Source organism: Vibrio sp. 1402, from assembly GCF_033340275.1.
In genome coordinates this window covers 1-57671 of sequence record NZ_JAWOWE010000004.1, presented here as the reverse complement: position 1 = coordinate 57671, position 57671 = coordinate 1, and the positions used below count along the sequence as shown (strand labels likewise).

The following is a 57671-nucleotide window of genomic DNA, read 5'->3' as shown; positions in this document are numbered from 1 at the left end:
TTCGTCGGTGTTATACATTTTAGTAAATGCGGCATTCCATTCATCTAGCTTTTCTTGGCTTGTGCCTGGTGCTGCAAAGAATCCACGCCAGTTAGCAAAGACAGTTTCATTACCATATTCGGTGAGAGTTGGAATGTTAGGCGCAGCTTCTAAACGTTTTGGTGCTGTAATCGCTAACACTTTCACTTGCCCAGACTTAGACATTTCGAGTACTTCACCTAGCCCTGTAGAGAGCAGTTGTGTTTCGCCTGAAAGTAGGGCTGCCATGGCTTTTCCACCTGCATCATAGGCAATGTAACGAACTTTACGCGCATCAAAACCTTCACCTTTGAAAGCTGCTGCTATAACCAAATGATCCATAGAACCACGAGCAGAGCCACCAGCAACCTTCACCTTACGTGGGTTTTCTTTAAAAGCTTTAACGACATCTTCCCAAGAGCTGTAAGGAGAATCGGCTGATGTAACAATGGCGCCATAATCGGCAACCGTTGCGGCAACAGGAGTCAAGTCGCGGAAAGATTGTGGGAAGATCCCACTGAGCGAGCGAACGACGATCGGTGTTGAGTTCACCATGAGTGTATCTTCTTGACGATCAGCCGTTTCAATCAAATGTGCGATTGCTTTGCCACCGCCACCACCAGATAGGTTTTGAAATGATACGGTTTCGACGATGTCTGATTTTATTAATACATCACCAGTACCTCGGGCGGTCATGTCCCAACCGCCACCGGCACCTCCAGGGATAAGAAAGTGCATTTTTTCAATATCTGCAGCAAGAGCGTTGAATGAAAATGAAGCTGCGATGATTGAAGCGGCGAGCGTTGGTTTGAGTACCTTTAACATGTTCACGTTCCTTATGTTAGCGACTCTATTTAGTTGAGCCTTATTGTTTTTGCTCAGTTGTCATGCCTTGTAAGCGTTAAAGCTGAACTTGGTGTAAAGGTTAATTAAGTGTTAAATATCTGTCTGTAAAAGAGATATAAAGAGAATATTGAGCATTTCGGTTATTTTGTTCATAAAGTTCACGGCGAGAAGTTGGTGTTAGGTCACGCGGCTTTACGCTTTGGTAGGCCATAATAAAATGACGGAAATGAACGAGGAAAAGAGAATGAAAGGGACGTGTTTGTGCGGCGCAATTGAAGTCATCGCTGAGGTTAAAAATGAGGTTAGCCTGTGCCATTGCTCTATGTGTCGAAAATGGTCGAGTGGCGCACTTCATGCGGTGCATTGTGGGCCTAACGTGACGTTTAAAGGTGGCGAACCTAAACGTTATCAGTCGTCAGACTGGGGAGTGAGGGGGTTTTGCGGTGAGTGTGGTACAAACCTTTTCTACCATTTGTTGCCGACAGGTGAGTACATTCTTTCCGCTGGTTTGTTCGATAACCCAGATTTCAAACTCACTTTAGAGATTTTTACCGATGAAAAGCCAGCTTATTATGACCTCAATTCCGCTTCACAAAAGATGACTTCGCAACAAGTCTTTGATCAATTTGTACCTAAAGAATAGTTTTTATCCGATTATTGTTCGACAGCTGAGCTTTTAGTCTTTAGATCATAAGCTTAAAGGTTTATAAGTTGTCGACAATATGAACTCACTATTCTTTATTTCTGCTAAAAATGGCACTTAATGGGCATTTTAGGCCCATTTAAATTACGACCTTAGTCTAAATTGTCGACAATTTACTTGATTGTCGACACTTTGATCGACTACTTTATATTCAGGTTAAGAAATTGTAGACATTTCGATGTCGGTAACAAGAGTATCTGAATATGAACTCTGAGTTGAAAGCTCGTTATAAAGTGCTGGGTTCTGAGAAAGAACACACCAAATCCGAAACGCTGACCGAAACACTGATTGAAGTCATTGTTAATGGCGATGTGAAGCCTGGCCATAAGATATCAGAGCCTGAGCTAGCAAAGAAATATCAAGTCAGTCGTGGGCCTTTGCGTGAAGCATTGATGCGCTTAGAGGGGCTAGGGCTCATCGAGCGAATTCCTCATGTTGGGGCCAGAGTGACCACTTTTTCTCCGGAAAAGCTGATAGAACTTTATGCCGTTCGAGAAGCATTGGAAGGCATGGCAGCAAGGTTAGCTGCGCGACATATTACGCAAGAAGAGCTCTTAAGCTTGGAAATGCTATTGTCGACACATTCCAAGCATATAGACCAAATGGAAGGCGCGTCTTACTTCCATCAACATGGTGACTTTGATTTTCACTATCGCATCATCCAAGCGAGCAGAAACAGTAAGTTAATATCTCTGCTGTGTGATGAACTCTATCACTTATTACGGATGTATCGTTACCAGTCGCCACGTGCGCAATCTCGCCCGAATGAGGCGCTCACCGAACACAAATTCATTTTGGAAGCCATTCGCAATCGCGATGAAGAGCTTGCAGAAATGTTGATGAGAAGACACATATCAGGAAGTCGAAAGCTCATCCAATCTCAAATTATACATACAGAAAGTTTAGACAAAGACTAGAAGGAATTCGTCATGAGCTTAACACCGGGAGCGAAATTCAGACTCGCCATTGAACAAAATAATCCACTACAAATTGTCGGCACTATAAACCCGTATTGCGCCATGATGGCAAAAAACTTGGGTCACCAAGCGATCTACTTGTCTGGTGGCGGTATCGCAAATGCGTCATACGGATTGCCGGATCTCGGTATCACAACATTAAACGACGTTTTGGTTGATGTTGACCGTATTACTAACGCATGTGATTTGCCTCTTTTGGTTGATATCGACACGGGCTTTGGCGGTGCATTTAACATTGCTCGCACGATCAAAGCGATGGAAAAAGCGGGCGCGGCAGCGGTGCACATGGAAGACCAAGTCGCACAGAAACGTTGTGGTCATCGTCCGAACAAAGCAATAGTCAGCCAGCAAGAGATGGTTGATCGTGTAAAAGCCGCGGTTGATGCACGCAATGATGAAAGTTTCGTGATTATGGCTCGTACTGACGCGTTAGCTGTTGAAGGCATGGACAGCGCAATCGAGCGCGCGATTGCGTGTGTGGAAGCTGGCGCAGACATGATCTTCCCAGAAGCGATGAACAAGCTGGACCAGTACCTTCAGTTTTCAAATGCGCTTGAGCAAGCGACCGGAAAGCACGTTCCTATTCTGGCGAATATTACAGAATTTGGCGCGACACCGCTGTATGGCTGCGATGAGCTAGCGAAAGCAAAAGTGGACATGGTGCTTTATCCATTAAGTGCGTTCCGTGCCATGAACAAAGCTGCTGAAACGGTCTACAAACATTTGCTAGAAGTGGGTAATCAGGAAGCACTGGTTGATTCGATGCAAACACGTAAAGAGTTGTATCAGCACCTGAATTACCACGACTATGAAGACAAACTTGACCAGTTATTCTCTGAAGGGAAATAGCGGGGGAAAAGCAAAAATAAACGGAAGCCCAAGAAAAAGATAATCGGAATTTATCTCATCTAATAACGTGAAATTCGTTTGGCTAAAAACACCCCAGAGAGGGAAAAGTCAGACAGAAAAGGAGTTCAAACAATGTCTCAAACTGCAGAAAAGAAAGCAGAATTAGGTGGCGCAGGCCTTCGTGGTCAAAGCGCAGGAAGCACAGCTTTATGTACTGTCGGAAAAACGGGAACTGGTTTAACTTATCGTGGATACGATATTACTGATCTTGCGAACAACGCACAGTTTGAAGAAGTGGCTCACCTTCTGTTACGCGGTCACTTGCCGAATCAACAAGAACTTGATGCGTACAAGACACACCTACTCAGCCTTAGAGGTTTGCCAGCCGAGCTAAAACAAGCTTTAGAGTTGATTCCTGCAAGCGCACACCCAATGGACGTGATGCGCACGGGTTGTTCTGTATTGGGTAACCTAGAGCAGGAAATGAGCTTCGAGGAGCAACTGAAAGCAACCGAACGTATGCTAGCCTTGTTCCCTGCCATCATCTGTTACTGGTACCGCTTTAGTCATGATGGCGTGCGTATCAACACCGAGGATCAGACTGAAGATTGCATCGGTGGTTACTTTTTGCGATTACTTACGGACAAAGCGCCATCTGCGCTGCACAAACAAGTGATGCATTGCTCGCTCATTCTTTATGCTGAACATGAGTTTAATGCTTCTACATTCGCAGCACGCGTTTGTGCATCAACGTTGTCAGACATCCATTCTTGTATCACGGCAGCAATCGGTACGCTTCGTGGACCACTTCACGGCGGTGCGAACGAAGCGGCGATGGAAATGATTGAAGATTGGCAAACGCCCGACGAGGCGGAAGCGAACATCATGAAAATGCTAGCCAATAAAGACAAGATCATGGGCTTCGGTCATGCGATTTATCGTGAAAGTGACCCTCGCAACGCCTTAATAAAACGCTGGTCCAAAGAGCTATCGAAACAAGTTGGTGATACACATCTATATGCGGTTTCTGAGCGTGTTGAATCAGTGATGAAGCGAGAGAAAGGTCTGTTCTGTAATGCGGACTTCTTCCATGCATCGGCTTACCACTTCATGGACATTCCAACCAAACTATTCACCCCAATCTTTGTGATGAGTCGTTTAACGGGCTGGGCTGCACACGTTTATGAACAGCGTGCCAATAACCGTATTATTCGCCCAAGTGCCGATTATACGGGCCCAGATCATCAAGAATGGGTGCCTATCGAGAATCGCTAGCGCGAAGGTCAACGAGGGCATTATATGCTTTGGTTGACCACCTCCTTCCTTTGTCATTCTCTCTAACAGAGGAAGGAAAACCTCTCATCACTGTGTTTCTGGAGCAATGGAAAACCTTGATGAAGGCAAGATGTAAAGACTGAATGGAAGCAAACCATGAACACAAATATTAATACCCAATATCGTAAGCCGCTTCCGGGAACTCAACTGGATTATTTTGATGCACGCGAAGCCGTCAATGCCATTTCTCCTGGAGCCTATGAAACACTCCCTTATACCTCTCGCGTGCTAGCTGAGCAACTGGTCCGCCGCTGTGACCCGAACACATTGACAGATAGCCTGAAACAGTTAATTGAACGCAAACGCGATCTTGATTTTCCTTGGTATCCAGCACGCGTTGTTTGTCATGACATTCTTGGTCAGACCGCTCTAGTCGATTTAGCGGGTCTGCGCGATGCCATTTCAGATCAGGGCGGTGATCCTGCAAAAGTGAACCCAGTGGTTGAGACACAATTGATCGTTGACCACTCTTTAGCGGTTGAACATGCGGGCTTTGACCCTGATGCCTTCGACAAAAACCGCGCGATTGAAGAGCGCCGTAATGAAGACCGATTCCACTTTATTGAGTGGTGTAAAACAGCGTTTGAAAACGTCAGCGTGATTCCAGCTGGGAATGGCATCATGCACCAAATCAACTTGGAAAAAATGTCTCCTGTGGTACAAGCAAAGCAGGGCATTGCCTACCCAGACACCTGTGTGGGTACGGACAGTCACACGCCTCACGTAGACGCTCTTGGTGTTATTGCGATAGGTGTCGGTGGTCTGGAAGCAGAAACCGTCATGCTTGGCCGACCATCAATGATGCGTCTACCAGATATTGTCGGTGTCAAACTGACGGGTAAACGTCAACCGGGCATTACCGCAACGGATATTGTCCTCGCGATTACTGAGTTTCTGCGTAATGAGCGTGTGGTATCTTCATATCTTGAATTCTTCGGAGAAGGCGCACGTGATCTAACGATCGGAGACCGCGCAACGATTTCAAACATGACACCAGAATACGGCGCAACAGCTGGCATGTTTTATATTGATGAGCAGACCATCAATTACTTGAAACTAACTGGTCGAGATGAAGAACAAGTTGCTCTAGTAGAAAATTACGCAAAACAAACCGGTCTTTGGGCAGACGATCTTGATAGCGCCGTTTACGAGCGCGTACTTGAGTTCGATTTATCATCAGTTAGCCGTAACTTGGCTGGTCCGTCAAACCCTCATCGTCGTTTACCAACTTCTGAGTTGGCACAGCGCGGCATTTCTGGAGCGTGGGAAGAGAAAGAAGGCGAGTTGCCAGATGGTGCAGTGATCATCGCTGCTATTACCTCATGTACGAATACTAGTAACCCAAGAAACGTGGTTGCTGCTGGCCTTGTGGCGAAGAAAGCCAACGAACTTGGTCTTGTACGTAAACCTTGGGTGAAATCGTCTTTTGCTCCGGGTTCTAAAGTTGCACGCTTGTATCTGGAAGAAGCGGGCTTATTACCAGAGCTAGAGAAGCTTGGCTTTGGCATTGTTGGTTACGCATGTACAACTTGTAACGGTATGAGTGGTGCGCTGGATCCAAAAATCCAACAAGAGATCATCGACCGTGATTTATATGCGACAGCGGTGCTTTCTGGTAACCGTAACTTTGATGGTCGAATCCATCCGTACGCCAAACAAGCTTTTTTGGCTTCACCACCATTGGTTGTCGCTTATGCGCTAGCGGGTACGATTCGTTTTGATATCGAGCGCGATGCATTGGGCACGGACCAAAACGGCAAACCAATTTATCTCAATGATTTGTGGCCAAGCGATGAAGAGATCGATGCAGTTGTCGGTACTCATGTTAAACCTGAGCAGTTTAAGCAAGTTTACATTCAGATGTTTAAGCTGAATGATCAAGAGCAAAATCCCAACCCGCTGTACGACTGGCGTCCGATGAGTACCTATATCCGCCGACCACCGTACTGGGAAGGTGCGCTAGCGGGAGAAAGAACATTGTCTGGCATGCGTCCATTGGCGATTCTGGGCGACAACATCACCACTGATCACTTATCACCATCCAACGCGATTCTCGCAAGCAGCGCAGCAGGTGAATACTTAGCGAAAATGGGTGTGCCAGAAGAAGATTTCAACTCTTACGCGACTCACCGTGGTGACCACCTAACGGCGCAACGCGCGACCTTCGCTAACCCAAAGTTGTTCAATGAAATGGTGAAGGAAAACGGCGAAGTCGTGCAGGGATCTCTGGCGCGTGTAGAGCCAGAAGTGCAGGTGGTTCGTATGTGGGAAGCGATTGAAACCTACATGAATCGTAAACAACCATTGATCGTGGTGGCTGGCGCGGATTACGGTCAGGGGTCATCCCGTGACTGGGCAGCAAAAGGCGTTCGACTGGCAGGCGTAGAAGCCATTGTTGCTGAAGGCTTTGAGCGTATTCACCGTACTAACTTGGTTGGCATGGGCGTACTACCACTGCAATTTAAGCCAGGCGTTAACCGCAATACGCTAGAGCTGGATGGTACGGAACTTTACGACGTGGTTGGAGAAATCAAGCCGGGCGCTGATTTAGCGCTGGTTATCACACGCAGCAACGGCGATAAAGTCGATGTTCCGGTTACTTGTCGCTTAGATACCGCTGACGAAGTTCACGTTTACAACGCAGGCGGTGTTCTGCAGCGTTTCGCGCAAGATTTCTTGGCACAATAAGGAGTGCGTATGTCAAATAATACTCCGAATCAAACAAGCCAAATAAAAGTGCCCGCGACGTACATGCGTGGCGGCACGAGTAAAGGTGTCTTTTTCAACCTAGAGGATTTGCCTCAAGAAGCGCAAGTGGCTGGAGCCGCACGTGACAAACTGTTGCTACGCGTTATTGGCAGCCCTGACCCGTACGCGAAGCAAATTGATGGTATGGGGGGCGCGACGTCAAGCACCAGTAAAACAGTGATTGTTTCGCGCAGCAGCAGAGCCGATCACGATGTTGACTACTTATTTGGTCAAGTGTCGATCGACAAACCATTCGTCGATTGGAGCGGTAACTGCGGCAACTTGTCTGCCGCTGTCGGTCCTTTCGCCATTCATGCTGGTCTGATCCCACAAGACCGTATTCCAGAAAATGGCATTGTGACGGTGCGTGTTTGGCAGGTGAACATCAGCAAAACCATCTTGATTCACGTTCCAATTGTTAATGGTTTCGTCCAAGAAACCGGCGAGTTTGAGCTCGATGGCGTGACGTTTCCAGCCGCTGAGATTCAAGTCGATTTCGTTGACCCTTCTGATGGCGAAGGAAGTATGTTCCCAACGGGCAACTTAGTTGATGATTTAGTGGTGCCGGATGTGGGTACGTTCAACGCGACCTTTATTAACGCGGGCATACCAACCATTTTTATTGATGCTGAATCGATAGGATATCAGGGCACCGAGCTGCAAGACGATATCAACAACGATGACACAGCATTAGCAATGTTCGAATCCATCCGTGCATATGGCGCGTTAAAAATGGGCCTGATTTCTGATTTAGAAGAAGCTCAAACACGCCAACATACGCCGAAAATAGCGTTTGTTTCTAAACCGAAAAGTTACCTGTCTTCAAGTGGTAAAGCCGTTAATGAGTCGGATATTGATGTGCTCGTTCGCGCGCTGTCGATGGGCAAACTTCACCATGCAATGATGGGAACAGCAGCCGTTGCTATCGCTTCTGCTGCGTGTGTGCCCGGAACGTTAGTGAATTTAGCCGCTGGTGGCGGTGAAAAAGAGTCCGTGACTTTTGGTCACCCGTCAGGAACGTTAAAAGTTGGGGCACAAGCGAAGCAAACTGAGCAGGGCTGGGTGGTGCAAAAAGCCATTATGAGCCGAAGTGCGAGAATACTGATGGAGGGATTTGTGCGTGTACCCTTCTATGTCTTCGATTAAAAGAGACGATCTTTGGATTAAAAGAGCGATCTTTGAGTAGAACGAGAGCAATGTCAGGACATACTGGAGGAAGCAATATGTCTTCATACGAAAAAGAATACTTATGGGCGAAGAATGAACCGGAGAGTTTTTGGCGCGCTCAAGCGGAGAATATCGATTGGTTCGAATCTCCTAAAACTATCTTGAAATCTGATGAAAACGGCATAGAACGTTGGTTTCCAGATGGTGTAATGAATACGTGCTGGTTAGCATTAGATTACCATTGCGAGCAAGGACGCGGTGATAATACTGCACTCATTTATGACTCGCCAGTGACAGGTCGTAAAGCCACGTACACCTATAGCGACCTACGTGACCAAGTAGCAAAAATTGCTGGCATGCTGTCTGCTCAAGGTGTTGAAAAAGGAGACCGAGTCGTTATTTACATGCCGATGATCCCAGAAGCCGCAATGGCGATGCTTGCCTGCGCGCGTTTGGGGGCGATTCATTCCGTAGTATTCGGCGGTTTTGCTCCTAATGAGCTTGCTGTACGAATTGAAGATGCAGAGCCGAAAGTGATCATGACGGCGTCGTGCGGGATTGAGATCAACAAAGTCATTCCATACAAACCAATGGTAGACAAAGCCATTATGGACAGCCGTTGGAAGCCTGAGAAAGTGTTTGTTTTCCAACGTCCAGAGTGCGACGCTGAGCTAAACCAAGATAGAGACTTAGATTGGCAGCGAGAGTACAACCAAGCGCTGCCACATGGTTGTGTTCCGGTGTTAGCAACCGATCCGCTCTACATACTTTATACATCGGGTACGACAGGTAAGCCGAAAGGCGTTGTGCGTGATAACGGTGGCCATGCTGTCGCGATGAAGTACTCCATGAGCGCAATCTATAACATTCCTCAAGATGGCGTCTTTTGGGCGGCATCTGATGTGGGCTGGGTAGTAGGGCACTCTTACATTGTTTACGCTCCACTGATTCACGGTTGCACTACTATCCTATTCGAAGGCAAGCCTGTTCGAACACCGGATCCTGGCGCATTTTGGCGAGTGTGTGATGAATATAAAGTAGATGCGTTGTTCTCTGCACCAACGGCGTTTCGTGCGATTAAGAAAGAGGACCCGGAAGGCGAGCACTTAAAACAGTACGACTTGTCGAATCTGAAAACCATCTTTATGGCGGGAGAACGCCTTGACCCTCCGACACTGGAGTGGGTTCAGAGCAAAGCGGACAAGCCCGTTATTGACCACTGGTGGCAAACCGAGACGGGCTGGGCCATCGCTGGCAACCCGACAGGTGTCGAAATGATGCCAGTTAAAGCTGGTTCTTCGACGAAGCCCATTCCGGGTTATCAGGTCGAAATTCTGAATGAACTTGGAGAGGCTGTCGGGCCTAACCAACAAGGCTTTGTCGCATTAAAACGTCCGCTACCACCAAGTTGTCTGCCAACGGTTTGGCGTAATCATGACCGTTTTGAAACTGGTTATCTTAGCCAGTTCCCAGGCTACTACGTGTCAGGTGATGGTGGCTATCTGGATGAAGACGGTTACCTGTTTATTATGGGACGTATTGATGACGTGATTAATGTCGCGGGACATCGATTGTCGACAGGTGAAATGGAAGAAATAGTAGGAGGCCACCCAGCGATTGCAGAATGTGCGGTGGTTGGTATCCACGATGATCTAAAAGGTCAGCTTCCACTTGGTTTTGTTGTACTGAAAGACGGCGTCAAAGTGGATGAGCTAGACCTTGAAGGTGAGCTTGTTGGCAAAGTGCGTAGTGAGATAGGTGCAGTTGCTTGCTTCAAGCATGCGTTGGTTGTAGACCGTTTACCGAAAACACGTTCAGGTAAAATTTTGCGTCGAACTATACGTCAAATAGCTGATGGTGAAAAATACACCGTTCCGTCATCGATTGATGACCCAAGTAGCTTGAACGAAATTGAGCGAGTGCTACGACGCTGAGAAAAACTCAATTCTAACTAACCCCTGATCCTCGAACTCTGTTGGTTGGTTCTGCCTCTGTACGTTTATTAAGTGCAGGGGCCTTTTTGTTGTTCAAACAGTACAAACGTATCGTGAAAGCATTTGTGACTTGCCAATACGACGTTTTCCTCACAAACTACAGCCATTCCGTTTTTAGTGACCCTTTGTATGACCACGTTTGCGATTAAACCTGCGTGTTTTAGCGACCTAGAGTTGCTCAACGATCTTATGTTCGAGCTTCATGATGAGCATCATCTTCAATCTCCTGAGCTTTTCAAAACGGCAGAGGAGATAGAACAAGAAAAAAGCATTGCTCGATATATTGACGACCCTGAGTGCCTTGTTTACGTAGCAAAACAAGGAGATGAAATTATTGGCTTTATCTCTGGTCACTTCTGTGAACTTATTTCTACCGTCAGCCAGCCAGTTATGATGGGAAGTGTGGATGAGCTCTATGTGCTGCCTGAATATCGAAAACAAGGTACGGCGCAGGCATTGATTAATAAAATTGAGTCAACGTTCTCTGATTACGGTGCAAAACAGATGTTTGTTGAAGTATGGCATTTTAACCAGGGCGCAATATCTTTGTATGAAAAACAAGGATTTGCACATCATATCCACTATTTAAGAAAACCGCTGAACGAATAATCGTATTTAACTTTAATATTGTGATTTAGGTTCTATCGAATTGAAATCATTCAGTTCGTCAATAGACTTTTCTCTATAAGTTGCTCGCAATGTTAACAAATTGATATGCACCCACATTGGTATCGGCGTTTTTGTCTGCTTGTTTATTAGTAGCACGAGGATCGTGCTTACAAAAACAAGAGGACAATATTTTGAAACTAACAAAATCGTTACTTGCTTTAGCCGTTTTGCCAATGTTCGCAAGTGCTGATGATTTGTCTCAGACGCAAAATCACACTATCCAACCCCAGATCGTAGGCGGAGTAACTGCCGACCCACGTGACTGGAAATTCTACACCCAAATTGTTAGTCGTTATGGTAACCGATCGTATTGTGGGGCCAGTTATATCGGGAATGGTTACGTCCTGACTGCTGCACATTGTGTTGAGGGTGATTCTCCGAGTCAGATTGCGGTTAAAATCGGTGGCGTTGTTTATAACGGTAGTGATGGTGTTCGTGCAAACGTCAGTGAGATCCATATGCACCCGGCATATCGCCGCGCGACGCTTTCTCATGACCTCGCGGTATTGAAGCTCGACTCTGTGCCTCAAGGTGTTTCTTCAGTTGAGATTGCGAATGGTAGTCTAACGCAATACGCGAGCATCGGAGATTGGCTTAGTGTTGCTGGCTTAGGGCGAACTTCTGAAGGAGGAAGCTCTCCGTCTCGATTGCAGGAGGTTGACGTCCCACTTGTGTCGGATATGACTTGCCGTCAAGCCGGTGGCAACTACACAACGGTTGGAGAAGTGTCATTCTGTGCGGGTATTCCTCAAGGTGGGATAGATTCTTGTCAGGGAGATAGTGGTGGTCCAATCGTTATTAATCGCAGTGGTGTAATTACTCAACTTGGTGTGGTCAGTTGGGGAATAGGTTGTGCTCGTCCTGGTATGTATGGGGTTTATAGCGATATCGCTGCTATGCGCAATTTTGTCGATGGTGTTATCGGAACAGCAACACCACCAAAAGAAAATGTTTCTGTTGGATACACCACCGAACAGACACTGGCATCATTTAATGTTGGGGAGTTACAGCAACATAGCTTTGTTATCCAGAATTCAGGGAACACCACGTTCACTGTGGAAAATGTTCGCGCGTTTGCTTCGGGTGTTACTGATGCAGCGGTTATTGCCAATGATCAGTGCTCTCAGGCGACGTTAGCAATGAATGCAAGTTGTCGTGTTGATGTTGAATTTGGTGCTACTCAGAGCGGAGAAGCAAGAGTGGCTTTGAACTTCAACGTTGATAAGACCAGCACACAATACCAAGCGTTAGTATCCGCTCAAGCGAAAACGGTGACAACGCCTCCCACAGATAGCTGTAAAACTGTATGGCAAGCCAGCTTAGTGTATCTCAAAGGAGATACGGTTACTTGGAATGGTAAAGTTTGGCAAGCGCAGTGGTGGACTCAAGGTGATAATCCAGCAGACTCAGGGCCTTGGGGTGTTTGGCAAAAAGTCGGCGATGCGAATTGCACGTCTAACTAACGATCGGGCCAGTGAATTTGATTCGTTGACCATGAGATAAGATTCATTCTTGGTTTCAACGATCAGTACATAGTTACCATAACTGGGGTTTATTGTTTGCGAATAATAAGCCCTTTTTTATTGTGTCAACTATGAGAACCCACAAAATGTGTATGACTTTGTCCTGACGTTATCTTTATATAACTGGCAGAATTGCGATCAACATTTTATGTTTTGTCTGATTTTTGTCAGGTTTGCATTAAATTATTCTCCAGTGAGCGTTGAGATCAGGTTTTACGCGATCAACTCAGTTTGGCATAACTCGTTACTTAATTTTTGTCGAAAAAGATAAGATTAACTGCCATGATTCATTGGTTATCATTATGTTTATTTAAGGTCATATTTTGTGTTGAGACAGCTGTTATTACTCATCCTTTGTTTTATTTTGTTACCTGTTTCACCGATTTCTACGGCTAAAGCCACTGCGAGCGAAGTTAAAGGAGCGCTCTGTATTGTTCGCGCTGATGACAAGTTAGTGCTAGTTCATGAAGTATTAACGGATAAGATTTCTCTACCTGGCGGAACCATTATTGATGGTGAGTCTCCACAAGTTGCTGCTCAACGAGAAACGTGGGAAGAAACCGGTATAGTGGTTACGGTTGGAGAGGAGCTTGGCAGAACGGACACTGCGGTTTTTTACGACTGTATATCAGACTCTGACATTATCGCTTTTTCTATGAATAATTCTTTAGGTGGAAATGAACTGCCTATTTGGTTTGCCCCTCATTATGGAGTAGAAGTTGCGTCAGCGATGTTGCTTAGCCCATCTGAATTACCATCATCTTTATATCGTTATCCTGAGCAATGGCCACAAGCCACTCAGTTTTTTGATCAAGCTACCAAGCAATCAGTATCTTATGTGACTCAGTTGATCGAATCCGCGCCTTCATTTCGTCAGGTTGAATTGGCGTGGCTGATAGATTTACAGAGTTGGGTAGGGGCGTTGTCAGAAACGAGTTACGAGGTAGCTAGTCAGATCTCGAAACTCGTTATAGATCTGACAGAACCGACGGTACTACTCTTTCTATTTCCTTTTGCCATGATGCGCTTTGGTAGCCGGTTTGTGTACCGACTCTTTTTTGCAATTAGTGCAACGTCGCTTATGGTGCTTGTCGCTCAACAAGGCTTTTCGTTACCGCGCCCACATGTCTATATACCAATGATGGGGTTAACGCACAGCTTTGGCTTTAGTTTTCCTAGCTTGCCTATCGCTGTGTGGTTTTGTGTTCTGACGTCCTTGTTTCATAGAACCCAGTATTTCGGTTTGAATGGAACAACGGCAGTCTTCGTGTTCATCACTCTTACAGTGGTGTTAGGTAAGTTTTTCCTCGGCAGTGCCTTTATTCTAGATATGTTATTTGGCGCGCTGTTAGGCAGCTTGGTGGCTTGGCATGTTCTTCGATTGGAAACAAATCAAGATGTGAACGTTGATCAAGTTCTAAGCTCAAAAGGCGTCTGGTTCATTATGACTGCGGCAACAGCGGTCATCTCCGTCATCTGGCCATTACCTGTGTTTGGTCGCTGGCTAGCAATTTTAATCACAGCATCAGCGTTGGTCATGACATTTAGAGAGTCGAAAGCACATTTAGATACTCGGCAGATGATCTTTGTGACGCTGGCATTGTTGCTTGTTGATCAACTCTATTTGTACTCGGCTAATATCGTATCGTTTAGCGGTTTGTGGTCATTAGTCTTGTCGACGTTACATTATCCATTATTAATGTTGTTATTTATGCTGCTTGCAAGGAAGCTGACTTGTGAAAACCAACCGAGCAAAACGTTGCTAGATTGATGGCTGTATTTGTTATCTATTAGTATTTAAGTAAAAACAAAGCCTTGCATTACAGCAAGGCTTTTACACGTTTAGTCCACGAACAACGCCGCTTGCCTATCTTGGACGGCTAGGGGTGTTAAACGTAAGAAGCTTAACGCAACAGACATGGCGGAAAGGGCTATGCATTGAGCACGAACTTTTCTATAGCTTTAGCGACACCGTGCTCATCATTACTTGCCGTAATGTAGTCAGCGATTTGCTTGGTTTCTTCCATTGCATTTGCCATCGCGATACCAAGGCCAGCGTATTTCAGCATGTGGTGGTCATTTTCTGCGTCACCCATACAGATAACTTCTTCCGGTTTAATTCCCAGATACTCGGCAATTGCGGCAACACCAATACCTTTGTTGCTCGCAGGGTTAAGAAACTCAAGGAAAAACGGAGCGCTTTGAACAACCGTAAACGCTTCGCGCATTTCAGCTGGCAGTGCTGCTATAACTTCTGTTAGTTTGCTTGGCTCTGCAACCATCATAGCTTTGATGATTGGATGATCGTCTTCTAGTGATTCGAAGTTCATCTCGGTGACATTTAAGCCATTTATCTTTGCTTCAATATCGGTGTAAGGGTTGTGTTCGTTGGTGATTAAACCATGAACTTGACTAAAAGCATGGACGTACGCACCTAGCTCTTCGGCTTTTCGCGCCACCAATTTTGCAGCTTTACCATCTATGATTTGCTGGTGGATGATGTCGTTTGTGCCTACGTTCTTGACCATCGAACCGTTGTAGTAAAGAACAAAATCTCGATCGGAATGGATATTCAGTTCGTCGAGCTTGTCTTGCATTCCTTCTAATGGGCGACCAGAAGCGAGAACGACAGTAACGCCTGCTTCTCGAGCTTTTGCGATCGCTTGTTTGTTTTCTTCAGAAATGGCTTTATCACTATTGAGTAGCGTGCCATCCATATCTAGTGCGATCAGTTTATACATCATTTCTTACCTTAAAGTTTTTTGGGAGCTGTCAGTGAATAAGGCTTGGTTTAACGTTAACCAGAAACCTATATTCATTACGCTATGAAACTACAAAATGGTCTATTTTAACAATTAATTTTTGGTTTAAATTGACCTAGACACGCGTGTCCATTATGGTCTTCGCCTCGAAATGTTATGAGTTGAGTGAGTTCTGCGTTGTATAAGCTAAATGAGATGTTTGAAACCATCCAAGGGGAAGGGGTTTTCACTGGAGTCCCTGCTGTTTTTGTTCGGCTTCAAGAGTGTCCGGTTGGTTGCTCATGGTGCGATACCAAACAAACGTGGTATGCAGATGAGAATGATCAACGTCAAATAGGCGATATTCTGGTGAAAACGGAAGACTCTCCGACGTGGTGTGTTGCATCTGCCGAGAACATCGTAGAGCAATATCAACAGCAAGGCTTTAATGCTAAGCATATCGTGATTACTGGTGGAGAGCCTTGTATTTATGATCTGCGCCCTTTAACAAAGGCGTTTGAAGATATGGGGTGCCAATGCCAAATTGAAACCAGTGGCACATCAGAAGTGATTACTTCAGAAAACACGTGGGTGACAGTGTCACCAAAAGTGGCAATGAAAGGTAAATTGCCAGTGCTTAATAGCGCGTTAGAGCGAGCAAATGAGATTAAGCATCCAGTCGGCACCCAGAAAGACATCGACCACCTTGATGACCTTTTAGCAAATGCGAACGTAGCGGCTGAGACTATCATTGCACTACAACCAATTAGCCAGAAGCCTCGTGCTACGCAATTGTGTATTGATACGTGCATTGCCCGCAATTGGCGTTTGTCTGTTCAAACTCATAAATATTTGAGTATTGCTTAGACGAGAGGCTCGTCATCATTCGAAGTGGCTTTTCTATCTAATCCCGGTTTCGCGAGTAATGCCGTTGGTAGCTTTGCTATGGAATCATTGTCGATGTATCTAAACAATTTATAGCGTTGTAAAAGCTAAGCAGTGTTGGCTGCTGTGGTGTGGTGCTATCTTTGGTTCGACAATCGTTTCGCATTTAATTGATGCCACCAATCTGGCGGCATCAAAATGAAGCTCTGTTGGCTGGAGTTTCACGCTGAGATAAAACGTTTAGAAGCTAACGCAAAAGGTTTTATCCCAGCGCTATTACCGCTAACAAAGACTATTTGCTCGCTAAGTATTCTTCTAAGCCGCTTTGTCGCAGTAGGCACGCTGGACACTCACCACAGCCTTTACCAACGATTCCGTTGTAACATGTTAAAGTATTGTTTTGGACAAACTCCAACATATTGTGCTTATCAGCTAGAGCCCAGGTCTCGGCTTTAGTAAGCCACATTAAAGGAGTCTTAATATTGAAGGCTTTATCCATACCTAAATTGCAAGAGAGATTTAGAGAGCGAATAAAGTTGTCTCGGCAGTCAGGGTAACCACTAAAGTCTGTTTCGCAAACTCCCGTAATGATGTCTTGAATGCCAAGCTGGTAAGCATGGATACATGCGTAAGTAAGAAAGAGAATGTTTCTCCCTGGAACGAATGTATTGGGTACGTTAGCGTCGCTTAAGTCATTAGATACCGGAATGTTGTCTCTTGTCAGCGAGCTTATCGCTAACTCATTAATTGATTTTACATCCAGGACTTTGTGGCTTTTGATGTTAAGTTGCTTACCTAATTCGATAGCGATATCTATTTCATCTGAATGACGCTGGCCATAATCAAACGTTATAGCATGAACTTCATCATATGTATTTAATGCATCGATTAAGCAGGTCGTAGAGTCCTGCCCACCGGAAAAAACCACAAGTGCTTTTGTTGTAGCCATGTTGAACCCTTAGTTATGCTCTTTGATTCTTTGGTATTGATACGTATTCTTAGGCGTTTAATCCCAATTACGTACTCGACTTCGTGGCGATTGCGTCTGCAATCAGCTGGGCTGTGCTCTCAAGCACTCTTTGCTTGTCATCATTTGACAGCTTGTGGAGATTCACAGCAAGTTCAGCGGTGATTTCATCTTCACAAAAAAAATAGTTTAGAGGCACGTTTAGCTCATCTGCGATAAGTTTGAGCGTTTTTACGTCGGGAGTATGGCGCTCCCTTTCGTATTGATTCATCCTTGCACTTGCAGAACTATCATCCATGCCGATACGGATGCCCAGTGCTTTTTGGGACAGATTCGCTTGTTTACGCGCATGCTTAAGGCGGGCTGGGAGTGGGTTATTAAACAACACTTAAAGTTCATACGAAGGACTTGGATGACTAAGATTATCTTAGTTTTTCTGATTTGTGTATACTAAGTAATGCTTAGTTATTGCCGAGGTCGCCAAGGCCGTGTCTGTAAAACTAAAAAAGATTTCGTATCTTTAGGTTGATTAAGTGACGTTGAATCTACTTCTTCAAAAACTGCCGTATGAAGGAGTGGGAGGAGCGAGTAAGGGCACGAGAAACCGCAGCGATTTGTAGAGCAGAATTTGCTCTTCACATAAACGTAGTCGTCTAAGTTGAAGAGCAATATTGTTCTTGATGATCAACTATATACTTAAGTAAATAACTGTGTCGCACAATAGATCAGAGCTGCTGCTAAGCTCATATTTATGACTTTGCCATATCTCTGGAATTGCGATTGAAGTAGCTTTCCTGCAACGGCCCAAACTACGTTGCTAAGGAGTGCGATCAAAGCAAGAATGAGGCTAGTCGCTAAGATCCAGTAGATATTCTGAGTGTGGGGCAGTACGAACGTAGAAATAGAGGTAATTCCATAAAGAATGATTTTCACATTAACGAACTGCAAACCGAAACCTGTTAAGAAACTGATACCTTTAGAATTATCCGATGAAGTTTTGATCTCACTCGTAGCAAGCCCCCAAGCCAACCAAACAATATAAGCTGCTCCAATCCATGTTAGCCAAGGTGTAATCACGGGCAAGAGGCTGATCATGTTATACGTGAAAGCGCCACAAAGTAGCATCAAAACAACATAGCCACAAAACATCCCCGAAATCACTTTTGTTGAGCGTTTTAGTCCATATTGCGTCGCGATGCTGAGCGATAAAATGTTGTTTGGCCCTGGTGTAATTGAAGTAATGATTACGTAAGTAAAAAATGCGGTGTAGATGGCGGTCATCTCTATCTCTCCTGTTTTTACTGCACTATACTTCGCTACAATTGATTAAAAAATTGAATAAATTAAAACTTAGACTTTTAATTTATTGAACTGTTGGTTGTGGAGTCTAGTCATGAATCTAAAACGCTTTCTTACTTTTAAAGCTATTGTTGAAGAAGGATCGTTTCTAAAAGCGTCACAGAAGCTTTATTGCACGCAATCAACCGTCACCTTTCAAATCAAGCAGTTGGAACAAGATCTGTCTCTGCAGCTGTTCGAAAAAATAGGGCGTAAGATGGTTTTGACTCAAGCAGGAGAAAAGATACTGCCTTACGTCTATGAACTGGCGCGAGTGATGGAAAATATTGAGGGAACAGCACAGCAAGAAAACTCGGAGCCGACCGGTGAATTGAAAGTGCTGGTTGCTGAGACTCAACTTGCTTATAAGATGGCTAATGTTTTAAAAGAGTTCAGGATCAGAGCGCCCAATGTAAGACTCTCTCTGCAATCACAAAATTGCTATCAGATTCGAGATGAGTTGATAGCGGATAAAGCTGATTTAGGTGTGTTTTATCGAGTAGGTAATGACGATACGCTCAAGGTGCACGAGTTTGAGCAGGAGCCACTGGTATTGGTTGCTTCACCGCTTTTAAAAGGGCTAGATTTAAAGAAGAGAGAGCAACATATTGATTTAGGGTTTATAAGCAATGGCCCTAAGTGCCTTTTTCGACAGATGTTTGAGAGCATTATTCAAGAGCGTGATATTAGCATCGACAACATGATCGAACTTAGCAGTATTAATACGATCAAAAATTGCGTTGAGAGTAATATTGGTATCTCTTACTTACCTCGTTTTACGGTTGAAAAAGAGTTGCAAGAGGGCAGTTTACAAGAGCTTGAGTTCACCGAATTTTCACAGATGATCAAGCCACTCTGCGCTTATCATGCTAGGAAGTGTGTGACGCCGGCGATGGAAGTCTTTATTGATTGTATGCGTAAGGAGTATGAACGGTTTTCTACTCAGAGTCGGTGATCTTTAATATGTTCTATCTGACATAGTTTCGTTTTTACTCCTTTTTATTTTTTAAGTGGTTGATTCTAATTAATTGATTTTTGGTGTTTTATTTTACAGTCGACTAATTTTGGATGATAGATAAGATCTGATGTGAAGAGCTATTTATTGACAGAAAGAGATAAGATATAAAAACGACGGCGTGTGATAACTAGATTAGATAAGGTTACATAATTAACAGTGTAATAAATGCCATTCTTTATGGATTATTTTCAACGAGACTTAATTGTTACGGTTCGTTATTATTAACTCGTTAACGCATCCATTGCTAGGAAGTTAACTTACGCATATTGTTTTTTTTCATCATTTGCAGCAAATTATATTTGCTGCTTTTTTTAACCAAAAAAAAGTTCAAATCTTGAACTACAAGCTCTGAACTTTTGTTTATACTTAGTGGTTTTCTACTTTAATAAGTAAAACACCGTTTAAAAGTATCGCGTAACCTAGTAACTCTAAGCTTTCTTCGACCAAGTTTTTCACGTCTCTATTGTATGAGTTCCCCATGAACTCGACCCAAAAATCACCATACCCTGCAAAGCGTGAGAATAAGAAAACAATAAAAAAGCCAATCGTTAATGTCGTGAAGCTAGAATGAGAAATGAAAAGTTTTACCTCATTTTTTATGTTAACTATGTTATTAAAACAAAAATAACAGACCGAGACTATTATAATCCAAGCAGGATACTTCCATGAACCGTGAGGGAAATACTGCTCTATGTGGTAGTCCATTTCTCTAACGAATATAACCATAAAAAATGAAGACATTATTACTAATATGTGTTTGAGTTCAAGATATTCCTTAGATTTATACAAACACATTAACGATGAAAAAAGCACAAATGCTATTTGATTCATTTCTATAAGAGAGTTCTCCGATGTGCTTTTGTCCATTTGTACGCTAAAATAAATCGTTGCTAACGTGTAAATAACCAAAAAAATAAGATAAGATATTTTATATACTAACAAACTAGTGACCGAGGTGTGTTTTTCTTTAATATACATCGTAACTTGTATAGGTGATGGATTTGTTAGTATTATAAATCAAGAATGTTTTATATTTAGTGAATTAAGCGCCATTTAGAATGGAACTTAATTCACCTAACATTAAACTTCTATGAATCTTAAATTTTCCTGTTTTAACTTATTGATTTTATTTGATGTTTTATTAGCTGTTAATTTTGGTTAAATAGAATCACCTAGCTTTTATTGAAATGCTTTTCCCATATTGGTGGTATGCCAATTTCTTCTTGAACGATATCAATGAATGCCCTAACCAATGGTGATTGCTGACGGTGTGAGTACATGGCATAAATATCACCAAAATCTTGAGTTTCATATTCTGGTAAAAGTTGAACTAAATTAGAAGACTCTAGGTTGTTAGGGAGCATAAATTGACCTATAAGTGCTGCGCCCAGACCTGACTTTACGCTTTCAATTATTAGCTCAGCTTCATTTACCATGTATGACCCTGATATTGGGTATGTATCTAAACCATCTGAGTTTGCTTTGTCGTAGAATTTAAGCTTATCGACAATAAAATTACCATTTGAATAAATAATAAAAGGTAGCTTAACTAACTCATCAGGCGTTTCTGGGTTACCATGTTTTTCAATTAAATTTCGAGAAGCAATGATTGCAGTCGTATTTTTTGCTAATTTTCTTGCTACCATTGATGAATCCCTCATAGGTCCGATTCGAAAAGCAATATCAAAATTACTTCTAATCACGTCTACATGAAGATCATCTAGCATTAGTTCAACACTTGCTTTTGGGTACTTATGTAAAAACTTCTCTATCGAAGGTTGTAGATAGAGTTTTCCAAATAATGTTGAGCTTGAAATTCGTACTTTCCCTGAAGGCTCAGTCTGAAAGTTCTCCGCTATTTGTTGAGTATCATCAAGGAGTTGAGATATTTGGTCTGCTTTTTCAACTATTTGCTGGCCGACTTGTGTTAATGAAAGAGAGCGAGTCGTTCTGTTTAATAGCCTAACTCCTAAGTGCTCTTCTAACTGCTTGATGTGTTTAGACAAAACAGAGCGGTCGATATTCATCCCATCTGCTGCTTTTGCAAAAGATCCAGCTTTAGAGACTTCTAAAAGCAGGTGTAGTTTATTTGCTAAATCCACAATGTTTATCCAAGTTAGATATTAGCGTATTAGTTTCATGTATAACTACTGCTCTGTCTAGAAATTATTAATATACTTAATAACCAAAAGAAAAGGGAGCAATAGCTCCCTTTAGTATGAATTTAAATGAGTATTTATATTATGGTTATAGTGTTTGACGTTTTTTGTTTCGACTCACTAACATGTAAAAAACAGGTGTGAGTAGTAATCCAAATACCGTTACGCCTACCATACCCGAGAATACGGCAATACCCATTGCTTGTCGCATTTCCGCTCCGGCCCCTGTACCAATCATTAATGGAATAACACCAGCGGTAAATGCAATTGATGTCATTAGAATCGGTCGAAGACGTAAACGACATGCTTCCAAAATCGCTGATAAGGTATCTTGGCCATTGTCTTTAAGTTCTTTAGCGAACTCCACCATCAAGATGGCATTTTTACACGCTAGAGCCACAAGGACAATCAAAGCAATTTGTGTGAATATATTGTTGTCACCACCAATGAACCAAACACCTGCTAGTGCAGAAAAAATGGTCATAGGAACGATCAAAATGATAGCGAATGGCAGTTTTAAACTCTCGTACTGCGAAGCTAGCACCATGAAAACTAACAAAACAACAAGTGGGAATATATACACCATCGTGTTACCAGCCAAAATCTGCTGGTAGGTTACATCAGTCCATTCATAAACCATTCCCTCTGCTAGGTTTTGATCCAGTACTTCCTCAATAGCCGTTTGGGCTTGGTCAGAACTGTAACCAAAAGCAGGACTGCCGTTTAGTTCTGCACTAGGGTAGCCGTTATAGTGCATCACGCGGTCAGGCCCAATCGTGGGTATGATCTCCAGTACAGCGCCGAGAGGAACCATTTGTCCGGCAGCATTTCTTACTTTGTAGTTAAGTATTTGGTCAGGTTCGAGACGATAGTTCATGTCTGCCTGGGCATTCACTTTGTATGTTCTACCAAACATATTGAAGTCATTGACGTATAATGATCCTAAATAAACTTGAAGCGCATCAAAAACCTGCTCTAGAGGAACACCTTGCAGCATCGCTTGTTCACGATCTATTTGGATGTCCATCTGCGGCACTTGTATACGAAATGTGGAATATAATCCCATCAGCTCGGGTCTTGTTGATGCCTCACTTATTACCAAGTTCAATTGCTTGAAGAGCTCATCAAACCCCTTGTTCGCACGGTCTTCGATTTGAAGTTTAAAGCCGCCAGTAGAGCCAAGTCCTTGGATTGGTGGTGGTGGAAAAATCGCAACGAAGGCTTCATCAATGATTGAAAAGCTCTTATTCAAAGATGCAACAATCGCATTTGCTCCGAGAGTTGGATCATTTCGTTTATCGAAGTCCTCAAGCGTAACAAAAACGATGCCACTATTCGGACTGTTAGTAAAACCATTGACCGATAAGCCTGGGAAAGAAATGGTTTGTGCTACGCCAGGTGTTGCCAGCGCGAGGTTTTCCATTTCTTTAATAACGGACTCTGTTCGATCTAAACTTGCTGCATCTGGAAGTTGGGCGATCGCAACTAAATACTGCTTATCTTGTTGAGGAATGAATCCTCCAGGAACAGCTTTGAATAGAGAAGCCGTTCCCCCGAGTAACGCAATGTATACCACCACAACAACAAGGCTAAAGCGAATCAGCTTCTTGACCAGAGCTTGATATTGGTTCGAGCTATACTCAAAAATTCTATTGAATGGCGCAAAAACATACTTACCAAAAACCGCATCCAAGAGCTTGGTTAGCCGATCGGGTTTTGCGTTCTTATCTTGTAATAGCAGTGCTGATAAAGCAGGCGATAACGTCAACGAGTTAATTGCTGAAATAATCGTCGAGATCGTAATTGTTAGTGCGAACTGCTTATAAAACTGACCGGATAACCCTGTAATAAAGGTCGTCGGGATGAACACCGCACATAACACTAAAGCAATTGCAATAATTGGCCCGGTAACTTCGGTCATTGCTTGTTTCGTTGCTTCTAGTGGTGCAAGTCCATTATGGATGTTCCGTTCCACGTTTTCGACGACGACAATGGCGTCATCGACGACGATGCCTATGGCGAGAACAAGCCCAAACAACGAAAGCGTGTTAATCGATACTCCAAGCATTTGCATTACGGCGAACGTACCGATTAATGAAACAGGCACCGCAATGATAGGGATGATAGACGCGCGCCATGTTTGCAAAAACAAAATGACTACGACAACAACAAGTACAATTGCCTCTAGCAGAGTATGAACCACCGCGTCTATCGAACCACGAACAAAGACGGTCGGGTCGTAGGCTATTTCATATGAAACTCCAGCTGGAAAGGCTGTTTGTAAACGGTCCATGGTTGAACGAACCTGATTAGATAGCTCAATAGCATTAGCACCAGGGCGCTGGAATACGGGCATCGCCACCGCTGGTTTACCATTTAACAAGGCGCGCAGTGCATAAGAGTTTTGACCTAGCTCTACGCGTGCAACGTCTTTAAGACGTGTCAAAGCCCCTGTTTCGTCAACTTTTACTACAATGTCGTTGAATTCATCAATATTCTCCAAGCGGCCTTTTACGTTCAACAAAACTTGGAATTGGTTTTCATTAGCGGCTGGTTGCGCACCTAATGAGCCTGCTGCCACCTGTTGGTTTTGAGATCGGACGGCGGAGACAACGTCCATTACGGTTAGATTTCTAGAAGCGAGCTCATCTGGATTTAACCACAAGCGCATTGAGTACTCGTCACCACCGAAAAGGCGCACATCACCAACGCCTCCGAGCCGAGCTATCTCATCTTTCAAGTTTAAATTAGCGTAGTTAGCTAAATAACTGACTTCACGGCTAGAATCTGGAGAATATATATGCACAACCATGGTGAGATCAGGAGAGGCTTTTTCGGCAACAACTCCTAACCGTTGGACGGCTTCTGGTAATCGGGGCAAAGCTGTAGTGACGCGATTTTGAATTTGAACCTGAGCTTTGTCCAAGTCCGTACCTAAAGCAAAGGTTACGGTCAATGTCATTCTGCCATCACTGGTTGCCTGTGAAAACATATATAACATGTTTTCTGTACCATTAATTTCTTGCTCCAGAGGCGTAGCAACTGTTTCTGCGATTACTTTTGGGTTCGCACCAGGATAGTTTGCTGTAACTACTACTGTAGGAGGGACAACCTCTGGATATTCACTCACAGGCAACTGCAAAAGTGAAATTGCGCCTACTATTAATATCAATAGCGATAACATAGAGGCAAATATGGGTCTTTGAATAAAAAAGTGTGCAAATTTCATTCGGTTGTCTTCTTAGTCTTGAGCTAAACGTTTGTTTGGCAACGATGTTGAGTTTGAAGCCATAATCAATGAAGTATTGCTAATATCTAGCGTGACATTTTTTGGTGTGACTTTGCTATTTGGGCCAACTTTTGCTGGACCATTTACCGCAATAATTGAGTCGGCGTTCAAGCCATTCTCGATAGCACGAAATGTTCCGTAACGTTCGCCTAAGGTTACGATGCTGTATTGCAACGTATTCTCTTTATTGAGTGTTAATACAAAGCGGTTTTCTAGATCTGTGCCAATAGAACGCTCTGGAACGAGAACTCGTTCAACTGGTTTGGTTGTTGATATCTGAACTCGGCCAAACGATCCCACTTTTAAGTTTGATTTTGTTGCATCGAATACCGCTCGAACCTGCAAAGTACCGGTGTTTTCGTTGATGGAGTTGTCGACAAAGTCAACGCGTCCAAAAAACTCCTGCCCATTTTGTCCAGATAGTTCAAGACGAGTAGGTAAGTTAGAGTCGGCATTGATTGTCGAGAAGTAACGGTTCCAAGTTCGCTCATCGACATCAAAGTATGCATATACCTGATCGTTAGAGACAATGTTTGATATAACGCTTTGATTTGCGTTTACATTGTTTCCTTTAGTAATGAATGCTCTTGAAATAGTGCCGCTAATAGGGGCATATATCTTCGTAAACTCAAGATCTAACTTTGCGGATTCTAACTGAGCACGCAAGGCCATTAGTTCTGCAGAGCGTTGTTTTACTGCGGTATCTCGGGCCTCTGCTTGTTCCGCCGAGATGGCCTTTCGCTTAACAAGTTGAGCGGCTCTCTTTTGTTCGTTTGCTGCTTGCTCTAGCGCAGCTCGAGCACTCTTAACTTGCGCTTCAAGTCGTGAGACCTGAGCTTTGAAGGTTCGATCATCAAGAGTGACGAGTAAGTCGCCTTTGTTGACACTCTGTCCGTCTTTGAACTCTACCGTTTCAATAACTCCGGAAACGCGTGGCATTAAAGAAACTTTCTCTGGGGCTTGAAGCCTTGTTGTAAAGGTGAACCACGATTGAACGGGCTCATAGATGACTTTGGAGACGTCTATCGTAGGTAAGGGAGTATTAGGTTCTTTGGTTATCTCTTCGTCTGCACAAGCAGCTAAAACGGATAAAAGGCCAATGCCGAAAACTTTCTTTAACATTTGTCGCGCCCTAAATGATTCTGTTCATACTAAAAGGAACGGCATTGTATTCATTGTACCTATGGGTAAATAGGCCCTCAGCGAACATAGAGTAGTGATAAAAATGCACGATTAAATATTGGTCAAAATGCTCATTTTTTGGTTTGAAAAAGATCAGTTTAGGGTTTTAAAGACGTGGAGTATTGTTAAATGTAATAAGCCATAATAGATAGGAATAACTAAACAGAAGCTAAAGATAGCGACGAAAATTAAAGCGTTTTTAATTCGTGCATTATTTGCAATTCACTGATGCAATTTGAACCATAAAAAATTGAAATTAATTTTGTAAAATCCATTTCCCATCACATAAAGAATAAAAACTAAATAAGGAATTGTGCAGTGGATCTCGCAAGCCAACTTGAATTACTACTGGATGTCTCTGAATACGGAACTTTTGCTAAGGCTGCTGACAGAAATCATATAGATCGTTCAGCTTTGTCAAAACAGATCAAAAAGCTAGAGGATGAATTGGGCTTACGGCTGTTAAACCGTTCCACGCGTTCGCTATCCCTGACCAATGCAGGTGTTGAGATGGTGGCGCAAGCCAAGAAAGTAAGAGAGGTTCTAACCGAAACTCGTAGTATTGCTGCTACATTTCAGGATGAACCGAAGGGTAACTTGAAAATATCAAGCTCCACTTTCTTTGGCAGAGCATACTTAAATCAGGCAGTTAAAGAGTTTATAAAACAGTACCCAAACATTACTGTAGAGCTGCTGCTCGATGATAATCGAGTCGATGTTATCCACGAAGGTTTTGATGTTGTGTTTCGTATCGGACCAATCCGAGAGTCCAACATGATAGTACGTAAGTTGGCAAGCAATAATATGGCACTGGTTGCATCGAAGAGTTTTATTGATAAGTATGGAACCCCGAGCTCTCCAGAAGAGCTTATAAAAATGCCAGCAGTAATATACTCTAATGCTAACTTTAAGGCGGATAAGCTACGTATAGCGCCAAGCCAGTCATCAAGCGACGTTAGAACGTATAATATCAACGGGCAGTACTTCGTGAATGAAACTGAGTTAATGCTCGATGCCGTAAAATCTGATCTAGGGTATGCTTTAATAGGGCAGTTCTTTCTTCAGGAGAGTTTGAGTAAACAAGATCTTGTACAGCTGCTTCCTGATTATAATCTTCCCGCAATAGGAGAAATATATGCAATGTATACTCACCGAAATCAACAACCATTAGCCAAACTGTTCATTGATACTGTTCAAAAAATAATAGGGACGCCTCCTGTTTGGATGGATTATCTCAACTAATATGAGTACTAGGACATAATGTTTTAGATTGAGGGCTTGTTTATATTTATCCATAGAATATGGTTGAATTTGCACTTTAAAAATAATTGCCACTGTTCATAATTTCACTCGATTCAAACAACACAAGTAGTGGTAATTAAATGAAAATGACAAGAACGTCGATCGCAATCGCTGCACTTTTCTCTGCAAGTGCTGCAAATTCAGCCATAGTTTATGAAGATCAAGAATCAGTATTAAATATTCATGGCCGAGCGCAAGGGATGTATTATTTCTCTGATGATAAAAATGCTGACGGAGATAATAGCTACATTCGTGTAGGACTTTCAGGTGAGTCTAAAATAAATGAAGATCTTTATGCATTCGGCTTATATGAGTTGGAATTTAAGTCTAATCGCAGAGATGCTGATGGGATTGAAGATGATGAATTTGATATCCGAAAAGGCTATGTAGGAGTTGGTGCAGATTACGGAACAGTAAGTTATGGACGTCAATACGGTGCGGTCACTTTAGTATCTGACTACACGGATATTTTCCCGGAGTTTGGTAATGAAGCTGCTGGCGTAAGTGCGGATCTATATGGTACCGGTCGCTCCGATTCAGTATTTAAGCTAACGACAAGCTATGAAGGTTTGAATATTCATGTTAGCTATCAGGCTGAAAACGATGAAGTGTCAACAGATGCAGCCTCTTATGGTGCGGCGGCTGACTACAAGTTGCCATATGGCTTCAAAGTTGCGCTTGGTTACAACGAAGGTGAAGGGCAATCGGGTGCAGAAGATGCAGAGCTGCTAACGGGTGCTATTGCATTTGAATACGACAAGTTTTATGCCTCTGTTTTATACAGTGATGGTGAAAACTGGGCTAAAGATGGTTCTGAAAGTAATATTGATTACACCGGTATTGAAGCAGTTGCCACTTATGAAGTAACAGATAAGCTTTGGGCACTAGTTGGCTATAACAATCTAGAGCGTGATGATGAAGATGTCGTCGATTACTACTCACTAGGTGCAGAGTACGATTTGACTTCTAATTTTAAAGCACTAGCAGAATACAGAATTACAGATGTAGACAATGAAGACGATATTCTTGCAATAGCTGCGAGATATTCATTCTAAAAAAATTAATAAAGCTAAAAAGCCTGAAACTATTTTCAGGCTTTTTTATTTGTCGGTGTAATTTCATAAGTGCTGATTTTCATCCATATATAATGGATTATATTGATCGTTACTTGTTTAAGTGTTTTGAATATAATTGTTTTGTTAGCTAGTCCACTGCTAGTTTTCATTTTAATATTTTTTGAATGATGTATTTTTTCTTTGGCAACAAGAAGTGTCTTGTTGCCTTTTTTTATTTTCACGCTTTATGGTTAATTAAAACAAAAAGAGTTCTTTATATATTGCTATAAACGAGAAAAATATAACGACAATTGTCAATCTTAGGTTGAGTTAATCTTCATAAAAAAGTGAACTCAATTTCAAGGGTCTTTTTCATTTAAGTGATGTGGAATCCATATGGCGAACCAAGCGAATGACAAAGCCCCAAACGACGAAATGTATCTCAATGAAGATTGGAAAAATGATTTTTATGTAAACGATAGAGGTAGGGATTGATACTGCTTATGTAAGGAGAGAGCGATTTATGAAAAGCCGTCGTTTCAATATGATTAGACACCTTTACTTTCTTAAAATAGGAAGGGCTCTAAGAAAGTAAAGGTGCAGATGATTTTTAGTTTTTACCGCCGTCACTTGTTCTGAAGTGATAATTGAAGTTTATGATTGCACGATATTTAACTTCATCACGGTTAAGTGCGTATTCTTCAACTCTCACCTTACTATCATCGATTGCAATATCACGAGGGAAACCGCTTCCAATGATGTTTAGACGATTTCTAAGTTCATGTTTTGATAGCGTTTGGTATTCATCGACAAGATCAAACGCAGAGCTATAAGCGGCATCTTTTGTCGTAAAGTCATTGAGAACAACTTTGTTTGTAGAGTGTTCGACATGAATACCAGCAGTAGCAGATAAACTGAATAATAATAGTGATGAGAGCGTCATTAGTTTTTTCATATAGTCACCTTTTTATTTGTATTACAAAGTCAAGATGTCCAACGAATCCTTGTTAATATCTCTCGACAAAGGTGATAGTGCCACTATAGAAATGTGCTGTACATCACATTTGTGACCATTGACTATGGAAGAATTGTCAACAATAAAACTCAAGCACTTTTGACATTACGGTCAATGTGAAAAAGCGAATATCTGTATGGTTTCGTTAATAATTAAACCACTCTCGGAAACGCTGACTATTCAGTCAAAGCGTATGTTTCTTGTCGTTATAGTGACCTGCCTACAACTTAATCACTTAATGCATGCAATTCAATTGCAATGGCTTGGTATAGATTTTCATTCAGATCTTCCAGCGTAGTAACGATCCTACAAATTCTAGTGATTAAAAAGTCATTATTTGTGGTTTTTTATTCTATTGTCGTGTATAAAAAAACTTTACAACAAATGATAAAGGAATATCCATGAAAAAGTTATTGTGTTTTGCTGCACTGGGGTTAGCTGTTTCGACGACGGTTAATGCAGACCCAATTTTAGACGACATCAAAAGTACAGGGGAGCTAAAAGTCTGCTTTGATTCTGGGTATATGCCTTTTGAAATGACAGCAAAAAATGGGCAGTACATCGGGTTTGATATCGATTTGGGTAAGCAAATGGCGCGTGCCATGGATGTTAAGTTTGTGCCGGTAAACACTTCATGGGATGGCATTATCCCAACACTGTTGACTGGTAAGTGTCACATGATTATGGGCGGGATGACTATCACACCTATGCGAAATACTCAGGTGAATTTCGCTGATCCCTATGTGGTTATTGGCCAATCCATTCTCGTAGATCTCAAACATGAAGGTAAAGTGTCTAGTTACCGAGATCTCAATAGTCCAGAATATGTTGTTGCAACTAAGCTTGGGACAACGGGTGAGCAAGCGGTAAAACGATACCTTCCGAAAGCTAAGATAAATCTATACGAAACTCAGTCTGAAGCGGTACTTGAGGTTGCCAACGGAAAGGTAGATGCGTTTGTTTATGACTTTCCTTACAACTCTATTTATGTGGCGGAAAACAAAGGGCAGTTAATGCACTTGGCTAAACCGTTTACTTACGAGCCTTTGGGTTGGGCTGTGCCGCAAGGAAATCCAGATACGCTCAACTTCTTAAACAACTATTTACGTCAAATTAAGGGCGATGGAACTTACGATCGCATTTACGATAAGTGGTTTAACGACGATAAATGGTTAAAGCAAGTCAAGTAATCATATTGTTATTGTAGAGGAGCGGTTAGCTTCTGGCTTGGTTCATCGCCAACCAAACGGTTCGCGCTGTGAAGCTAACGCTTTTCTTTATTCAAATACCCAACCAACTTTAATCAAAGTCATTCTCGGAATCACATGCAAAATAACTTTAAATCCCTATTGTGGAACGCTGTTTTTGTTCTTGTTTTGCTATCAATTTGCGGTCTTGTCTATCTGTCAGGTAAGCGAATCGATTACAGCTGGAATTGGGAGCGTGTCCTTCCTTATATTGCCACTAACGCTGCTTCATCCATTACCGCGCCTGTCGATGGGAACATCATTCTCGACGAGAATAACCAACTGGCTCTGGAGAGTATTCATGGTGATATTGTTCTTGAACTAAGCCAATATAAGTCTGTGGACGTCTATGAAGGTGATCTTATTTTTGAAGGAGATACCTTAGCAACTATAAAAGAGTGGCGCTCTGGCCCAATTTTAGATGGTGTTGTGACGACCATTAAAATCTCACTCTGGTCACTTATCATTGCTCTAGCGTTGGGCTTAGTTGTCGGACTAATGCGTATATCCAGCAATCCGGCATTAAAAAAGCTGGCGCTTGTGTATGTCGAGGTTATTCGTGGAACGCCTCTTTTAGTACAGATTTTTATCGTTTACTTCTTTATTGGTACTGTGCTTGACCTTGAGCGTTTTACTGCGGGAGTGATAGCGCTCTCCGTGTTTACCGCTGCTTATGTCGCAGAAATTGTGCGGTCAGGAATCCAGTCAATCCCAAGAGGACAAATGGAAGCGGCGCGTTCACTAGGAATGAATTATCCCAAAGCGATGATTTATGTCATTTTACCTCAAGCGTTTAAGCAGACATTACCTCCCTTAGCCGGGCAGTTTATCAACCTGATAAAAGATTCCTCACTCGTCTCCGTGATTTCGATTACTGATCTGACAAAAGCGGGCAGGGAAGTCGTAAGTGGTAGTTTTGCCCCATTTGAAGTTTGGTTTACCGTTGCGGCCCTTTATTTGCTTCTAACTAGTACCTTATCTTGGGCAATACAAACGTTAGAAAAGAAATTGGCAGCAAGTGATTAATGGTGGAGTCATTAATGGAATACATTATTTCAGCAAAAACAATTAATAAAATTTACCCTAATGGCTGCCATGCGCTCAAGGACGTATCGGTAAATGTAGAAAAAGGGGAAGTGATTGTCATCGTAGGACCGTCAGGTTCTGGTAAGTCAACATTCTTACGGACGATCAATCAATTAGAGACAATAAATAGTGGGTCTATAATCGTAGATGGTATCGATATGTACCACAAATCTACGGATATCAATAAACTACGCGCTGATGTGGGCATGGTATTTCAAGGCTTCAACCTTTTTCCACATAAAACGGCGATAGAGAACGTCATGTTAGCACCTTTAAAGGTTTCTAAACGTGACCCTGAATCGGTGAAGAAAGAAGCAAAAGATTTGCTTTATAAAGTCGGTCTGTCGGAGAGAATGGATAATTATCCTAATCATTTATCAGGCGGACAGCAGCAGCGCGTCGCAATCGCTCGTGCGTTAGCAATGAAGCCCAACATTATGTTGTTTGATGAACCCACATCAGCACTAGACCCTGAAATGGTTGGAGAAGTTCTTGATGTGATGAAAGATTTGGCCAAGGACGGAATGACCATGGTCGTGGTTACTCATGAAATGGGTTTCGCAAAAGAGGTCGCTGATAGGGTGTTGTTTATGGAAGATGGTGAGCTTTTGGTTTCTGACTCTCCTGAGCGATTTTTTGATAACCCCACCAACCCTAGATTGCAGAAGTTTTTATCTAAAGTCTTATAATAAAAAGAAAATTTGATTGAGGGCGAGTCCCTCAATCACTTCATGCACTATTGTGGCTCGTAACGCTCGCCTCGCCGAGAGACATAGATAATGGGCTTTTACTCGAAGTTAATGGCGATAACATTAGCTTGGTCCGAATGAAAGGTCTGGTAAATACTAGAGTGTTTAATCAGCCATTAAGTCTTTGTTCACTTTAAACATAACAATTTCATTTTGAATTGATAAAAATTGTGTTTGAATAGAGTTTATGGATGTTTGGCGGTATGGATGTCTAAATGAAGAAAGTAACAATTTTAGATGGTGGCATGGGGCGAGAGTTAAAACGTATTGGCGCCCCTTTTTCTCAGCCGCTTTGGAGTGCACAAGCGCTAATTGAATCACCACAATATGTAAAAATGGCACATGAGAATTTCATAGACGCTGGCGCAGAGATTATCACTGTCAACAGTTATGCATGTGTTCCATTTCACTTAGGCGAGGAACTCTATGCAAAACGGGGGACTGAGTTAGCAAAATCTGCAGCTAAAATTGCCAGAGATGTAGTCACCAGCTCTAACGATAGAGTGCTCGTTGCGGGTTCTCTTCCTCCTGTAATGGGGTCTTACAGGCCTGAATTATTCGAGCCGAAAAGGGCACTGGAAGTGGCTTCTGAGTTATTTGAAGCTCAAGATCAATATGTTGATATTTGGTTAGCTGAGACCGTGTCTAGCCTCGCTGAAGTTGAAGTTCTATCAATAATTTTAGCCAAAACAGATAAGCCCAATTATCTTGCTTTCACCTTAATGGATGAGCCTAACTCTTTGCCTCGCCTTCGCTCAGGGGAATCTCTTAAAGTCGCGGTCAATACGCTGTTGAAAACAAATGTTTCAGGTATCTTTTTCAATTGCTCTATTCCTGAAGTTGTCGAGCAAGCGATCATTGATACACAAGCAGTATTGTGTGAGTCAGGTAGAGAATTGACGATAGGTGTTTTCGCAAATAGCTTTGCTCCGATAAAGCAAGCGCACCAAGCCAACGAGACCATTCAGGAAGTTCGTCATTTCTCTCCGACTGAATATCTTGAGTATGCTAAAAAGTGGCATGCGCAGGGAGCGAGCATTATTGGTGGTTGCTGTGGGATTGAACCACGTCATATTAAATTGCTAGCGACTTGGAGAGACACTCTCGAAAACGCCTAATTTTGGTGAAGCGCAGGGAAGCATGACAAGAGATTTTGTTTTTCATTCATCGTTATAGATAAAATAAAAGTCTTTCGTATCTGGCAAAGTAACAAGATGCTTTAACTTGCTCATTACTTTGCCAGTGTGCCTCGAGATTTTTATTAATTATTTTTGGTTCAGATTAACGACAATCTTTCCAACTGTTCTCTGATTTCGCATGTCCAAGAGTGCGTTACCTACATCTTCTAAGCCGATGATCTTCAGTTTCGGTACTTCCAATTCTCCATTTTCTAATAGCTCAGACACTTCCTTTCCGGCATTAACGATACTTGCAAACCCTCTCTCGCCAAAGACATGACCAGAGCCCAAACTTATTTGGTGGAAGCCCAAGCCTTTTAAGAAGGCATCTGGATATTGAGAAGGGTCGACAGTCTTGACGAGCTCCACCATTTCGCCCTCAAAGGTTAACACCGAGGTTGCAATTCGGTCGTTATCACCGCCTACACAATCGAGTGCAACCTCAACGCCATGATTTCCGGTAATGTCCATTACTCGCTGAACTACATCTTCATGATGATAATCAATCATATGGGTTGCTCCTAACGAGGACAAATATGCGTGATTAGCTTCTGAACTAGTAGCAATGATCTGTTCAACACCAAATGTCTTTGCTAACTGAATAGCAAAGCTTCCAACGCCGCCAGCACCTCCGGCGATAAAAATGCTGCTTCGATTTGAAATATCGAGCTTGTCTACCAAAGCGCGATATGCGGTCCAGGCTGCACAAGGTGTAGATGCTGCTACTTCAACCGGAACCTGAGGGTGCTTTATGAGCGTTCTTGAATCATGGATAGCAAATTCAGCGAATCCACCGTGATGGCGTCTCATGTTTCCGTGATACAACACTTTATCGCCAACCTTCCAATCAACGACCGCATCGCCTACAGAGACTATTTCTCCTGATACGTCTAACCCGCCAACAAAATTGTTATCCATGTTAGTGACCATGTCTGACCAATAATGAATTTTTGCATCGACAGGGTTCAAACCAACAGCGTTAACTTTAACCAATACATCAAATTGGGTTTCTAGTTTTGGTGTAGGTAATTCGGATAAAGAGAAAGTATCGTTATCTCGTTGGTAAGTTATCGCTCTCATAGGTTTTCCTTATTATTAAGAATGGTCGAAAGTCATACTAACTCAGAGGGTAGTACTGTAATAATTATGGTTTTTTCTTATTTTGATAATTTTAGGTTATGTTTGATAAAAAGGATTCGAGATGCTCTGAAATTATCATCGACAACCAGTCTGCATAGCTAATGACATGTAACTTTATGATAAGTAATGACTAGTTTTATTATTCCATTTTTATGGAAATATTTTGTTGATCTTTTGTTTTGTGATTCTATAATTCCAGAAATATCGAAATAAAGGCTTATCTATCAGGTAAGCTTGTTAGCGAAAAATGACGAGGAGAGTAAATGTGAATACAGAAATTATAATTATGGCTAAAGAAGCGCTGGATATGTTTGCGTTTCTAGCAACCGAACTTATCATCTTATTTCTGGCAATTAGCTACATTGTCGGTGTGTTGCAAGATTTTCTAACGCCAGAAAAAATTCAATCTATTCTCAGCTCGAAAAAGGGTAAAGGTTACTTCATTGCTGCGTTGCTAGGTTCGATTACGCCTTTCTGTTCGTGTTCGACCATTCCTTTCTTAAAAGGCTTGTTGCGTGCAAGAGCAGGTTTTGGACCTATGATGGTGTTCCTATTTGCAAGCCCGTTGCTTAACCCAGTGATTATTGGCTTGTTTGTGGTGACTTTTGGTTGGAAAGTTGCGGTATTTTACTTTGCTATCGCGATGTCAGTATCGGTGGTAGCAGGCTATGTACTTGAAAAACTAGGGTTTGAACGTTACGTCAAACCAGAAGCATATCAAGCGGTAGGTTCTTCTTCGTGCGGTACTTCTTGTGGCGATTCAAGCAAGAAAAAAGAAGAAGTGAGACCAGCACCAATCTGTGGTACCAGCGCCTGCAATGAACCTACGCCAGTTGCGGCGAAAACATCTTGCTGTGGTGATGCACCAAAACCTGAACCTAAAGTGGAAGTGTCCTGCTGTTCATCAGACGGTAGTGCAACAGCGACAGTCGTGGAAGAGAAAGAGCCTAGCCGCTGGGTACGTATTTGGCAATCAACTTGGAAAGACTTTAAGCAAGTGTTCCCTTATCTCATGATGGGCATTGCGATTGGTTCATTTATCTATGGCTTCATCCCGACGGAGTTCATTGCGGAGTTCGCTGGTGAAGCGAAGTGGTACGCGATTCCGGTCGCAGCAATCATTGGTATTCCATTGTACATCCGTGCAGAGGCGGTCATTCCACTTAGCGCGGCACTAGTACAAAAAGGTATGGCTCTTGGATCTGTTATGGCGCTTATTATTGGTAGTGCTGGCGCAAGTCTTACAGAAGTGATTTTGTTGAAATCAATTTTTAAGAACCAAATGATCGCTGCCTTCCTAATCGTTATCTTAACGATGGCCATGGGAGCGGGTTACTTATATACGTGGGTTTTTTTATAAAAATAACCCTCGGGCGACTGCTCGAGGGCTCTGTTTTTGTCGCCATATAGGGAAAGGGAAGTTTCCTATACCGCGCAGGCTATAAAAAAATAGCGAGGTTACTCGTAAATACTATAGGAGAAATATTTGCTGGCGATGGTTTTATGCTTACCGCTCTGGATCAATTTTTGTATTCCGCTATCGAGTAATGCTTTTAATTCTTTGTCTTGTTTTCTCACTGCTACGCCAATGCCACGGCCGAACCACTTTTCCTCTGTAAACGCTGGTCCAGTAAAGTGATAGCCTTCACCTTGTGCAGTTTCAAGAAAACCAGCACTTAAACCGATTGAGCCGCCAAATACAGCATCTAACCGTCCATTGAGTAGATCGGTAAATGCCTCATCGAACGTACCATAACGACGAATATCAATATCTGGATACAAGGCAGAAAGGTACTTATCACCAATTGTGGCTCTTTGAACTCCAATAGATAAACGATTTAGGCTGCCGTCATCCATGTTGATTTCTCTATCATTTTTCATTACAAAACGAGTCGGTACTTTTGCATAAGGGACGGTGAAATCGACTTTCTTTTCTCGTTCTTCTGTGATTGTCATTGCAGCAATAATCGCATCGTTCTTGCGACTAAGGAGAGAAGGGATGATGCCATCCCAATCCATTTTTGAGATAACGCACTTTACTTCTAACTCTTTGCATAACGCGTTAGCGAGGTCGACTTCAAACCCTTCTAGCTTTCCCTCTTTTGTCGTCCAGCTAAATGGGGGGTAAGCCCCTTCAACAGTGAAGCGAATTTGTTTCCACTCTTTCGCATGGCTGAAAACTGAAAATAAGCTAATAAACAATACGACTATCCATTTCATAAACGTTTCCTTGTAACTATTTGGAAACCAATGTTTAACACAAAGTAAGCAAATATCAATGAAAGTGCATATATGTGTGACCTTTCGCCCGCATTGTGTGAGCGAAAGGTTTTACGTGTATTACAGCTTATCTTCAATAGTTACGAGGGGAACTCTCGTTGAGACAGCGTGAAGTGCAATGTTGTGAATCATTTCATCGACCGTGGTACAGCTATCGATTAAGATCGAAACATCATACTTGTCCGCAGATTTTGAGATAGCAGTATGTGTCACGCAGTTTTGTGTCATCATTCCGCATACAAGTAACTCCGTTACATTTTTGCTTGCCAATACTTCTTCTAAACGTGTTCCTTCAAAGCTATCTGCGAAGTGCTTTACCACGATTTCGGAATTCGGCGCTAAAGCAAGAACTTCTGGGTGAATATTGGCACCGTCGCTGCCTTCATTGAAGAATGGGGCAATACCCATGGCAGGGTCGGCAATATGCTGAATATGAATCACAGGAATGTTTTGCTCATTGGCTTTAGTTATTGCTCTCTTAACATTGTCTAAAGTCGATTCTGTATTCCATAAAGGAAACTTTCCTTCTGGGAAATAGTCGTTTTGCAAATCAATTACAAGTAGGGCTTTTTGAGTCATTTTCTTTTCCTTTTATTGAGGATCATTGCGGTAAGAATAATATAAAGACTTTTAGCTACCTTCTTTAGAGTCTAAAATGACACAAAAGAGTCAAAAAGCGACACTTGAAGATAATTGAAAATGAAAATAGCACTCGTTAATTACCCAGATAGCTCGCAAGCCTCCGTATATGGTTTAAGCGAACTCTTCGAGATGGCAAACCGTGCGGCGGCTAAATTGGGCGTTGATGTACACTTTGAAGTAGAGATATTGGATCACTGGTCAAACACGCACTTCGATGTGAAAACAGCGGTAATGATTCCGCCTAGCGGCACTGGTCAATATTACTTAGAACCAGAGCCAGAGCTACTCGACTGGTTAAAAGTCCAATATAGTAAAGGTGCGATTTTAGCCTCCGCCTGCGCTGGTACTTTTATTCTTGCTCAAACCCAGTTGTTGACCAATAAGTCTTGTACGACACACTGGGGCTTGGCTCCTTCATTAGCGAGTCAGTTTCCCGATATCCACGTAAGACAAGAAGCCATCCTTATTAACGAAGGAACGATCATTACGGCTGGGGGTATGATGTCATGGGTGGATTTAGGTTTGGAGTTGGTTTCCTTATTTGCGTCACCGGCAGTAATGCGCCTGTTAGGAAAAATGTTGGTTATTGATACTGGTCCGAGAGAGCAACGCTTTTATCAACAGTTTACTCCAAACTTCCAACATGGTGATGAGGTAATTGTTCAAATACAGCACTATATAAACGATCATTATCAAGGAAAACTGAGCAATAAAGAGCTTGCAGAGTTGAGTTGTTTAACAGAAAGGACATTGCAGCGACGCTTTAAAAAGGCGACAGGTTTCAATGTTAACCAATACATACAAAGCTTAAGAGTACAAAAAGCTTGTGATTTACTTGAGTCGACAACCCTAACATTTGACGCAATATCATTTAGAGTGGGTTACCAAGATGTGAGCGCGTTCAGGAAAATATTTAATAGAATCGTAGGGTTAACACCGAAGTCGTTCAGATCTCGGTTCTGTTCATGAACGCCAGAAGTAAGATAATGTTGGTATTAAACATTTATAACTCAGAAGCAAACACCGCATATTTTTACAAGCTGGCTTAGCGTGATGAAAAGGGATAACAAGCTAAGCCAACCGTAGCGTACTCCTAATTACTGAACATTTTGTAGAATGCTTAAAGGGTTCTCAAATTACAATGACTTGTATAGGTCGTTGTTAATCACAAAAGCTATGTGATTTCCAAAACCAGTTTCCCAATATGTTGCTTGCGTGAAAATACTTCTTGCGCTTGACCTATCTGGTTTAAGGGAAATGACTCCGCGACTAAGGGGCGAATTGCGTTCTGTTCGATATAGCGAACCAAGTTACCGAATACTTCTGGTGCCAAAACGGTACAACCAAATAACGCTAGGTCTTTAAGGTAAAGAGTTCTTACATCCAGCTCGACAATTGGACCGCCTATGGCGCCGGAAACAGCGTATCTTGATCCTGGTTTTAGTACCTGAAGAAATTGTGGCCACTGCTCTCCTGCGACCAGATCAATCACTACGTCAACGCTGTTTTCTCCGAGAGTCGCCGGCAAATTTGCATCGCGAGGGATAACTTGGTTTGCTCCTAATGCCGTGATCTGTTCTTTCTTTTCTGGGCTGGCGATAGCAATGACGTATGCTCCACGCGCCTTCGCCAGTTGGATTGCGGCAGAGCCAACACCGCCGGATGCCCCTGAAATCAGTACGGTATCGCTCGCTGTGACATTAGAGCGGACAAGCATGTTCTCGGCAGTTGAATAAGAACAAGGGAAGGAGGCCAAGTCGATATCCGATAAACTACTATTCACTGCATATGCATGTTCACTGTCAACAACAGTGAACTGAGCAAAGCCACCATCACATTCTGAACCGAAGTACCAAGGCGAGCTAAGTGCTTGACTGTTGAAGCGCGTAATACATGGTTCGATAAGCACACGCTGACCGATTCGTGATGGGCAGATATTCTCACCAACAGCGACGATGGTACCGCATACATCGGCACCTTGGATTCGAGGGAGAGATAGCGCGTCTCCTGACCAGCTTGCATCCATGCTATTGGCGTCGTTTTTAGAATACCATGCTGTTCGGGTATTGATGTCGGTGTTATTGACTCCGGCGGCGGCAACTTGGATCAATACATCATCAGGCGAGGGGACTGGTACAGGTAGATCATCGCGGTAACGAAGCATATCTGGCCCACCATGACCGATAAGTTGGACGCCTTTCATGACTTTCGGGATTGTGGTCATTGATTGTTCTCCTTCATTAGTTCTAGCAGAGTGTGTTCAGCGGATGCAAAGGCAGCGTGACCGAGAATCGGCCATGCGTTGGATAAACCTTCATGTAACAAGAAGAGTGTGGTTGCGAGGTCTTCTCGCTGACTTAGTTGGCCCATAAGCTGACGGACCGCCAATTTGTGTTGTTTTACTGCTTGATTAATTGATAGATTTTCTGGATAGGCTGCTAATGCATTGATGGACATGCAGCCATTCGGTGCAAACTCCTTCATCCAATCCTCGAGGCGAGTGAATAGGTGTAATACAGCCGGTGTTCCATTGGCAGGGGCGTCTTCGAGCAAAAAACTCAAATACCTTTGATGGCGATGCTCAAGAGCTGCAACAATCATCGCTTCCTTGGAGGGGTAGTATTTGTACAGGGTTCTCAGGCTGACTTCGCAGGCGTTTTTGAGTTGGGGTACGCTCGGCTCGGCGAAGCCATACTGACTGAATGCTTTTTCTAGGCTTGCTGCGATTTTTTCTTTCACTATTTGATACACCAGGTAGAACGTTTGTTTTACCTAAGGGTAGAATAAACTTTCTACCTCAGTCAATGGTGTATTTAAACTCTGTATTGAAAGCCCGACGTAATGCCGGGCTAACTTAAGTGATTTTTATCGATTTGGAACGTGAATCAGTGTGCCGTTGCGGGCTGCTCTCCACGCTTGTCTAGCATTCCGCTGAAACGGGTTAGTAGTAGAGCACCTAATACTACGATCGCGCCAATCCAAGGTGTGTGCATCAGCCCAGCATTGGCCACGATAAGGCCACCGCCCCAAGAACCCAGTGCAATACCTACGTTAAATGCAGCAATGTTGAGACCAGAAGCGACGTCGACTGCATCAGGTGAATATTTCTCTGCTAGTTTGACAACATAAACTTGAAGTCCTGGAACGTTACCAAAGGCAAAGGCACCCCAGACAAGAATGGTCACTACTGCAGAAATTGGATTAAATGCTGTGACACTAAACACGAGCAATACCACAATTAGGCCTGAGAAAATCGCTGTCAGAGCTTTGATTGGCCCCATAGAGTCGGCCATCTTTCCGCCCCAGATGTTGCCGAATGCGACTGATACACCATAAACCAACATAATTAGGCTGATAGCGCTAGAGCCAAACCCCGAAACTTCTTCCAAAATAGGAGCCAAGTAAGTGAAGGCTGTGAACGTACCACCGTAACCGAGCGCGGTGATTGCGTACACCAAAAGTAGACGAGGTTGAGTCAAGACTTTTACTTGCGATGACAGCTTGGTTGCTGGTGGTTGTTTCAGATTACTCGGCACTAGCAGAGCGCTTCCTATCAGTGCGATGATTCCAAGGATCGCGACGATTAGGAAGGTTGCCTGCCAACCAAATGTCTGGCCAATCCAGGTGCCAAGTGGCACGCCCGTCACCAGAGCTACGGTGAGACCGGTAAACATAATAGCAATTGCGCTAGCGGCTTTTTCTTTTGACACTAGGCCAGTGGCGATAGTCGAGCCGATCGAAAAGAACACACCGTGTGCAAGCCCGGTCAGTATCCTTGCTGTAACTAGTGTGTTGTATCCAGGTGCTTGCCAGGCTAACAGATTGCCAAGAACAAACAGTGCCATAACAGAAAGCAGAACGTACTTTCTTTTCCAGTTACCAGTCAGCGCTGTTAAAACGGGAGCACCAACCGCGACACCAAGTGCGTACAGGCTAACTAAAAGACCCGCTGAAGGTAATGATACGTTGAGGTCGGAGGCCATAGTCGGTATCAGACCGACAATTACAAACTCCGTGGTTCCAATAGCAAAGGCGCTCAGCGTCAATGCAAGTAAAGCTAAAGGCATAACAACTCTCTCTTATAATCATTGAATATGAATGGATAAACGAATAGCCCGTCTCCATGTCGTGTATTATTAAAGAGTTATTCGTTGCGAAAAATGGTGTTTATTACAAAATACTTTTGTTATAAGTGAAGGAAATGCGCAGTTAGGAAAGGGGATGAAATGTTAACCCGATCAGATGAATTAGAGATTCTTATGGCAGTTGTGGATAGTGGTGGATTTTCTTCCGCTGCTGATGCACTAGGTATTCAAGTCGCTAGGGTATCTCGTGCGGTTAGTAAAGTTGAATCACAGTTGGGGGTAACCTTGCTGAATCGCACGACACGCAGAGTGGAAGTTACTGAGGAAGGGCATCAGTTTGTTGAAGCGGTTCGCTTAGGTTTACTACAAATACAGCAAGCTGAAGAAGAGATCATCACACGAGGTGAATTACCCAAGGGGCGCTTAAGAGTTGATGCCGCTAGCCCATTTGTTTTACATCAACTCGTGCCTTTAATTCAGCCATTTAAAGAGGCTTATCCTGATATTCAACTCGATCTTACCTCTAATGAGGGTTTTGTGGATCTATTGGAAAAAAGAACCGATGTGGCGATACGTATTGGACGATTATCGGATTCAACACTGCATGCTAAACCTTTAGGAACAAGCCCACTATTTATCGTTGCCACGCCTGGTTATTTATCTAAACGAGGTTTCCCTGAAGCGGTGAGCGATTTGCGCAGTCATAACTTGATCGGTTTTTCTGGCGCTAAAGTGTTAAATCAGTGGCCATTACGAGGGTTTGAGATGATAGAGCCTGATACCCTATCCAGCAGTGGTGAAACGGTTAGACAGTTAGTGCTGGCAGGGAACGGCATTGCATGTTTATCTGGCTTTATGGTGAAAGATGATCTTGATTCTGGACGGTTAGTGGCATTGTTTGAATCGGAAAAAATCACAAATACTGGACGAGAACAGGTCAATGCTGTCTTCTACAAATCTTCTTCAGTCTCTAAACGTATTTCCGCGTTCATCGACTTTATTCAACCAAGACTTACTTTAAAATAACTCTATTATTGTTGTTTTAACAAAAGAGTTTTGTCGTTATTGCAGCTTTTGTTTTTCCAAGTGCCAAGCCTAGCGTGCCACCCCTTAGTAAGGTGGCACATATTTTTATTTGATCTTAGTTAAAGCGTGGCAACACGTACTGAGCGATCTGTTCCATTGATTTCTCAATTGGTTGGTTATTACGACGGAAATGCAACCCGATGTGATTGACTCCTGCTTCTTGCATTTTTTCTAGCTCATCGCTCAAGCCATTGACTCCGGCCCGGATACCAAAATGATGCCGAACGACTGGTGCATTTGGGTTATCGACTAAATCAAGATGAATGAAGCTGGCGTAGGGTTTGTTTCCCGCTACGGAGCGCCAAAGTGCAACGCGGTGTTCATGATCATCAGGTGTGCCTGGGTAGGCGAGCCAGCCGTCTAGGTTTTCTCCTATCCATTGTGGACTTTGCTGCGCTAACCCTGCGACATAGATAGGAATATCAGCAAACTCGGGTAATAACTGTAGATCGTTACCCAGCTTATCATTTTGCGTATCTTTCAAAATCTCTACACTTTCTCGAAAAGCCGAGCCACGGCTGTCAAAGTTAGCGTTAAAAACGGGATATTCACTAGGACGGTCTCCACTAGCCACACCGAGTATCAGGCGGTCACCACTTAACTCGTTGATGGTCGCAGCGGCTTTTTTCACTAGCCAAGGTTGTCTTAACGGTAATACTATCGCTGCTGTCCCTAGTAGAATGTTGTCGGTGCACGCAGAGAGATAGCCAAGATAACTGAACGGTTCATAAATTTGTGCCGCGTCTCCAAAGTTAGGGTCGTACAACGGGACATCTCTCACCCACGCTACGTTAAAGCCTAACTTATCGGCTAACATAATACGCTGTTTATGTGCACTCATGTCTGGTACGCCGAACGGTTTTCGTTGGAGCAGGCGTTTTTTCTGGCCTTCTTGGCTCCAGTCATTATCTAGGGGGAGCTCAACCCCGATGGTGAATCTGTTACTTAAATCTTTATGCATTATGAAGCCTGACTATTACTGTGAGTACTAGGAGGCAAGGTGCCTCCCTGATATTCAGGACACTATGAGATTTTTGTTGTGAGAAAAAGCGGCAAAAAGACAAAAGTGTTTTGCCACAAACAGCGGTGGCCTTTAAAGGAACTGGTGGTTCTCTACCTTGATTTCTTGCTTGATGAAGTCAATAAAAGAGCTGATCCGGCGTGAGGTACTGGCATTTTTGTAATACACCGCATGAACGGGCTGTTCGACATTATGCGTGTGTTCACTAAGCACGCCCACTAAGCGACCAGCTTGTCGGTCAGAGTAGGTCATAAAGTCAGACAGGCAAGCTATCCCCGCACCATGTAAGGCTAAACATCTTAGCGTCTCGCCATTATCAGATCTTAGGCTACTCATAATACGCAGAAGTTTGTTCTTATCATCCATGATCGGCCATTCCTTAAGATACTCCGGCTTGTTGAACCCAAGTAGCTTGTGATTGAGTAACTGATCTATTGAGGTTGGAGTACCATGTTGTCTTAAATACTCTGGACTTGCGACGATTCGAATCCGACTTTTACCAAGAAATATCGCGCGCATGGTTGAGTTTTGTAGCTCACCGATACGAAAAGCAATATCGGTTTTTGTTCCCAAAAGGCTAATATTTTCCTCATTGGAATTGAGATCGATTTCGACTTCTGGATACAAGCTCTGATATTTAGCAATGTGCGGCGTTAGTACGTGCAGTAAGAAGGGGGTAGCTGCGTTTATTCGTAGGAGGCCAGAAGGCTTATATTTCTGGCTTTTCAGTTGTGCTTCGGCATTCTCTACTGCTTCTACAATATGTCTGACTTTATCGAGGTATATCGTTCCTTCATTAGTAACATCTAACTTACGGGTTGTGCGATTTAACAAGGTCGTTTCGAGTTTGGCTTCTAGCCGAGATACCGATCGACTCACCGCCGAGACGGTCATCGATAACAGTTCAGCCGCAGAGCTGATTGAACCCGTATCGACCACGGCCATAAAGGTGCGCATTTCATCTAGAGTAGCTTTCATTGTTGAATATATTTCAAATTAGATTTGAGTATTGTTAACTTTACGGAAAGTTTCTTGCGGCGTAAAGTTTTGCTTCGAATCAACTATAAAATCGATAATTCAGGAGATTTAGATGAAAGTACCATCATTTGGCGTCGGCACGTTTCGTTTAGAGGGTGAAGTAGTTAAGGATTCAGTCCGTAATGCGTTAGAAGTGGGTTACCGCGTAATTGATACTGCACAGATTTACGGTAATGAGGCAGAAATCGGTGAAGTATTGACACAGTCCGGTATTGCACGTGATGAGCTATTCATTACGACCAAGATCTGGGTTGATAACATGAACACGGAACAACTCATTCCAAGTCTAAAAGAGAGCTTAGAAAAGCTAAATACAGATTATGTGGATTTGACCTTGATCCACTGGCCTGGCAATAACAATAACTTGAACGAATACATGGCTTCATTACTTGAAGCTAAATCGCAAGGGTTAACCCGTAATATTGGCGTATCCAACTTTAATATTGACTTGTTGCAACAAGCGATAGAAGTGGTCGGTAAAGAGAATATTGTTACTAACCAAATCGAGCTTAGCCCTTATTTGCAAAATCGTAAGTTGGTCAGCTTCATGCAGGAAAACGATATTCAGGTAACGTCTTACATGACCTTGGCATATGGGAAAGTACTTGGGGACCCAACTATTGCAGGTATTGCTGAGGACTATCAGGCCACGCCCGCTCAAGTCGCGCTTGCTTGGGCTTTGTCAAAAGGTTACGCGGTGATCCCGTCTTCAACTAAACGAGAGAATTTGGCAAGTAACCTGAAAGCACTTGAACTTAATCTGAGTGAAGAGACGATTGCAAAGATAGATGCGTTGGAAAGAAATGGCCGCGAAGTAAACCCTGAAGGGCTAGCGCCTGAGTGGGATGATTGAGTGAGTTTCACGGGAAATCATTGTCTAAATGACACCTCTGCAATCGCTGACTTCCTCAGCGTTTGACGGTAGTACAACACCATAGACGATAACGGCTCGCTTGTCTGACGATAGTGCGAGCTTTTATCTTTTTGGCCTATTAGTTTACTGTATTCTCCCGGCCTTCAATTTGGCCGGGAGACGTCATTTAGAGAACAGTTACCATTCGATTGTAGAGCCATCAAATACGCGGAAGCTTCCGGATTGCTCAAGTGTTAGCTGTTCTGCGACCGAAACAATACCAGCAACACTTTCCTCGGCAGAAAAGGTTGCGTCCTCACCGCCCATATCGGTTTTTACCCAGCCGGGATGAACTGCGACAGTTTTTACTCCTCGCGATTCGAGATTGCGTGCTGCTGATACTAGAACCTGATTAAGCGCTGCTTTAGATGCTCGATAACTGTACATGTTACCTGAACTGTTATCGCTTAAACTCGCAACTCGGGTTGAGATTCCCACGATGGTTTTGTGCTGACTTTTCGCAACGTTGTCTTGTAGTGCTTGAATTAGCAGGGCAGGTGCGACGGTATTTATGTTTAGTACTTCTAGCCATTTTTTCTGGGTCATTTCGCCAAGCGTTGCACACTCTTCGCCTAATACACCTGCATTCAGAATTAAATGATCGAGCGGACGATCCGCTAATCGAGTGGCTAACTGATCGATATCTTGTTGGTTAGTGACGTCTAGAGCCATCAGTTGAAGTTGATTAGATTGGGTTACTAGTTCATTGAGCTGCTTAGCATTTTCTGGTGAACGACAAGTTGCGATAACTTGCCAACCTTTTCCAAGGTAGTGGCGGACAAATTGCAAGCCTAAGCCACGGTTAGCGCCAGTGATTAATACAGTAGACATCGCTTCTCCTACGTTGTTGAGTTGAACAACGACCATATTAGAGGCGACGTATAAGCATGTAATCAAAACAGTATAAAAATGGCCTAGAATTCGACATTGTCAAATCTTAAAGTTTGAGAAAGATGCTGGCAAAGTGTTTTAGCCTAGTGACCGTCAGTTCGGAGGCAGCACCGCTGACACCTGCAACAGCAACGACCTTACCATCCAAGTAAAGGGGGATCGCTAAGCAATTGAGGTTTGGCTCTGCCTCTTCTAAATCGAGTGCGTAACCTGATAATACAACCTGACTAAGTTCAGTTTCTAACGTGGGGGATATTTGGCTTTCAAGGCGCAATGTTCGGCGAAGCTCATCATCAAAACTAAGAAAAACCTTGCCGATCGCAGATGTTGTGAGTCCTTCTCGTTTCCCTCTCGGGCTACGGATAGTAAGAGGGTTATCCTGCTCTATAGCATCGATATACAAGTACTCTTTAGCGCCACTTTGTACAGCGAGGTAAGCAGTGTTGTTAGTCATTTGGGCCATTTTTTTCAGCAATGGAACAAAATGTTGTCGGATAGCTTCGTTTTTTTGTTCAATCGGCTTAGATAGTTCATAGCATCTAAACCCTAGGCTGTAGCTATGGTTGTGTTTGGATACATATCCAAGAGAGTGTAGAGTCGCAAGTAACCCGTGAACAGTCGTCTTATTTAACTGGATCGCATTACTGATCGTCTGTAATGATAGGGGAGACTCACTCATCGAGAGCAACTCGAGGATTAGAAAACCTCGCTCTAGAGACTGAATGTTTTTTCTTGCCTTGGGCACAAAGACTCCTTGATGATGGTGTTGCATCTGAATGGCTTACTGATGCTTCCACCTATAACAAACCACTACGCTGGTGGTTTGGTTTTATTAGAGAATATACTCAGCACTTAAACTGATCGGCTCGTTGTATGCGTCCACAAGGGAGTTTTTTCCTTGCTTCTTAGCATTGTATAACGCTTGGTCTAATATCGAATAGAGCTCATCAAAGTTGGTGAGTGGCATTGAGGTTGATAGATAGGCCAGACTCGCAGATATATTCAATTGATGGTCATTAAGCGAATGTACACTCTTTTCTGAAATTGTTTTATGCAGACTTTGTATTCTAAAGGGAACGTCAATCTCATCGACGTTTTTCAATAGCAAGATAAACTCTTCTCCACCTAAACGACCCAAGTAATCTCCCTTATTAAGTTTAGCTTTAAGCGCTTTGCATACCTGTTGTAGTACTAAGTCGCCAGTCGGATGACCGTACTGATCATTAATCGCCTTAAAGTCATCTAGATCGATTAATGCTAGAACGTAGCGGAAGTCTCCTTCCGCTTTGGAGGTTTGGCTTTTAATCGTCTCTATAATTGCCGCTCTGTTTAATGCACACGTTAAGCTGTCTATTTTGGCTTTTAAGCGTGTTTGTCGCTGAACCATCAATGCCAGAGCGAGGAGAATCAATAAACAGAAAACAACAAAATTATAAGTGCGTTGTTGGTCTGTGAGTTTTTCAAACTGGTACTGACTTAGAAGAGTTTCGTTGTTCAACTGCGCGACTTGTAGATCATATTCATACTCTTTTTTAGTGAGATCTAGTGCCTCTAACGCCTTGATATTACTCGCGTCTCGGTTCGTTAGTTCAATCGTCGAGTAGGCCTTGTGATGCTCCAGCGCCTTTTTGTAATCATTTTGAGCTTGGTATGCTTTTGAGAGGAGTAATTGGGCTTGCGCTTGCAATAAGGGCCTAGCGTTTTTTACCGCTAATCTTAACGCAATTGTACCGTGTTCAATCGATTTTTCGGGTGTATGGTTCTTTAAATATGCCAATCCAGCAGCCAAATGACCCTCTGTTTCAAGGTGCGTATTCTCATAAGTTTGGGCAATGTTTAATGCTCTTCCAATGTAATCTACCGCGGTATCCAATTGCCCAGAATCGGCCAAAGCAGCAGATAACCCTAAATAGGTCAACCCTTGCCCGTATGGATAATGAAGTTGTTCGAGAATCGTTAATGCATTTTTGTAGTGGCTGATGGACTTATCGAGTTCTTTGGATTTTCTGTACATCGCTCCTAGACTATGTTCGACTTGCGCAACTTCAAGAGGTGTCCCTTCATCTTGGCGAACCAGTAAGGCTTGAATGAGATATTGCTCTGATTGTTCAAATTGCCCCAGCTCTGCAAGTAAATTGCCGACGTCATTGTAAATCCCTGAAGGATCGCTTTGCGTCGACATGTTGGCCATCAACTGTCGATACAAACTTAAGGCTTTTTCATAGTCACCACGGTAATTGTAGTTATTTGCTACCACGCGCAAAGCAAGATCAACAGGGAAGTTTTCTTGATGCTTATGATTTAAGTGGCTCTCTATGGATGAGCAATAAAAGTTTGCTTTGTGATAACGACCTTGTTGATTCAGCGTATAACAAAGTTGATAGTTCATCAGAGCCTTGCCTTCGGAATCGGATATTTTCTTCATTGTCTGTCGCAAAGAAGAAAAGCTATCTACTGAGGCCTCGTAACTACCATGCTTACGTTCATTTAAGGCAAGAATATATTCTGATTCTAATTGAGAAAAATGGTTGTCTAAGACTTGACTGCTGCCGTAGTAAGGCTGATTTATGTTTGACATATATTCATAAATCAATCCACTTACGTAGAGCTTTTCGCTGTCCGATTTCGCTGTATGGTAGCGATCTTGAAGCATGCTCAATGCCGACTCAGGGTTGCTTCGTAGTGTGGTTTGGTAGACAGAGTGCCACTGTGTGATATTTTGGTTTGGTTCAATATCTTGAGTGTCGCTTGCATATACTGGAGTGAGCAAAAGTGACGCAAGCAAGGGATAGAGCACGCGCATGTTTAAACGAGCCTTTAATTTAAGGTGCCTTTAAAGTTGAGTTATCATAGCGCTTTTAACGCATCAGCGTTGTGATTAAGTTGAGTGTACTAAGAAAAAGAGTAGTAAAACTATGCACTTGGTCGAGATATTGAAAGAAGAGGCATAAAAAAGAAAGACCTCAACATAAAGTTGAGGTCAGAAATCTTTAATCAATGTAAAGCTTTGCTAGATCTTGAGGCTCCATTTCTTTGCCTTCTAACTGATCGTTCCAGTTAGTTCCAACAAGAACACCATCTTCAGCAAGAGTCAAAAGCCAATCTTCAACAAAGATATCTAATGGGATTTCTAGTACAGTAAAATCTGCCCATTCTTCAACATTATGTGCTTCTGCATCTTCTTTAGAAGACCAGAAAGGCATGACTTCGCTGTTTTCGAATTCAGTTGAATCGCAAGATAGCCAACCTTCTTCATTGCGTAAACCCCAAACCAATTGGTTTTCTTTCGTTTCTGCAACAAAAAGGTCAAGGTTCGCTTGGATATCTGATGTAAGTTTGCTCATTTCAAAACTCTCGTTGTTATGACGTGGCTAGAGTAACACTAAAGTGCCGATTCCTAAAGCATAATACGGTTGTCGAAATGAGTAAAAATAAAGGAGCCGAAGCTCCTTTTCTGAGGTTAAGTATTCACTCGTTTTTGTTTGCTTTGTGCTTGCAGAGCAAACAAAAACAGGTGCTTTACCTTTCTGGAAGAGTTGTGAATATTGTCCACTCTCTTTTTATCTCGCCTTTGTAACCAACGACTGATGCGGTTACTCGACGATTTAAAGCATGGCTGACTTCATCGGTCCCTTGCTGTGCTAAGTGAGTGTCACCAAAACCAACAATGCGGACTCTACTCGGTTCGATGTCGTAGCTTAGTAGGGCTTCACGGACATTGCGTGCTCGTCTTTCAGAAAGATCTTGGTTATGCTTTGAACCACCAACTTTACTAGCATAGCCGTGCAGCTCTATCGAAGTAGTAGGGTACTCTTTTAAAAAGTCGGAAAGCTCTCGGACTTGTCTTCTGAAGACTGGATTGATCTCATCAGAGTCGTTAGCAAAAAGTATCCGCACTTGCATGTTATCTGATGCTTTAATGTATTCTCCACAACCGTCGTTGTCGACCTCTGAGCCTTCAGGTGTACCTGGGCACATATCTCGAGCATTGATGACACCATCGTTATCGTCATCTTGCAAATCTGCTATTTGTTCTGCATTTGGTACAGGACGATACTCATATTCGTCTTCAGCAACAACGTGTTGAGTGATGGCGAGCATACCCAATGCAAATAGAATCTTCACTGGTTTCATGATCAGTACTCCACCTTTTCATTCCATTCTGTAGGTACATCGACACGCAAGGCATTTAACAATTGTCCTGTCGCGTTCATAACGCGGTACTTGGCGTACTGCTCTGAGTATCGAGCATCCAAGTAGTTCTTTCTCGCTTCGAAAAGCTCGTTTTCAGTATTTAACAAGTCCAGCAGAGTGCGTTTTCCAATGCGATACTGCTTTTCGTAGGCGATGACAGTTTCAGAGGCCGAATCTACGTGATCCGCTAGGAACTCTTTTTGTTGAAGTGTTAAATCTAACGCACTCCAAGATAGACGAAGACCTTCTTCTACTTGGCGGTATGCACGTTCTCTTAGGTCTTTTGCTTTATTTAGTTGGTAGGCAAAACTTTCAGCGTTGGCTACGTCACTACCACCGTTAAAGAGGTTGTAACGCATACGTAACATTGCTGTTGTCTCTTCGCTGCTTCCTTCGATACCGCTTGCATCATCACGCCATGTTTGAGCCGCTTCTAACGATATCGTTGGGTAGTAAGTTCCCTTAGATTGCTTGTATTGGAACTTTGCAGAGTCCACATCAGCTACCGAAATTTTGATTACTGGATGTGACTCGAATGCCAAGTCAATCGCTTCATCGATGGTGTAGGGAATAAAGTTTTGGTCCGCTCTTGGGAAAATCAATCCTTGTGGTGACTGTCCGACAAGGCGTGTAAAGGTGGTGTGGCTGTCATATAAGTTGTTCTGAGCTGCCACCAAGTTACCGTGAGCCTTTGCTAAACGAGCCTCTACCTGGGTTAGGTCTGCTGTAGAACCGATACCTGAGTTAACTCGCTTTTTAATGTCTTCATAGATCTTCTTATGCACTTTCAAGTTATTCTCGGAAAGTGTAAGAATTTCATAAGCTTTTACTGAGTCTAAATAAACTTTCGCGACCTCTAGAGCGGTGTCTTGGGCATCAGCTAGAAGTTGATAACGGACCGATTCAGCATCAGCTGCTGTTCGATCCATATCATTAAGTGTCGCTGAACCATCCCATATTAGCTGGGTTAGTGTCACGGTGGCTTCTTTTCTTGTCAGATCGGTTGAATCTCGCCCTGACTCTGCAGGTTTGATTCCTTCGTAACCGATACCGGCATCTAAGTCTACGGATGGGAGGTAAGCACCACCAGATGCTTCATTCACATACTGCTTGCTAACGAATTCATTGAACGCACTTTTGATGTCAGGATTGGTTTTTAATGTGTTTTCAACCGCTTGCTCTAGCGTTTGCCCAAAAGCATGACTAGCGGTGAACATACCAATACAAAAGGCGTTGGCACGAGTCCACTTCACTGTGATTCTCCTAGATAATGGTAAAAATTCTCGAGGTGATAGGGCTTATAAGTGGAATACTTATAAGGGCGTCAATAATTTAGCGCACAATAACATTAATATGCGATGAAGTAACCTGTTGATTCGCTGTTCATTTGTTTCAATTTTGATAAATCAACCTACTAAATCTGCCTAAAAATTGAATTAAGATCTCAAATTAAACATGGAGGTAATGGCTAGAAACGAGAGTCCAGATTTTAATAAAATAAAACACTTATGCATCTGGATTCTTATTGATGTATGACACATAATTACTTTATTGAGCATCAAATTGCTGTTATTGCACTATATATTCGGGCAATATATAGCAAATTAGTATTGTTAGTCAAAAACTTGACAGTTATTTAGGGTTAAGGTTTATATGGATCGTACAGCATTAGTGCCACTCGGTAATCAAGTCGTCGTAATAGGTTTGGATGGGCAGCTGAGAGTCCTTGCAGAAGGACAGCAGCCTCTACCAGGTGAAGTGATAGTGGCAATGACAGATGCTGCGCCTCAAGACCTGAAAATTCAGCTTGCTCAAGAGCAAGGTTTAAAAGATATTTCAGACGATGTAGCACAGATTATTAGTGCTATTGAGCAAGGTCAAGACCCTTCTGCTATTGATGAAGAACTCGCACCTGCAGCGGGTGAAAATAGTGGCTCCAGTTTGCAAAATAGTGCCACGATTGTACGAGATGGTACTGAAGTGCTAGCCTCAACAAACTTTGAAACTATTGGCCTAGAATCCCTCGGCTTATCTGAAACACAAGCGTTGACCTTAAATGACTTCTTCACAACAGGTATCGAGACAAGTGGGGATGGCTCAAGTAAGCCACTTACTAATTCTCCAGTGACATTAAGCGCTGTTGAGGAAGATAGCGATCCAATCACGATAACTACTGAAGAATTACTATCGAATGTCAATATTGATGATGCCGATACTCTTGTCATTACAAACGTCACTATTGAGAGTGGGAATGGCACCTTAATTGATAACAGCGATGGCTCTTGGACTTACATCCCAGAAGCTGATGATGACACTGAAGTGTCATTCTCCTATGACATCATTGATGATGATGGTGGTGTTATTAATGGCACTGCTAACTTAGATATTACGCCTGTTAATGACGCGCCAATAGCAACTAATGATGCGATTCAAACTGACGAAGATTCCCTGGTTGTAATTGATGTGCTCGCTAACGACAGTGATATTGAAGGTGATGATTTAATCATTACCTCTGCTTCTGTACCAGAAGAGCAAGGTATCGTTGAGATTATCGATGGTAAGCTTGTTTTCACTCCGGCTGAAAATTTCAACGGTAATGCAACGATTAGCTACACCATCTCAGATGGTGAGTTAGAGGATGAAGCTCAAGTTTCGGTAACAGTAAACTCAGTTAACGATGCGCCTATTGCCTCTAATGATACAACAATTACAGAGGAAGATAGCTCAGTAACGATTGATGTCCTGCCAAACGACACTGATATTGATGGTGATACGCTGTCTATCCAATCGGCGTCCGTACCTGAAGCGCAAGGCACAGTTGAGATTGTTGATGGCAAGTTGGTGTTCACACCGGCCGAGAACTTCCATGGCGACGCTGAAATCACTTACACCGTCACCGATGGTGCGCTGACTGACCAAGCGACGGTCAACGTCACCGTGAATGCGGTGAACGACACGCCTGTGGTTGAAAGCAACCTCGCAGACCAAACCTTGGCGGAAGATTTCACCCCATACAGCATCGATCTAAATACTGCTTTCAGCGATGTAGATAACGTCGATGGCGATCTGACCTTCAGCGTCTCTGGTAACAGCAACATTCAAGTGGCGATCGTCAACGGTATTGCTACGTTCACTCCAACCGCAGACTGGAACGGCTCAGAAGCGTTAACCTTTACGGCCACCGATCCAAGCGGCGAGAGCGTTAGCCAAACGGTGAACTTCATAGTAGCGCCAGTGGCGGATATCGTGGCAGATAAAGCGACGGTTGTGGAAGACACGCCAACCATCATCAAGGTCTTAGGTAACGACACGTTTGAAGGCGACGACAAAGTGGTGTCGCTGGATACCAACAACGGTCCAGCCAACGGCACGGTCTCGGTCAACCCGGATGGCAGCGTCACTTACACGCCAAACGACAACTACCACGGGGCAGACAGCTTCACCTACATCGTCACATCTGGGGGCGTCAGTGAATCCACCACGGTGAACGTCGATGTCACACCAGTGAACGACGCGCCAGTGGCGACCAATGACAATGCCGTTACTGACGAAGACACGCCAGTGACGATTGATGTTCTGCCAAACGATACTGACATTGATGGCGATACGTTGTCTATCCAATCAGCGTCTGTACCTGAAGCGCAAGGCACAGTCAAGATTGTTGACGGCAAGTTGGTGTTCACACCGGCTGAGAACTTCCATGGCGATGCTGAAATTACTTACACCATCACCGATGGTGCGCTGACTGATCAAGCGACGGTCAACGTCACCGTGAATGCGGTGAACGACGCGCCTGTGGTTGAAAGCAGCATTGCAGACCAAGCCTTGGCGGAAGACTTTACGCCATACAGCATCGATCTAAATACCGCGTTCAGCGACGTGGATAACGTGGATGGCGATCTGAGCTTCAGCGTTTCTGGCAACAGCAACATTCAAGTGGCGATCGTCAACGGTATTGCTACGTTCACTCCAACTGCGGACTGGAACGGCTCTGAAGCGTTGACGTTTACTGCCACCGATCCAAGCGGTGAAAGCGTTAGCCAAACGGTGAACTTCATAGTGGCGCCTGTGGCGGACATCGTGGCAGATAAAGCGACGGTTGTGGAAGATACGCCGACCATCATCAAGGTCTTAGGTAACGACACGTTTGAAGGCGACGACAAAGTGGTGTCGCTGGATACCAACAACGGTCCAGCCAACGGCACGGTCTCGGTCAACCCGGATGGCAGCGTCACTTACACGCCAAACGACAACTTCCACGGGGCAGACAGCTTTACCTACATCGTCACGTCCGGTGGGGTATCGGAGTCCACCACGGTGAACGTCGATGTCACACCAGTCAATGACGCGCCAGCGGCGACCAATGACACGGCGATGACTGACGAAGACACCGCTGTCACGATTGATGTTCTGCCAAACGACACCGACATCGATGGCGATAAGCTGTCGATTGAATCAGCGTCTGTACCTGAAGCGCAAGGCACAGTCGAGATTGTTGATGGCAAGTTGGTGTTCACACCGGCTGAGAACTTCCATGGTGACGCCGAAATCACTTACACCGTGACCGATGGTGCACTGACTGACCAAGCGACGGTCAACGTCACCGTGAATGCGGTGAACGACACGCCTGTGGTTGAAAGCAGCCTCGCAGACCAAACCTTGGCAGAAGACTTTACGCCATACAGCATCGATCTGAATACCGCTTTCAGTGATGTGGATAACGTGGATGGCGAGTTAACGTTTAGCGTTTCTGGCAATAGCAACGTGTCGGTGTCGATTGAAAATGGCATTGCGACCATTAGCCCAACGGCAGACTGGAACGGCTCAGAAGCGTTGACCTTTACTGCCACCGATCCAAGCGGTGAAAGCGTTAGCCAAACGGTGAACTTTACGGTTGCGCCAGTGGCGGACATCGTGGCAGACAAAGCGACGGTTGTGGAAGACACGCCGACCATCATTAAGGTCTTAGGCAACGACACGTTCGAAGGCGACGATAAAGTGGTGTCGCTGGATAGCAATCACGGTCCAGCGAACGGCACGGTCTCGATCAACCCGGATGGCAGCGTGACCTACACGCCGAATGACAACTACCACGGTACAGACAGCTTCACCTACATCGTCACCTCCGGTGGGGTGTCGGAGTCCACCACGGTGAACGTCGATGTCACACCAGTCAATGACGCGCCAGTAGCAAAAGATGATACCGCTGTCACTGACGAAGACACGCCAGTGACGATTGATGTCCTGCCAAACGACACCGATATTGATGGTGATACGCTGTCTATCCAATCAGCGTCTGTACCTGAAGCGCAAGGCACAGTCGAGATTGTTGACGGCAAATTGGTGTTCACACCGGCCGAGAACTTCTATGGTGACGTCGAAATTACTTACACGGTTACTGATGGTTCACTGACTGACCAAGCAACGGTCAACGTCACCGTGAATGCGGTGAACGACACGCCTGTGGTTGAAAGCAGCATTGCAGACCAAACCTTGGCGGAAGACTTTACGCCATACAGCATCGATCTGAATACCGCTTTCAGCGACGTGGATAACGTGGATGGCGATCTGAGCTTCAGCGTTTCTGGTAACAGCAACATTCAAGTGGCGATCGTCAACGGTATTGCTACGTTCACTCCAACCGCAGACTGGAACGGCTCAGAGAGCCTAACCTTTACGGCCACCGATCCAAGCGGCGAGAGCGTTAGCCAAACGGTGAACTTCATAGTAGCGCCTGTGGCGGACATCGTGGCAGATAAAGCGACGGTTGTGGAAGACACGCCAACCATCATTAAGGTTTTAGGTAACGACACGTTCGAAGGCGACGATAAAGTGGTGTCGCTGGATACCAATAACGGTCCAGCCAACGGCACGGTCTCGGTCAACCCGGACGGCAGCGTCACTTACACGCCAAACGACAACTTCCACGGTACAGACAGCTTCACGTACATAGTTACCTCCGGTGGCGTCAGTGAGTCCACCACGGTGAACGTCGATGTCACACCAGTCAATGACGCGCCAGTAGCAAAAGATGATACCGCTGTCACTGACGAAGACACGCCAGTGACGATTGATGTCCTGCCAAACGACACCGATATTGATGGTGATACGCTGTCTATCCAATCAGCGTCTGTACCTGAAGCGCAAGGCACAGTCGAGATTGTTGACGGCAAATTGGTGTTCACACCGGCCGAGAACTTCTATGGCGACGCCGAAATCACTTACACCGTGACCGATGGTGCGCTGACTGACCAAGCGACGGTTAACGTCACCGTGAATGCGGTGAACGACACGCCTGTGGTTGAAAGCAACCTCGCAGACCAAACCTTGGCGGAAGATTT

Annotated in this window: 46 protein-coding genes (1 of these 46 running past the window's edge); 23 read left to right on the top strand and 23 right to left on the bottom strand. The window is 43.6% G+C overall.

The window, feature by feature from the left end; all coding sequences use genetic code 11:
- A protein-coding gene (locus R7044_RS09075) for a tripartite tricarboxylate transporter substrate binding protein (protein ID WP_005388181.1) crosses the window boundary here: on the bottom strand, nucleotides 1-843 show its 5' portion. The gene continues 129 nt to the left of window position 1, outside the view; the window shows 843 of its 972 coding nt (coding positions 1-843); its start codon is at nucleotides 841-843; its stop codon lies off the left edge, out of view.
- A gap of 265 nt (nucleotides 844-1108) precedes the next feature.
- Between R7044_RS09075 and R7044_RS09070 the strand changes: the two genes are divergently transcribed.
- From R7044_RS09070 to R7044_RS09025, 10 genes are all read left to right on the top strand, one after another.
- The gene (locus tag R7044_RS09070; protein ID WP_017633774.1) at nucleotides 1109-1507 is read left to right on the top strand and encodes a GFA family protein; all 399 of its coding nucleotides are present in this window, start codon (nucleotides 1109-1111) and stop codon (nucleotides 1505-1507) included.
- A 263-nt stretch (nucleotides 1508-1770) separates the two neighbouring features.
- Nucleotides 1771-2484: a GntR family transcriptional regulator gene (locus tag R7044_RS09065; protein WP_005377279.1), complete on the top strand. Its 714-nt coding sequence runs from the start codon at nucleotides 1771-1773 to the stop codon at nucleotides 2482-2484.
- A gap of 12 nt (nucleotides 2485-2496) precedes the next feature.
- Nucleotides 2497-3393, top strand: coding sequence for a methylisocitrate lyase (gene prpB, locus R7044_RS09060; protein ID WP_005388185.1), 897 nt, complete (start codon nucleotides 2497-2499; stop codon nucleotides 3391-3393).
- A gap of 132 nt (nucleotides 3394-3525) precedes the next feature.
- Nucleotides 3526-4668, top strand: a complete 1143-nt coding sequence (gene prpC / locus R7044_RS09055) for a 2-methylcitrate synthase (protein ID WP_005377283.1) — start codon at nucleotides 3526-3528, stop codon at nucleotides 4666-4668.
- Nucleotides 4669-4824: 156 nt separating this feature from the next.
- A complete protein-coding gene (acnD, locus tag R7044_RS09050) occupies nucleotides 4825-7416 on the top strand; it encodes a Fe/S-dependent 2-methylisocitrate dehydratase AcnD (protein WP_225455485.1) in 2592 nt (863 codons plus the stop codon).
- 9 nt (nucleotides 7417-7425) lie between these two features.
- Entirely contained in the window at nucleotides 7426-8622 is a 1197-nt protein-coding gene (gene prpF / locus R7044_RS09045) for a 2-methylaconitate cis-trans isomerase PrpF (RefSeq protein WP_005377286.1), read from the top strand.
- Nucleotides 8623-8699: 77 nt separating this feature from the next.
- Nucleotides 8700-10577, top strand: coding sequence for a propionyl-CoA synthetase (locus R7044_RS09040; RefSeq protein WP_225455484.1), 1878 nt, complete (start codon nucleotides 8700-8702; stop codon nucleotides 10575-10577).
- A gap of 189 nt (nucleotides 10578-10766) precedes the next feature.
- Nucleotides 10767-11246: a GNAT family N-acetyltransferase gene (locus R7044_RS09035; RefSeq protein ID WP_005377290.1), complete on the top strand. Its 480-nt coding sequence runs from the start codon at nucleotides 10767-10769 to the stop codon at nucleotides 11244-11246.
- Between the two features lie 191 nt (nucleotides 11247-11437).
- The gene (locus R7044_RS09030) at nucleotides 11438-12769 is read left to right on the top strand and encodes a trypsin-like serine protease (RefSeq protein WP_042523747.1); all 1332 of its coding nucleotides are present in this window, start codon (nucleotides 11438-11440) and stop codon (nucleotides 12767-12769) included.
- Between the two features lie 385 nt (nucleotides 12770-13154).
- The gene (locus R7044_RS09025; RefSeq protein ID WP_213896130.1) at nucleotides 13155-14600 is read left to right on the top strand and encodes a bifunctional NUDIX hydrolase/phosphatase PAP2 family protein; all 1446 of its coding nucleotides are present in this window, start codon (nucleotides 13155-13157) and stop codon (nucleotides 14598-14600) included.
- Nucleotides 14601-14760: 160 nt separating this feature from the next.
- On the opposite strand, the gene R7044_RS09020 is transcribed toward R7044_RS09025, so the two are convergent.
- On the bottom strand, nucleotides 14761-15570 hold the full coding sequence (locus R7044_RS09020) for a Cof-type HAD-IIB family hydrolase (RefSeq protein ID WP_017821691.1): 810 nt from the start codon (nucleotides 15568-15570) through the stop codon (nucleotides 14761-14763).
- 216 nt (nucleotides 15571-15786) lie between these two features.
- Between R7044_RS09020 and queE the strand changes: the two genes are divergently transcribed.
- On the top strand, nucleotides 15787-16437 hold the full coding sequence (gene queE / locus R7044_RS09015) for a 7-carboxy-7-deazaguanine synthase QueE (protein WP_005377296.1): 651 nt from the start codon (nucleotides 15787-15789) through the stop codon (nucleotides 16435-16437).
- Nucleotides 16438-16747: 310 nt separating this feature from the next.
- Here queE and queC read toward each other — a convergent pair whose 3' ends face one another.
- The 3 genes from queC to eamB all read right to left on the bottom strand — a co-directional run bounded on the left by queC (nucleotide 16748) and on the right by eamB (nucleotide 18703).
- Nucleotides 16748-17404: a 7-cyano-7-deazaguanine synthase QueC gene (gene queC / locus R7044_RS09010; protein ID WP_005377298.1), complete on the bottom strand. Its 657-nt coding sequence runs from the start codon at nucleotides 17402-17404 to the stop codon at nucleotides 16748-16750.
- A gap of 67 nt (nucleotides 17405-17471) precedes the next feature.
- Entirely contained in the window at nucleotides 17472-17810 is a 339-nt protein-coding gene (locus tag R7044_RS09005; RefSeq protein WP_005388200.1) for a helix-turn-helix domain-containing protein, read from the bottom strand.
- Between the two features lie 308 nt (nucleotides 17811-18118).
- Complete coding sequence (gene eamB / locus R7044_RS09000; protein WP_005388201.1) at nucleotides 18119-18703, bottom strand: cysteine/O-acetylserine transporter; 585 nt, start codon at nucleotides 18701-18703, stop codon at nucleotides 18119-18121.
- A gap of 112 nt (nucleotides 18704-18815) precedes the next feature.
- On the opposite strand from eamB, the gene R7044_RS08995 reads away from it, so the two are divergent.
- A complete protein-coding gene (locus R7044_RS08995; protein WP_064376736.1) occupies nucleotides 18816-19715 on the top strand; it encodes a LysR family transcriptional regulator in 900 nt (299 codons plus the stop codon).
- A gap of 1235 nt (nucleotides 19716-20950) precedes the next feature.
- Here the strand turns inward: R7044_RS08995 and R7044_RS08990 are convergent.
- From R7044_RS08990 to R7044_RS08980, 3 genes are all read right to left on the bottom strand, one after another.
- A complete protein-coding gene (locus tag R7044_RS08990) occupies nucleotides 20951-21880 on the bottom strand; it encodes a LysR family transcriptional regulator (RefSeq protein WP_064376737.1) in 930 nt (309 codons plus the stop codon).
- A 145-nt stretch (nucleotides 21881-22025) separates the two neighbouring features.
- Nucleotides 22026-25166, bottom strand: coding sequence for an efflux RND transporter permease subunit (locus R7044_RS08985; protein ID WP_025768140.1), 3141 nt, complete (start codon nucleotides 25164-25166; stop codon nucleotides 22026-22028).
- A gap of 12 nt (nucleotides 25167-25178) precedes the next feature.
- Nucleotides 25179-26348 carry an efflux RND transporter periplasmic adaptor subunit gene (locus R7044_RS08980; RefSeq protein WP_064376738.1) on the bottom strand — a complete coding sequence of 390 codons (1170 nt, stop codon included), beginning with the start codon at nucleotides 26346-26348 and terminating at the stop codon, nucleotides 25179-25181.
- 378 nt (nucleotides 26349-26726) lie between these two features.
- Between R7044_RS08980 and R7044_RS08975 the strand changes: the two genes are divergently transcribed.
- Entirely contained in the window at nucleotides 26727-27650 is a 924-nt protein-coding gene (locus R7044_RS08975; RefSeq protein ID WP_005377321.1) for a LysR family transcriptional regulator, read from the top strand.
- A gap of 140 nt (nucleotides 27651-27790) precedes the next feature.
- Nucleotides 27791-28765 carry a porin gene (locus R7044_RS08970; RefSeq protein WP_053304411.1) on the top strand — a complete coding sequence of 325 codons (975 nt, stop codon included), beginning with the start codon at nucleotides 27791-27793 and terminating at the stop codon, nucleotides 28763-28765.
- Between the two features lie 610 nt (nucleotides 28766-29375).
- Here the strand turns inward: R7044_RS08970 and R7044_RS08965 are convergent.
- Nucleotides 29376-29720, bottom strand: coding sequence for a DUF3316 domain-containing protein (locus R7044_RS08965; RefSeq protein ID WP_104979228.1), 345 nt, complete (start codon nucleotides 29718-29720; stop codon nucleotides 29376-29378).
- A 461-nt stretch (nucleotides 29721-30181) separates the two neighbouring features.
- Between R7044_RS08965 and R7044_RS08960 the strand changes: the two genes are divergently transcribed.
- The 4 genes from R7044_RS08960 to R7044_RS08945 all read left to right on the top strand — a co-directional run bounded on the left by R7044_RS08960 (nucleotide 30182) and on the right by R7044_RS08945 (nucleotide 33980).
- Nucleotides 30182-30970, top strand: a complete 789-nt coding sequence (locus R7044_RS08960) for a transporter substrate-binding domain-containing protein (RefSeq protein ID WP_005377324.1) — start codon at nucleotides 30182-30184, stop codon at nucleotides 30968-30970.
- A 135-nt stretch (nucleotides 30971-31105) separates the two neighbouring features.
- On the top strand, nucleotides 31106-32053 hold the full coding sequence (locus R7044_RS08955; protein WP_005377325.1) for an amino acid ABC transporter permease: 948 nt from the start codon (nucleotides 31106-31108) through the stop codon (nucleotides 32051-32053).
- A 14-nt stretch (nucleotides 32054-32067) separates the two neighbouring features.
- Nucleotides 32068-32802, top strand: a complete 735-nt coding sequence (locus R7044_RS08950) for an amino acid ABC transporter ATP-binding protein (protein ID WP_170893395.1) — start codon at nucleotides 32068-32070, stop codon at nucleotides 32800-32802.
- 275 nt (nucleotides 32803-33077) lie between these two features.
- Nucleotides 33078-33980, top strand: coding sequence for a homocysteine S-methyltransferase family protein (locus tag R7044_RS08945; protein ID WP_225455483.1), 903 nt, complete (start codon nucleotides 33078-33080; stop codon nucleotides 33978-33980).
- A gap of 147 nt (nucleotides 33981-34127) precedes the next feature.
- Here the strand turns inward: R7044_RS08945 and R7044_RS08940 are convergent, their stop codons facing one another.
- The gene (locus R7044_RS08940; RefSeq protein ID WP_225455482.1) at nucleotides 34128-35120 is read right to left on the bottom strand and encodes a zinc-binding dehydrogenase; all 993 of its coding nucleotides are present in this window, start codon (nucleotides 35118-35120) and stop codon (nucleotides 34128-34130) included.
- Nucleotides 35121-35466: 346 nt separating this feature from the next.
- On the opposite strand from R7044_RS08940, the gene R7044_RS08935 reads away from it, so the two are divergent.
- On the top strand, nucleotides 35467-36540 hold the full coding sequence (locus R7044_RS08935) for a permease (protein ID WP_249372649.1): 1074 nt from the start codon (nucleotides 35467-35469) through the stop codon (nucleotides 36538-36540).
- Between the two features lie 98 nt (nucleotides 36541-36638).
- On the opposite strand, the gene R7044_RS08930 is transcribed toward R7044_RS08935, so the two are convergent.
- Both R7044_RS08930 and R7044_RS08925 read right to left on the bottom strand, forming a co-directional pair.
- Nucleotides 36639-37400: a transporter substrate-binding domain-containing protein gene (locus R7044_RS08930; RefSeq protein ID WP_005388903.1), complete on the bottom strand. Its 762-nt coding sequence runs from the start codon at nucleotides 37398-37400 to the stop codon at nucleotides 36639-36641.
- Nucleotides 37401-37520: 120 nt separating this feature from the next.
- Entirely contained in the window at nucleotides 37521-38039 is a 519-nt protein-coding gene (locus R7044_RS08925) for a cysteine hydrolase family protein (protein ID WP_025768146.1), read from the bottom strand.
- A 120-nt stretch (nucleotides 38040-38159) separates the two neighbouring features.
- On the opposite strand from R7044_RS08925, the gene R7044_RS08920 reads away from it, so the two are divergent.
- On the top strand, nucleotides 38160-39071 hold the full coding sequence (locus R7044_RS08920; protein WP_225455481.1) for a GlxA family transcriptional regulator: 912 nt from the start codon (nucleotides 38160-38162) through the stop codon (nucleotides 39069-39071).
- A gap of 205 nt (nucleotides 39072-39276) precedes the next feature.
- Here the strand turns inward: R7044_RS08920 and R7044_RS08915 are convergent, their stop codons facing one another.
- From R7044_RS08915 to R7044_RS08905, 3 genes are all read right to left on the bottom strand, one after another.
- A complete protein-coding gene (locus tag R7044_RS08915; RefSeq protein WP_225455480.1) occupies nucleotides 39277-40326 on the bottom strand; it encodes an alcohol dehydrogenase family protein in 1050 nt (349 codons plus the stop codon).
- Entirely contained in the window at nucleotides 40323-40844 is a 522-nt protein-coding gene (locus R7044_RS08910) for a TetR/AcrR family transcriptional regulator (RefSeq protein WP_176311288.1), read from the bottom strand. Before R7044_RS08910 ends, R7044_RS08915 begins: the two co-directional genes overlap by 4 nt.
- Nucleotides 40845-40987: 143 nt before the next feature.
- On the bottom strand, nucleotides 40988-42169 hold the full coding sequence (locus tag R7044_RS08905) for an MFS transporter (protein ID WP_176310984.1): 1182 nt from the start codon (nucleotides 42167-42169) through the stop codon (nucleotides 40988-40990).
- A 159-nt stretch (nucleotides 42170-42328) separates the two neighbouring features.
- On the opposite strand from R7044_RS08905, the gene R7044_RS08900 reads away from it, so the two are divergent.
- On the top strand, nucleotides 42329-43213 hold the full coding sequence (locus R7044_RS08900; protein WP_033906135.1) for a LysR family transcriptional regulator: 885 nt from the start codon (nucleotides 42329-42331) through the stop codon (nucleotides 43211-43213).
- Between the two features lie 115 nt (nucleotides 43214-43328).
- Here R7044_RS08900 and R7044_RS08895 read toward each other — a convergent pair whose 3' ends face one another.
- Both R7044_RS08895 and R7044_RS08890 read right to left on the bottom strand, forming a co-directional pair.
- Nucleotides 43329-44234 carry a TIGR03571 family LLM class oxidoreductase gene (locus R7044_RS08895; RefSeq protein WP_225455479.1) on the bottom strand — a complete coding sequence of 302 codons (906 nt, stop codon included), beginning with the start codon at nucleotides 44232-44234 and terminating at the stop codon, nucleotides 43329-43331.
- Nucleotides 44235-44366: 132 nt separating this feature from the next.
- The gene (locus tag R7044_RS08890) at nucleotides 44367-45272 is read right to left on the bottom strand and encodes a LysR family transcriptional regulator (protein WP_005377343.1); all 906 of its coding nucleotides are present in this window, start codon (nucleotides 45270-45272) and stop codon (nucleotides 44367-44369) included.
- A 112-nt stretch (nucleotides 45273-45384) separates the two neighbouring features.
- Between R7044_RS08890 and dkgB the strand changes: the two genes are divergently transcribed.
- Nucleotides 45385-46185 (top strand): 2,5-didehydrogluconate reductase DkgB, encoded by an 801-nt coding sequence (gene dkgB, locus R7044_RS08885; protein ID WP_017821668.1) that lies wholly within the window; start codon nucleotides 45385-45387, stop codon nucleotides 46183-46185.
- Nucleotides 46186-46383: 198 nt separating this feature from the next.
- Here the strand turns inward: dkgB and R7044_RS08880 are convergent, their stop codons facing one another.
- From R7044_RS08880 to R7044_RS08855, 6 genes are all read right to left on the bottom strand, one after another.
- Complete coding sequence (locus R7044_RS08880) at nucleotides 46384-47076, bottom strand: SDR family oxidoreductase (RefSeq protein WP_033906133.1); 693 nt, start codon at nucleotides 47074-47076, stop codon at nucleotides 46384-46386.
- Between the two features lie 106 nt (nucleotides 47077-47182).
- Complete coding sequence (locus R7044_RS08875; protein WP_225455478.1) at nucleotides 47183-47881, bottom strand: IclR family transcriptional regulator; 699 nt, start codon at nucleotides 47879-47881, stop codon at nucleotides 47183-47185.
- Between the two features lie 87 nt (nucleotides 47882-47968).
- Nucleotides 47969-49939, bottom strand: coding sequence for a diguanylate cyclase domain-containing protein (locus tag R7044_RS08870; protein WP_170893390.1), 1971 nt, complete (start codon nucleotides 49937-49939; stop codon nucleotides 47969-47971).
- A gap of 187 nt (nucleotides 49940-50126) precedes the next feature.
- Entirely contained in the window at nucleotides 50127-50480 is a 354-nt protein-coding gene (locus tag R7044_RS08865; RefSeq protein ID WP_005377352.1) for a DUF2750 domain-containing protein, read from the bottom strand.
- Between the two features lie 175 nt (nucleotides 50481-50655).
- Nucleotides 50656-51270 (bottom strand): OmpA family protein, encoded by a 615-nt coding sequence (locus tag R7044_RS08860; protein ID WP_005377354.1) that lies wholly within the window; start codon nucleotides 51268-51270, stop codon nucleotides 50656-50658.
- Nucleotides 51271-51272: 2 nt separating this feature from the next.
- Nucleotides 51273-52583, bottom strand: coding sequence for a TolC family outer membrane protein (locus R7044_RS08855; protein WP_213870542.1), 1311 nt, complete (start codon nucleotides 52581-52583; stop codon nucleotides 51273-51275).
- Between the two features lie 400 nt (nucleotides 52584-52983).
- Between R7044_RS08855 and R7044_RS08850 the strand changes: the two genes are divergently transcribed.
- Nucleotides 52984-57671: tandem-95 repeat protein (locus R7044_RS08850; RefSeq protein WP_225455477.1), on the top strand; the 4688-nt coding region annotated here is incomplete at its 3' end.

Bases quoted from the DNA above. Each gene is read 5' to 3' on its own strand.
- R7044_RS09070 (WP_017633774.1), top strand. From the start codon at position 1,109: ATGAAAGGGACGTGTTTGTGCGGCGCAATTGAAGTCATCGCTGAGGTT.
- R7044_RS09065 (WP_005377279.1), top strand. From the start codon at position 1,771: ATGAACTCTGAGTTGAAAGCTCGTTATAAAGTGCTGGGTTCTGAGAAA.
- prpB (WP_005388185.1), top strand. From the start codon at position 2,497: ATGAGCTTAACACCGGGAGCGAAATTCAGACTCGCCATTGAACAAAAT.
- prpC (WP_005377283.1), top strand. From the start codon at position 3,526: ATGTCTCAAACTGCAGAAAAGAAAGCAGAATTAGGTGGCGCAGGCCTT.
- acnD (WP_225455485.1), top strand. From the start codon at position 4,825: ATGAACACAAATATTAATACCCAATATCGTAAGCCGCTTCCGGGAACT.
- prpF (WP_005377286.1), top strand. From the start codon at position 7,426: ATGTCAAATAATACTCCGAATCAAACAAGCCAAATAAAAGTGCCCGCG.
- R7044_RS09040 (WP_225455484.1), top strand. From the start codon at position 8,700: ATGTCTTCATACGAAAAAGAATACTTATGGGCGAAGAATGAACCGGAG.
- R7044_RS09035 (WP_005377290.1), top strand. From the start codon at position 10,767: ATGACCACGTTTGCGATTAAACCTGCGTGTTTTAGCGACCTAGAGTTG.
- R7044_RS09020 (WP_017821691.1), bottom strand. From the start codon at position 15,570: ATGTATAAACTGATCGCACTAGATATGGATGGCACGCTACTCAATAGT.
- queE (WP_005377296.1), top strand. From the start codon at position 15,787: ATGTTTGAAACCATCCAAGGGGAAGGGGTTTTCACTGGAGTCCCTGCT.
- queC (WP_005377298.1), bottom strand. From the start codon at position 17,404: ATGGCTACAACAAAAGCACTTGTGGTTTTTTCCGGTGGGCAGGACTCT.
- eamB (WP_005388201.1), bottom strand. From the start codon at position 18,703: ATGACCGCCATCTACACCGCATTTTTTACTTACGTAATCATTACTTCA.
- R7044_RS08995 (WP_064376736.1), top strand. From the start codon at position 18,816: ATGAATCTAAAACGCTTTCTTACTTTTAAAGCTATTGTTGAAGAAGGA.
- R7044_RS08985 (WP_025768140.1), bottom strand. From the start codon at position 25,166: ATGAAATTTGCACACTTTTTTATTCAAAGACCCATATTTGCCTCTATG.
- R7044_RS08980 (WP_064376738.1), bottom strand. From the start codon at position 26,348: ATGTTAAAGAAAGTTTTCGGCATTGGCCTTTTATCCGTTTTAGCTGCT.
- R7044_RS08970 (WP_053304411.1), top strand. From the start codon at position 27,791: ATGAAAATGACAAGAACGTCGATCGCAATCGCTGCACTTTTCTCTGCA.
- R7044_RS08965 (WP_104979228.1), bottom strand. From the start codon at position 29,720: ATGAAAAAACTAATGACGCTCTCATCACTATTATTATTCAGTTTATCT.
- R7044_RS08960 (WP_005377324.1), top strand. From the start codon at position 30,182: ATGAAAAAGTTATTGTGTTTTGCTGCACTGGGGTTAGCTGTTTCGACG.
- R7044_RS08955 (WP_005377325.1), top strand. From the start codon at position 31,106: ATGCAAAATAACTTTAAATCCCTATTGTGGAACGCTGTTTTTGTTCTT.
- R7044_RS08950 (WP_170893395.1), top strand. From the start codon at position 32,068: ATGGAATACATTATTTCAGCAAAAACAATTAATAAAATTTACCCTAAT.
- R7044_RS08945 (WP_225455483.1), top strand. From the start codon at position 33,078: ATGAAGAAAGTAACAATTTTAGATGGTGGCATGGGGCGAGAGTTAAAA.
- R7044_RS08940 (WP_225455482.1), bottom strand. From the start codon at position 35,120: ATGAGAGCGATAACTTACCAACGAGATAACGATACTTTCTCTTTATCC.
- R7044_RS08935 (WP_249372649.1), top strand. From the start codon at position 35,467: ATGGCTAAAGAAGCGCTGGATATGTTTGCGTTTCTAGCAACCGAACTT.
- R7044_RS08930 (WP_005388903.1), bottom strand. From the start codon at position 37,400: ATGAAATGGATAGTCGTATTGTTTATTAGCTTATTTTCAGTTTTCAGC.
- R7044_RS08925 (WP_025768146.1), bottom strand. From the start codon at position 38,039: ATGACTCAAAAAGCCCTACTTGTAATTGATTTGCAAAACGACTATTTC.
- R7044_RS08920 (WP_225455481.1), top strand. From the start codon at position 38,160: ATGAAAATAGCACTCGTTAATTACCCAGATAGCTCGCAAGCCTCCGTA.
- R7044_RS08915 (WP_225455480.1), bottom strand. From the start codon at position 40,326: ATGACCACAATCCCGAAAGTCATGAAAGGCGTCCAACTTATCGGTCAT.
- R7044_RS08905 (WP_176310984.1), bottom strand. From the start codon at position 42,169: ATGCCTTTAGCTTTACTTGCATTGACGCTGAGCGCCTTTGCTATTGGA.
- R7044_RS08900 (WP_033906135.1), top strand. From the start codon at position 42,329: ATGTTAACCCGATCAGATGAATTAGAGATTCTTATGGCAGTTGTGGAT.
- R7044_RS08895 (WP_225455479.1), bottom strand. From the start codon at position 44,234: ATGCATAAAGATTTAAGTAACAGATTCACCATCGGGGTTGAGCTCCCC.
- R7044_RS08890 (WP_005377343.1), bottom strand. From the start codon at position 45,272: ATGAAAGCTACTCTAGATGAAATGCGCACCTTTATGGCCGTGGTCGAT.
- dkgB (WP_017821668.1), top strand. From the start codon at position 45,385: ATGAAAGTACCATCATTTGGCGTCGGCACGTTTCGTTTAGAGGGTGAA.
- R7044_RS08880 (WP_033906133.1), bottom strand. From the start codon at position 47,076: ATGTCTACTGTATTAATCACTGGCGCTAACCGTGGCTTAGGCTTGCAA.
- R7044_RS08870 (WP_170893390.1), bottom strand. From the start codon at position 49,939: ATGCGCGTGCTCTATCCCTTGCTTGCGTCACTTTTGCTCACTCCAGTA.
- R7044_RS08865 (WP_005377352.1), bottom strand. From the start codon at position 50,480: ATGAGCAAACTTACATCAGATATCCAAGCGAACCTTGACCTTTTTGTT.
- R7044_RS08860 (WP_005377354.1), bottom strand. From the start codon at position 51,270: ATGAAACCAGTGAAGATTCTATTTGCATTGGGTATGCTCGCCATCACT.